Annotated in this window: 58 protein-coding genes (1 of these 58 cut by a window edge); 20 read left to right on the forward strand and 38 right to left on the reverse strand. The window is 64.4% G+C overall.

The window, feature by feature from the left end; translation table 11 throughout:
• Positions 1-133 precede the first annotated feature (133 nt).
• Genes AC5RWO_RS13890 through pdhA form a run of 3 tightly spaced genes read right to left on the reverse strand, consistent with a single transcriptional unit; the run spans position 134 to position 3834 of the window.
• On the reverse strand, positions 134-1690 hold the full coding sequence (locus tag AC5RWO_RS13890) for a dihydrolipoamide acetyltransferase family protein (protein WP_498732010.1): 1557 nt from the start codon (positions 1688-1690) through the stop codon (positions 134-136).
• 2 nt (positions 1691-1692) lie between these two features.
• Positions 1693-2685, reverse strand: coding sequence for an alpha-ketoacid dehydrogenase subunit beta (locus AC5RWO_RS13895; protein WP_498732012.1), 993 nt, complete (start codon positions 2683-2685; stop codon positions 1693-1695).
• 24 nt (positions 2686-2709) lie between these two features.
• Positions 2710-3834 (reverse strand): pyruvate dehydrogenase (acetyl-transferring) E1 component subunit alpha, encoded by a 1125-nt coding sequence (gene pdhA, locus AC5RWO_RS13900; protein WP_498732317.1) that lies wholly within the window; start codon positions 3832-3834, stop codon positions 2710-2712.
• Between the two features lie 254 nt (positions 3835-4088).
• Here pdhA and AC5RWO_RS13905 point away from each other — a divergent pair, with 254 nt between their 5' ends.
• On the forward strand, positions 4089-4541 hold the full coding sequence (locus tag AC5RWO_RS13905) for an Lrp/AsnC family transcriptional regulator (RefSeq protein WP_074701154.1): 453 nt from the start codon (positions 4089-4091) through the stop codon (positions 4539-4541).
• 312 nt (positions 4542-4853) lie between these two features.
• On the opposite strand, the gene AC5RWO_RS13910 is transcribed toward AC5RWO_RS13905, so the two are convergent.
• From AC5RWO_RS13910 to paaA, 6 genes are read right to left on the reverse strand one after another with little or no spacing between them, the layout of a single operon-like run.
• A complete protein-coding gene (locus tag AC5RWO_RS13910) occupies positions 4854-5633 on the reverse strand; it encodes an enoyl-CoA hydratase/isomerase family protein (RefSeq protein ID WP_498732318.1) in 780 nt (259 codons plus the stop codon).
• A 53-nt stretch (positions 5634-5686) separates the two neighbouring features.
• Positions 5687-6877, reverse strand: coding sequence for a 1,2-phenylacetyl-CoA epoxidase subunit PaaE (paaE, locus tag AC5RWO_RS13915; protein WP_498732013.1), 1191 nt, complete (start codon positions 6875-6877; stop codon positions 5687-5689).
• On the reverse strand, positions 6878-7417 hold the full coding sequence (gene paaD / locus AC5RWO_RS13920; RefSeq protein WP_498732014.1) for a 1,2-phenylacetyl-CoA epoxidase subunit PaaD: 540 nt from the start codon (positions 7415-7417) through the stop codon (positions 6878-6880).
• A gap of 46 nt (positions 7418-7463) precedes the next feature.
• On the reverse strand, positions 7464-8291 hold the full coding sequence (paaC, locus tag AC5RWO_RS13925) for a 1,2-phenylacetyl-CoA epoxidase subunit PaaC (protein WP_498732015.1): 828 nt from the start codon (positions 8289-8291) through the stop codon (positions 7464-7466).
• Positions 8288-8620: a 1,2-phenylacetyl-CoA epoxidase subunit PaaB gene (gene paaB / locus AC5RWO_RS13930; RefSeq protein ID WP_498732319.1), complete on the reverse strand. Its 333-nt coding sequence runs from the start codon at positions 8618-8620 to the stop codon at positions 8288-8290. Before paaB ends, paaC begins: the two co-directional genes overlap by 4 nt.
• A gap of 23 nt (positions 8621-8643) precedes the next feature.
• On the reverse strand, positions 8644-9639 hold the full coding sequence (gene paaA / locus AC5RWO_RS13935; RefSeq protein WP_498732016.1) for a 1,2-phenylacetyl-CoA epoxidase subunit PaaA: 996 nt from the start codon (positions 9637-9639) through the stop codon (positions 8644-8646).
• A 168-nt stretch (positions 9640-9807) separates the two neighbouring features.
• Here paaA and AC5RWO_RS13940 point away from each other — a divergent pair, with 168 nt between their 5' ends.
• The 5 genes from AC5RWO_RS13940 to AC5RWO_RS13960 all read left to right on the forward strand — a co-directional run bounded on the left by AC5RWO_RS13940 (position 9808) and on the right by AC5RWO_RS13960 (position 15430).
• The gene (locus AC5RWO_RS13940) at positions 9808-12039 is read left to right on the forward strand and encodes a S9 family peptidase (RefSeq protein WP_498732018.1); all 2232 of its coding nucleotides are present in this window, start codon (positions 9808-9810) and stop codon (positions 12037-12039) included.
• A 165-nt stretch (positions 12040-12204) separates the two neighbouring features.
• The gene (locus AC5RWO_RS13945; RefSeq protein WP_498732019.1) at positions 12205-12696 is read left to right on the forward strand and encodes a hotdog fold thioesterase; all 492 of its coding nucleotides are present in this window, start codon (positions 12205-12207) and stop codon (positions 12694-12696) included.
• Between the two features lie 14 nt (positions 12697-12710).
• Complete coding sequence (paaK, locus tag AC5RWO_RS13950) at positions 12711-14051, forward strand: phenylacetate--CoA ligase PaaK (RefSeq protein WP_498732020.1); 1341 nt, start codon at positions 12711-12713, stop codon at positions 14049-14051.
• 31 nt (positions 14052-14082) lie between these two features.
• Positions 14083-14712 (forward strand): TetR/AcrR family transcriptional regulator, encoded by a 630-nt coding sequence (locus AC5RWO_RS13955; protein ID WP_498732021.1) that lies wholly within the window; start codon positions 14083-14085, stop codon positions 14710-14712.
• 67 nt (positions 14713-14779) lie between these two features.
• Complete coding sequence (locus AC5RWO_RS13960; RefSeq protein ID WP_498732022.1) at positions 14780-15430, forward strand: nicotinamide mononucleotide transporter; 651 nt, start codon at positions 14780-14782, stop codon at positions 15428-15430.
• Positions 15431-15460: 30 nt separating this feature from the next.
• On the opposite strand, the gene paaZ is transcribed toward AC5RWO_RS13960, so the two are convergent.
• Positions 15461-17533 (reverse strand): phenylacetic acid degradation bifunctional protein PaaZ, encoded by a 2073-nt coding sequence (gene paaZ / locus AC5RWO_RS13965; RefSeq protein ID WP_498732023.1) that lies wholly within the window; start codon positions 17531-17533, stop codon positions 15461-15463.
• A 164-nt stretch (positions 17534-17697) separates the two neighbouring features.
• Between paaZ and AC5RWO_RS13970 the strand changes: the two genes are divergently transcribed.
• Positions 17698-18132 (forward strand): PaaI family thioesterase, encoded by a 435-nt coding sequence (locus AC5RWO_RS13970; protein ID WP_498732024.1) that lies wholly within the window; start codon positions 17698-17700, stop codon positions 18130-18132.
• A 103-nt stretch (positions 18133-18235) separates the two neighbouring features.
• Here AC5RWO_RS13970 and AC5RWO_RS13975 read toward each other — a convergent pair whose 3' ends face one another.
• The 3 genes from AC5RWO_RS13975 to AC5RWO_RS13985 form a co-directional block, all read right to left on the reverse strand.
• Positions 18236-18376 carry a hypothetical protein gene (locus AC5RWO_RS13975; protein ID WP_498732025.1) on the reverse strand — a complete coding sequence of 47 codons (141 nt, stop codon included), beginning with the start codon at positions 18374-18376 and terminating at the stop codon, positions 18236-18238.
• A gap of 66 nt (positions 18377-18442) precedes the next feature.
• Positions 18443-19156 (reverse strand): tyrosine-protein phosphatase, encoded by a 714-nt coding sequence (locus AC5RWO_RS13980; RefSeq protein ID WP_498732027.1) that lies wholly within the window; start codon positions 19154-19156, stop codon positions 18443-18445.
• Positions 19157-19160: 4 nt separating this feature from the next.
• Positions 19161-19772: a GNAT family N-acetyltransferase gene (locus AC5RWO_RS13985; RefSeq protein ID WP_498732028.1), complete on the reverse strand. Its 612-nt coding sequence runs from the start codon at positions 19770-19772 to the stop codon at positions 19161-19163.
• A 139-nt stretch (positions 19773-19911) separates the two neighbouring features.
• On the opposite strand from AC5RWO_RS13985, the gene AC5RWO_RS13990 reads away from it, so the two are divergent.
• A complete protein-coding gene (locus AC5RWO_RS13990) occupies positions 19912-20826 on the forward strand; it encodes an SGNH/GDSL hydrolase family protein (protein ID WP_498732029.1) in 915 nt (304 codons plus the stop codon).
• A gap of 96 nt (positions 20827-20922) precedes the next feature.
• Here AC5RWO_RS13990 and AC5RWO_RS13995 read toward each other — a convergent pair whose 3' ends face one another.
• The 5 genes from AC5RWO_RS13995 to AC5RWO_RS14015 form a co-directional block, all read right to left on the reverse strand.
• On the reverse strand, positions 20923-21786 hold the full coding sequence (locus tag AC5RWO_RS13995) for a 3-hydroxyacyl-CoA dehydrogenase family protein (protein ID WP_498732030.1): 864 nt from the start codon (positions 21784-21786) through the stop codon (positions 20923-20925).
• 5 nt (positions 21787-21791) lie between these two features.
• Positions 21792-22595: an enoyl-CoA hydratase/isomerase family protein gene (locus tag AC5RWO_RS14000; protein ID WP_498732031.1), complete on the reverse strand. Its 804-nt coding sequence runs from the start codon at positions 22593-22595 to the stop codon at positions 21792-21794.
• Positions 22595-23806 carry a thiolase family protein gene (locus AC5RWO_RS14005; RefSeq protein ID WP_498732032.1) on the reverse strand — a complete coding sequence of 404 codons (1212 nt, stop codon included), beginning with the start codon at positions 23804-23806 and terminating at the stop codon, positions 22595-22597. Before AC5RWO_RS14005 ends, AC5RWO_RS14000 begins: the two co-directional genes overlap by 1 nt.
• Positions 23807-24002: 196 nt before the next feature.
• Complete coding sequence (locus tag AC5RWO_RS14010) at positions 24003-24488, reverse strand: SRPBCC family protein (protein WP_498732033.1); 486 nt, start codon at positions 24486-24488, stop codon at positions 24003-24005.
• Positions 24489-24497: 9 nt separating this feature from the next.
• Positions 24498-24959, reverse strand: a complete 462-nt coding sequence (locus AC5RWO_RS14015; RefSeq protein ID WP_498732034.1) for an SRPBCC family protein — start codon at positions 24957-24959, stop codon at positions 24498-24500.
• 188 nt (positions 24960-25147) lie between these two features.
• Here AC5RWO_RS14015 and AC5RWO_RS14020 point away from each other — a divergent pair, with 188 nt between their 5' ends.
• From AC5RWO_RS14020 to AC5RWO_RS14035, 4 genes are all read left to right on the forward strand, one after another.
• Positions 25148-25585, forward strand: coding sequence for a VOC family protein (locus AC5RWO_RS14020; protein ID WP_498732035.1), 438 nt, complete (start codon positions 25148-25150; stop codon positions 25583-25585).
• Between the two features lie 110 nt (positions 25586-25695).
• Positions 25696-26634, forward strand: coding sequence for a 1,4-dihydroxy-2-naphthoyl-CoA synthase (locus AC5RWO_RS14025; RefSeq protein ID WP_498732322.1), 939 nt, complete (start codon positions 25696-25698; stop codon positions 26632-26634).
• Positions 26635-26644: 10 nt separating this feature from the next.
• Positions 26645-27760 (forward strand): AMP-binding protein, encoded by a 1116-nt coding sequence (locus AC5RWO_RS14030; protein ID WP_498732036.1) that lies wholly within the window; start codon positions 26645-26647, stop codon positions 27758-27760.
• Positions 27761-27860: 100 nt separating this feature from the next.
• Positions 27861-28742: a 1,4-dihydroxy-2-naphthoate polyprenyltransferase gene (locus AC5RWO_RS14035; RefSeq protein WP_498732037.1), complete on the forward strand. Its 882-nt coding sequence runs from the start codon at positions 27861-27863 to the stop codon at positions 28740-28742.
• Positions 28743-28745: 3 nt separating this feature from the next.
• Here AC5RWO_RS14035 and AC5RWO_RS14040 read toward each other — a convergent pair whose 3' ends face one another.
• Positions 28746-29081, reverse strand: coding sequence for a DUF4229 domain-containing protein (locus tag AC5RWO_RS14040; RefSeq protein ID WP_498732038.1), 336 nt, complete (start codon positions 29079-29081; stop codon positions 28746-28748).
• A 124-nt stretch (positions 29082-29205) separates the two neighbouring features.
• On the opposite strand from AC5RWO_RS14040, the gene AC5RWO_RS14045 reads away from it, so the two are divergent.
• Together AC5RWO_RS14045 and AC5RWO_RS14050 are read left to right on the forward strand one after the other, a co-directional pair.
• Positions 29206-29607: a PLD nuclease N-terminal domain-containing protein gene (locus AC5RWO_RS14045; RefSeq protein ID WP_498732039.1), complete on the forward strand. Its 402-nt coding sequence runs from the start codon at positions 29206-29208 to the stop codon at positions 29605-29607.
• Positions 29608-29677: 70 nt separating this feature from the next.
• Entirely contained in the window at positions 29678-30049 is a 372-nt protein-coding gene (locus tag AC5RWO_RS14050; protein ID WP_498732324.1) for a ribosomal maturation YjgA family protein, read from the forward strand.
• A gap of 155 nt (positions 30050-30204) precedes the next feature.
• Here the strand turns inward: AC5RWO_RS14050 and ccsB are convergent, their stop codons facing one another.
• The 5 genes from ccsB to AC5RWO_RS14075 form a co-directional block, all read right to left on the reverse strand.
• Positions 30205-31239: a c-type cytochrome biogenesis protein CcsB gene (ccsB, locus tag AC5RWO_RS14055; protein WP_498732040.1), complete on the reverse strand. Its 1035-nt coding sequence runs from the start codon at positions 31237-31239 to the stop codon at positions 30205-30207.
• A gap of 12 nt (positions 31240-31251) precedes the next feature.
• Positions 31252-32886, reverse strand: a complete 1635-nt coding sequence (gene resB / locus AC5RWO_RS14060; protein WP_498732325.1) for a cytochrome c biogenesis protein ResB — start codon at positions 32884-32886, stop codon at positions 31252-31254.
• 128 nt (positions 32887-33014) lie between these two features.
• Entirely contained in the window at positions 33015-33770 is a 756-nt protein-coding gene (locus AC5RWO_RS14065) for a cytochrome c biogenesis CcdA family protein (RefSeq protein ID WP_498732327.1), read from the reverse strand.
• 35 nt (positions 33771-33805) lie between these two features.
• Entirely contained in the window at positions 33806-34420 is a 615-nt protein-coding gene (locus AC5RWO_RS14070) for a TlpA family protein disulfide reductase (protein WP_498732041.1), read from the reverse strand.
• A gap of 54 nt (positions 34421-34474) precedes the next feature.
• On the reverse strand, positions 34475-35137 hold the full coding sequence (locus tag AC5RWO_RS14075) for a histidine phosphatase family protein (protein ID WP_498732042.1): 663 nt from the start codon (positions 35135-35137) through the stop codon (positions 34475-34477).
• 124 nt (positions 35138-35261) lie between these two features.
• On the opposite strand from AC5RWO_RS14075, the gene AC5RWO_RS14080 reads away from it, so the two are divergent.
• Positions 35262-35807 carry a YceI family protein gene (locus AC5RWO_RS14080; RefSeq protein WP_498732043.1) on the forward strand — a complete coding sequence of 182 codons (546 nt, stop codon included), beginning with the start codon at positions 35262-35264 and terminating at the stop codon, positions 35805-35807.
• 191 nt (positions 35808-35998) lie between these two features.
• A complete protein-coding gene (locus tag AC5RWO_RS14085) occupies positions 35999-36817 on the forward strand; it encodes a hypothetical protein (RefSeq protein ID WP_498732045.1) in 819 nt (272 codons plus the stop codon).
• A gap of 6 nt (positions 36818-36823) precedes the next feature.
• On the opposite strand, the gene AC5RWO_RS14090 is transcribed toward AC5RWO_RS14085, so the two are convergent.
• A complete protein-coding gene (locus AC5RWO_RS14090; protein ID WP_498732046.1) occupies positions 36824-37537 on the reverse strand; it encodes a redox-sensing transcriptional repressor Rex in 714 nt (237 codons plus the stop codon).
• 75 nt (positions 37538-37612) lie between these two features.
• Positions 37613-37876 (reverse strand): glutaredoxin family protein, encoded by a 264-nt coding sequence (locus AC5RWO_RS14095; RefSeq protein ID WP_074701123.1) that lies wholly within the window; start codon positions 37874-37876, stop codon positions 37613-37615.
• A gap of 108 nt (positions 37877-37984) precedes the next feature.
• Here AC5RWO_RS14095 and AC5RWO_RS14100 point away from each other — a divergent pair, with 108 nt between their 5' ends.
• Positions 37985-38803 (forward strand): HAD family hydrolase, encoded by an 819-nt coding sequence (locus AC5RWO_RS14100; protein WP_498732047.1) that lies wholly within the window; start codon positions 37985-37987, stop codon positions 38801-38803.
• Between the two features lie 114 nt (positions 38804-38917).
• Here the strand turns inward: AC5RWO_RS14100 and AC5RWO_RS14105 are convergent, their stop codons facing one another.
• The 5 genes from AC5RWO_RS14105 to AC5RWO_RS14125 form a co-directional block, all read right to left on the reverse strand.
• Complete coding sequence (locus AC5RWO_RS14105; RefSeq protein WP_003792170.1) at positions 38918-39016, reverse strand: 30S ribosomal protein bS22; 99 nt, start codon at positions 39014-39016, stop codon at positions 38918-38920.
• 177 nt (positions 39017-39193) lie between these two features.
• Complete coding sequence (locus AC5RWO_RS14110; protein ID WP_139004577.1) at positions 39194-39406, reverse strand: helix-turn-helix domain-containing protein; 213 nt, start codon at positions 39404-39406, stop codon at positions 39194-39196.
• A gap of 148 nt (positions 39407-39554) precedes the next feature.
• A complete protein-coding gene (locus AC5RWO_RS14115; RefSeq protein WP_498732048.1) occupies positions 39555-40667 on the reverse strand; it encodes a 3-deoxy-7-phosphoheptulonate synthase in 1113 nt (370 codons plus the stop codon).
• Between the two features lie 222 nt (positions 40668-40889).
• Positions 40890-41816, reverse strand: coding sequence for an N-acetylglucosamine kinase (locus AC5RWO_RS14120; protein ID WP_498732049.1), 927 nt, complete (start codon positions 41814-41816; stop codon positions 40890-40892).
• An 11-nt stretch (positions 41817-41827) separates the two neighbouring features.
• A complete protein-coding gene (locus AC5RWO_RS14125) occupies positions 41828-42532 on the reverse strand; it encodes a FadR/GntR family transcriptional regulator (RefSeq protein WP_498732050.1) in 705 nt (234 codons plus the stop codon).
• A gap of 86 nt (positions 42533-42618) precedes the next feature.
• On the opposite strand from AC5RWO_RS14125, the gene AC5RWO_RS14130 reads away from it, so the two are divergent.
• Positions 42619-43857, forward strand: a complete 1239-nt coding sequence (locus tag AC5RWO_RS14130) for an alpha-hydroxy acid oxidase (protein WP_498732051.1) — start codon at positions 42619-42621, stop codon at positions 43855-43857.
• A 94-nt stretch (positions 43858-43951) separates the two neighbouring features.
• Here AC5RWO_RS14130 and gdhA read toward each other — a convergent pair whose 3' ends face one another.
• The 3 genes from gdhA to AC5RWO_RS14145 all read right to left on the reverse strand — a co-directional run bounded on the left by gdhA (position 43952) and on the right by AC5RWO_RS14145 (position 47160).
• Complete coding sequence (gdhA, locus tag AC5RWO_RS14135; protein ID WP_498732052.1) at positions 43952-45292, reverse strand: NADP-specific glutamate dehydrogenase; 1341 nt, start codon at positions 45290-45292, stop codon at positions 43952-43954.
• Positions 45293-45466: 174 nt separating this feature from the next.
• A complete protein-coding gene (locus AC5RWO_RS14140) occupies positions 45467-45931 on the reverse strand; it encodes an ArsR/SmtB family transcription factor (protein WP_498732053.1) in 465 nt (154 codons plus the stop codon).
• Between the two features lie 80 nt (positions 45932-46011).
• Positions 46012-47160 (reverse strand): acetoin utilization protein AcuC, encoded by a 1149-nt coding sequence (locus AC5RWO_RS14145; RefSeq protein ID WP_498732055.1) that lies wholly within the window; start codon positions 47158-47160, stop codon positions 46012-46014.
• 191 nt (positions 47161-47351) lie between these two features.
• On the opposite strand from AC5RWO_RS14145, the gene AC5RWO_RS14150 reads away from it, so the two are divergent.
• Together AC5RWO_RS14150 and AC5RWO_RS14155 are read left to right on the forward strand one after the other, a co-directional pair.
• Positions 47352-48764, forward strand: a complete 1413-nt coding sequence (locus AC5RWO_RS14150) for a TrkH family potassium uptake protein (RefSeq protein ID WP_498732056.1) — start codon at positions 47352-47354, stop codon at positions 48762-48764.
• Between the two features lie 37 nt (positions 48765-48801).
• Complete coding sequence (locus AC5RWO_RS14155; protein ID WP_413542043.1) at positions 48802-49440, forward strand: potassium channel family protein; 639 nt, start codon at positions 48802-48804, stop codon at positions 49438-49440.
• 3 nt (positions 49441-49443) lie between these two features.
• Here the strand turns inward: AC5RWO_RS14155 and proC are convergent, their stop codons facing one another.
• The 4 genes from proC to AC5RWO_RS14175 form a co-directional block, all read right to left on the reverse strand.
• Positions 49444-50298: a pyrroline-5-carboxylate reductase gene (proC, locus tag AC5RWO_RS14160; RefSeq protein ID WP_498732057.1), complete on the reverse strand. Its 855-nt coding sequence runs from the start codon at positions 50296-50298 to the stop codon at positions 49444-49446.
• Between the two features lie 238 nt (positions 50299-50536).
• Positions 50537-51562, reverse strand: coding sequence for a Ppx/GppA phosphatase family protein (locus tag AC5RWO_RS14165; protein WP_498732058.1), 1026 nt, complete (start codon positions 51560-51562; stop codon positions 50537-50539).
• A 38-nt stretch (positions 51563-51600) separates the two neighbouring features.
• Positions 51601-54327: a type I DNA topoisomerase gene (gene topA, locus AC5RWO_RS14170; RefSeq protein ID WP_498732059.1), complete on the reverse strand. Its 2727-nt coding sequence runs from the start codon at positions 54325-54327 to the stop codon at positions 51601-51603.
• 141 nt (positions 54328-54468) lie between these two features.
• Positions 54469-54835, reverse strand: the 3' portion of a protein-coding gene (locus tag AC5RWO_RS14175; RefSeq protein ID WP_498732061.1) for an ArsR/SmtB family transcription factor. 287 nt of this gene lie beyond the right edge of the window; 367 of the gene's 654 nt are visible here — the last part of the coding sequence; its start codon lies off the right edge, out of view; the stop codon is at positions 54469-54471.

Consider the following 54835-nt stretch of genomic DNA (forward strand, 5'->3'; position numbering starts at 1 on the left):
ACCGGCACTGCCCGGCACACCACCGGCAACAGAACAACCGGACGAGACACGCGAGCCGGTGTCAATCTTCGAACAGGCACTCGGCCGCATCGACTTCATCTACCGCCCCGCCGCCTGACTAGCAACAGCAAAGTTAGAGGTCGGCGAGAACCGATCCCGGGCTTTCAATGGCATCCGCTACGTACCGGAGGAAGCCGCCTGCTGTGCCGCCATCGCAAACACGGTGGTCGAAGGCCAGAGTCAGCTCGGTGACTTTACGCACCGCCAACTGTCCATCAATGACCCACGGCTTATCAATGATCCGGCCAACCCCAAGTATTGCCACTTCTGGGTAATTGATGATGGCCGCGCTGCCGTCCACACCAAAGACCCCGTAGTTGTTCAGCGTAAAGGTTCCGCTGGTCAGTTCTGCCGGAGTGGCTTTGCCGTCGCGGGCGACGGCAGTCAGCCGGCGTATCTCGGCATCGAGTTCGCGGGCGCTGAGCTTATCGGCCCTGCGGATGCTGGGAACCATCAGCCCACGATCCGTTTGTGCTGCAAAGCCGAGGTTCACGCCGTCAAAGCCCACGATCTCATCGTTTTCTACCCGAGTATTGAGTTCAGGGAATTTGGCCAGACCTGCAGTTACGAAACGGGCCATGAAAGCCAGGAGACCTGGCGTATTGTCCGCATCCTGCTTCTTTAGGGCTGCACGCATCTCAAGCAGCGCAGTGGCATCCACATCCACCCATACTGTGGCTTCCGGAATCTCCCGCCGGCTCTGCGACATAGCTGCAGCTACCGTCTTCCGCACACCCTTCATAGGCGTACGGGTAGCGATCCCAAGCCCCGTGCGTGCGTCACCAGCACCGGTGCCGTCGGCCGCAGTGATGGAAGCAGCGTCGGCCGATCCCGCAGGGCTTTCACTCAGGCCCACAAGCGCCTTTTCAACGTCCCGTCGCAGGATCAGCCCACCGGGGCCCGAACCGTGCATCTCGGCAATACGGAGTCCACCGTCCCGGGCCAGTTTGCGCACCAGCGGTGAAATCACTTGCGGAGCCAGGCCAATAGGTGCCGATCCGTTGGACGACCCCGCAACTGCCGGAGCCCCTGGTTCACCGGCTTCGGCAGCTCGCACAGCCTGGGCTACGGCAGCCCGAGGCGCACGATCGGGCGCTGCAGCAACTGCCGGCGCTGCAGCGGGGACTGTACGCGGCTCAGCCACAGGAGCGGCTGTCCCGGCCCACCCACCGGCGTTGCCCTTTGGCCGGCGGGTACGCTTGGCGCCGCCATGGCCACCCGGTGTTCCGTAGCCGATGAGGACATTTCCGGATCCGCTTTCTTCGGCCGGCTCAGCAGACGCAGCGGGGGCTTGGACGCCGGCCCGCTCCTCGTTCCGGTAGGCTTCCGCGTCCGGATGCGCTTCGGCCGTGCGTGCCACGCCGGCAGCTGAAGTGGAAGCCCCGGCTCCTGCGGCATCGACGGAAATCAACGGTTTGCCGACATCAATGGTGTCCCCGGCCGCACCGTGCAGTTCGGCGACGGTGCCGGCGAACGGACTCGGCACTTCCACCATGGACTTGGCGGTTTCGACTTCGGCGATTGGCTGGTCGACCTTGATTTCATCGCCGACATTGACCAGCCAGTTGACCAGCTCGGCATCGGTCAGCCCCTCGCCCAGATCCGGGAGGTTGAATACTTGGCGTGACATGATTATGCGTCCTCCCACTGAAGATCATCCACGGTGTCGAGGATGCGGTCCACGCTGGGCAAGTAGAACTGCTCCAGCTTCGGCGCCGGGTAAGGAATATCAAAGCCGGTAACGCGCAGAACAGGGGCTGCCAGCGAGTGGAAACAGCGTTCCTGCACCCGGGCCACGATTTCCGAGGCTACTGAGGCAAAGCCAGGGGCCTCGGCGATAACGACGGCGCGGCCCGTCTTGCGCACGGACGCCGCCACTGTCTCGTCGTCGAAAGGAACGATGGAACGCACGTCGATGACCTCCAGTGACCGGCCTTCTTCGGCAGCGGCGGCTGCGGCGTTCAACGCGGTGGACACCGAGGGACCGTAGGCAATCAGCGTGGCATCGCTGCCTTCGCGCGCAACGACAGCACGGCCGAATGAACCGACTGATTCGCGCAGGGACTCCAGTTCGAGGTCTTCCTTGGACCAGTACAGCTTCTTTGGCTCCAGGAACACTACCGGGTCCGGGTGGCGGATGGCTTCGCGGAGCATCGTATACGCGTCCTGCACGGTCGCCGGCGCCACCACCGTCAGCCCGGGCGTGTGGGCATAGTAGGACTCGGAGGAGTCACAATGGTGTTCCACTCCGCCGATGCCGCCCGCGTAGGGAATGCGGATAACCATGGGCAGCTTGACCTTGCCTTTGGTCCGGTTCGGCATCTTGGCGACGTGTGAAACTACCTGCTCAAAGGCGGGGTAGGCGAAGGCATCGAACTGCATCTCCACCACCGGACGCAGCCCGTTCATCGCCATGCCGATGGCCATGCCCATAATGCCGGACTCGGCCAGCGGCGTGTCGAAGCAGCGTTCCTCGCCGAAGCGGGCCGTCAGGCCGTCGGTAATCCGGAAAACGCCGCCGAGAGGGCCGACATCTTCACCAAATACGACGACGGTCGAATCCGATTCCATCTCATCGGCCAGTGCCGTGTTCAGCGCCTTGGCAAACGTCAGTGTTGTGCTCATGGTGGGTTCCTCCGGTGGTAGCAGCTAGGCCGATTCGCGTGACAGCTCGTCGCGCAGCTTGGCCGCTTGTTCGCGCAGCTGGCTCGTCTTTTCGGTGAATACGTAGCGGAACAAGTCTTCCGGATCCACCTCGGACTCGGCGTTCAGTCCGTCCCGCATGGCAGCTGCCACCGTCTCAGCCTTCCCGGCAATGTTCTTTTCCACTTCTTCGTCCAGCAGGTTGAGGTCAGTTAGATAAGTGCGCATGCGCTGGATCGGATCCTTCGGCACCCACTGCTGGACCTCGTCGTCTTTGCGGTAGCGGGTGGCATCGTCCGCGTTGGTGTGGGACTGCATGCGGTAGGTGTGCGCTTCAACCAACGCCGGCCCGCCGCCGTCACGCGCCCGCTCGACTGCCTTGCCCAGGACGGACAGCAGTGCTGCGAGGTCATTGCCGTCAACCCGCTCCCCCGGCATGCCGTAGCCAATGGCCTTATGAGCCAACGACGGCGCTACGGTCTGGTGGTGCAACGGCACGGAGATGGCGTACTGGTTGTTCTGAACGAAAAACACCACCGGCACGTGGAAGACGGCTGCGAAGTTCAGTGCCTCGTGGAAGTCGCCTTCGCTGGTTGCGCCGTCGCCGCACATGGCGATTACAACGGTGTTCTCGCCCTTGAGCTTGGCCGCGTGGGCTACCCCGACGGCGTGCAGCAACTGGGTGGCCAGCGGCGTGGCCTGGATGGAAACGTTATGTTCATACGGGTCGTACCCGCTGTGCCAGTCGCCTCGCAGCAAGGTGAGCGCCTGGATGGGATCTACGCCCCGGGCCAGCACTGCGACGGTGTCGCGGTACGTAGGGAAGAGCCAGTCCTGCTTGTCGATGCAGACGGCTGCCGCAACCTGGCAGGCTTCCTGTCCGTGGGAGGACGGGTAGACGGCCATGCGGCCCTGGCGCACCAGCGCATTGGCCTGGTCATTGACACGGCGGCCGACGACGAGCTCGCGGTAGGCAGCCAACAGGGCTTGACCATCGGGCAGAGGGTATTTGTCGTTGTGGACGTGGCGGCCGTCCGGATCCACCAGTTGGACCGGCTGCCCGGACGGCAGCATGTAGGACTCCGCGGTTGCCTGCTGATCCAGGTCCGAACGGCGGGAAGGGTCCTGCATCGATCCCTCGAGCGGGTTTCCGGTTGAGATAGTCATCGTTTGCTCCCTCGAATCCTTCGCATACTGTTGGCCGCCAGGCGGATAATCGTTCACCGCAGCTGTGCCGGAGAGTAGAAACTGTGTTGCTTTAGTATGCGTTCGGATGACTATTCGTATCCACTTCCGTCAAAAATCATGGAATTTTCAACGCAGAGGCCGTATTCTTATAGACGAATTGTAAGTGTGAGCTGCCTAACTAAACGAGGTGTAGACGAATGACAGATGGCGATTCGCCGAAGCTGGACGACATTGACCGGAAGATCCTGTCTGAGCTCACCCGGGACGGCCGGCTGTCGGTAACGTCCGTAGCGGAGAATGTGCATATCTCCCGCGCACACGCGTATTCGCGTATCGCTCGTCTGACCGAAGCCGGAGTCTTGACGAAGTTCACGGCGCTCGTGGATCCGATCAAGGCCGGCTTGAAGTCCTCGGCCTACGTAACGCTGAAATTGCGGCAGCATTCCTGGCGCGAACTGCGGGAAGCGCTGCGAGCCATCCCGGAGGTCCATCACATCGCGCTCGTCGGCGGTAACTTTGACGTGATCCTGCTGGTGCGCGCCATCGATAACGTGGACCTGCGCCGGGTGATTTTTGACCAGATCCAGTCCATGCCCGGGATTCTGGACACGCAGACGTTCCTCGTGTTCGAGGACCTCGACACCCGATAATAGCCGGGGCTTGGCAAGGAGACCTGGCCTATAAGCCGGATGTCTGAAAGCCGACATTAAGAAGCCCGGGTCTTCCCGGCGGCTTCCCGTTAACCATGGTCAGGACTGGTGCGCTCCGACTGCAACAGCCTCGCGTCGCGGAACTGCCCTCCCCCATGTGGCCGCAGAAGCGGACCAGCCCTGCCATGCCTTGTGGCTTTCCCCAGCTCGGATCGTTTCATCGGGTTAGAAAATCGGTTTGATAAATTCTCTGCCCGGACGCATGACATGTCAAGGTATGGAGGGGCCGGCAGTGGATCTGTCAGGAGGCTGCTAGCCCTTGAATACCGGCTTTCGCTTTTCCTGGAACGCTTTGAAACCCTCGGCGTAGTCTTCGCTCTTGCACAGCTCGCCCTGGGCGGTGTTTTCCTCGTCGACGGCGGACCACAGTCCCAGCCGCTGGTCCCGGATGTTGGCCACCAGTTCTTTCGACGCGCGGAAGGCACCCGTTGCACCCTGGGCGACCTTGGCCACCGTGGCCCGGGTGCTGTCCAGCAGTTCGTCCGCCGGCATGGTCCGGCTGAACAGGCCGGCCCGGACAGCTTCTTCGCCGCTCATCAGGTCCGCCGTGTAGATCAGATCCAGTGTGCGGTGGGCGCCGAGCCGCTCGGTGAACAGCCAGTGGCCGCCGGAGTCCAGAGTGGCGCCAAGGTTGGCGAACGGCGAGCCGATTTTCGCGTTGTCGGCAACGTAAACCACGTCGGTGGCGATGAGCAATCCAAGTCCGACGCCGAGACAGGCACCTTGTGCCGCCGCGAACGTGGGTGCCGGGAAGGCAGCCATCTTTTTCAGCAGCGGCGTCACCAAATTGCCGAGGTAGCCGTACGCGTCATCGGTTTCGGGCGCGACGCCGGAGATGTCGCGTCCGGCGCAGAAGCCCCGGCCTTCACCGCGGAGCAGCAACGCGCGGACGGAACCGTCAGCGGCGGCCGCGGCGGCGTCGTCGTACGCCTTTTCCAGCTCAGCCAAAGCGTCTTCGTTGAGCGCGTTCATCTTCTGCGGCGCGTTCAGCACCACTTCGGCGACGTTGTTTTCGATCGACAACTCGATCATGCCCACGGTTTTCTCCTTCGGTGCAGATGCAGTGCAGGTAACTTTAGCGGCGTTTACGCGTCGTAGTTGACGGTGATTTCATCGCCGGTGGGCCGGGTCTGGCAGGTCAGCACGTAGCCGCGCTCGATCTCTTCCGGCTCCAGTGCGTAGTTCTCCTCCATCTCGAAGGTACCGGAGACCACCTTGGCACGGCAGGTGCCGCAGACGCCGCCGGCGCAGGCGAAGGGAACGTCGGGACGGACGCGCAGTGCCGCGTTGAGCACGGTTTCGCGGGCATGCTTGGGGCTGGCCACCTGGGCGGAGAGTCCGTCGAGCTGGAAGTTGATTTCGTAGTTGTCCGCGGTCGGGTCCACCTCGACCGGGCGGCCGATGTTGCCCTGCGGCTTGTTCGGCTCGCCGGTGGTGAAGAGTTCGAATCGGATTTTCTCCGCCGGCACCCCGCGCTCGGCCAAGGTGTCCCGGCAGAGCTGGACCAATTCGAACGGACCGCAGAGGAACCACTCGTCGACGTCGTCAGTGCGCAGCACGTCATCGAAGAGGCTGGTGAGTTTTTCGGCGTCGATCCGGCCCGAGAGCAACGGCGAGATGCGCTGTTCGCGCGACAGCACATGGTGCAGGGCAAAGCGGGCCGGGTACTTGTCTTTCAGGTCCGCCAGCTCCTCCACGAACATGACGTCCATGGCGGCCTTGTTTGCATACACTAGGTCAAAACGGACGTTGTCGTTGGCGGCCAAAACGGTGCGAGCGATGGAGATCACCGGGGTGATACCGGATCCGGCGGCGAATGCCACGAAAACGTCTTCGGCGTCCGTGTCGATGGCCTCCGGGTGGTTGATCTCAGTCATCTGGTGCTTGGAGATGAACGCGCCGGTGGGGCTCATGACGTCCAGGACGTCGCCGGCCTTGAGGTTCTCGTTGGCCCAGTTGGAGAACAGGCCGCCGATGTCGCGCTTGATCGCCACGCGGATCTCGCCCGGGCGGGGCTCGGCGCAGATGGAGTAGCTGCGGCGGACCTCCTGGCCCTCCATCGTGGTGCGGAGCGCGACGTACTGCCCCGGGACATAGTCGTACTGGCCCTGCAGTTCCTCGGGCACGGCGAACGTGACCTCGATAGCCTCGTCGGTGAGGCGGCGGACCTCGGCAACGCTCAGCGGGTGGAAGGACCCCCGCTTCTTGGCCGGCGCATCGGTGGCAGTAGCGCCGGAAGCGTCGGAAGCTGAGGCCGGCGATGTGGAAGTAGTCATTTAGAGCACCTTGAAGTAATCGAAAGGTTCTTTGCACTCATTGCACTGATAGAGCGCCTTGCAGGAGGTGGAGCCAAACCGGGTCAGTTCACGGGTGTTGAGCGAGTTGCACTGCGGGCATTTCACGCTGAGGCCCAGGCTGATCGGACCGGTGCGGAGGGCAGCCATACCGGTGGGCGGCGCGACGCCGTACTCCTCCAGCTTGGCCTTGCCCGAATCCGTCATCCAGTCCGTGGTCCAGGCCGGCGCCAAGACGAGCCTGACTCGCACGTCACCGTAACCTTGTTCGCCAAGGGCGGCAACGACGTCGTCCTTGATGGCGTCCATGGCGGGGCAGCCGGAATAGGTGGGCGTGATGGTCACGTCCACTGCCGGATTGCCGTTGTCGTCGAATTCTTCAGGCACGACGTCGACACTGCGCAGGATTCCCAGCTCGGCGATATTGATGACGGGAATCTCAGGGTCGCAGACCGTCGCCGCGATGTCCCAGGCCCGGGCTGCTTCAGCCTCGGCCGGGCGCACTGCTGTGTTGGTAGACATAACCTGCTCCGTTAACTTTTCTTGACTCGTCTTGGCTGTTGCCGGTTTACCAGCTGGCGCCCGGGTGCTCGCGCGCGATGACCTGCATCTCCGCGAGGATGTAGCCCAAGTGTTCGCTGTGCTTGCCGGCACGGCCACCGGTCATCGCCGGCTGCACGTCGGGAAGCTCCAGCCCTGCTTCGTCCAGCACCTGCGCCACGAGCGCATCGAAGGGTTCACGCATTTCGGACGGACGCGCGGCAACGCCGCCAAGGCGTTCGATGAGTTCGTCATCCTGAAACAGCTCGGCCACGTAGGGCCAGACCGAGTCGAGGCCCGCCTGGATGCGGAGCTTGGACTCCTCCGTGCCGTCGCCGAGACGGATGGTCCACTGGATCGCATGGTCCCGGTGGTAGTCCACTTCCTTGAGTGCCTTGGTCGAGATGGCCGCGATGGTCTCGTCCGCGGAATCGACCAGCCGCGAGTACAGCTCATGCTGGAAGATGGAGAACACCAGCTGGCGGGCGATGGTCTTGCCGAAATCCCCGTTAGGCTGCTCGACCAGGAAGCAAGAGCGGAATTCCGCCTCGCCACGCCAGTAGGCCAGGTCATCCTCGGACTTGCCCCAAGCGGAGCCGGCGTAGGTAAGGAACGAGCGCGCGTGTCCCAGCAGGTCCAGGGCGATGTTACCCAGGGCCACGTCTTCTTCGAGCTCGGGCGCACGGGAAATCCACCAGCCGAGCCGCTGGGCCAAAATCAGCGCGTCATCGCCGAGGCGCAGGGCATATTCGCCGACGTCTTCGCCGACCTTGATACCACCGGCAACCCGCTCGGCCACGTCCTCGGGACGCAGGGCGTTGCCCGGCGTGATGCGTGTTGCGCTTTCGCCGCTCACAGGTGCTTCACCCCTTCGCTCTTCTTGTAATACGTAGCGTGACGGTAGTCCTTGCCCTTGGGCGATTCGAAGAACTCACCCTTGGCATCCGGATCGCTGGCAATGATCGACGACGCCGGCACTACCCACAGCGATACGCCTTCGTTGCGCCGTGTGTACAGATCCCGCGCGTTGCGCACGGCCATCTCGGCGTCCGGTGCGTGCAGCGAACCTGCGTGCACGTGCGAAAGTCCGCGGGATGACCTGACGAAGACCTCCCAGAGCGGCCAGGGTGCCTTTTCCGGCGTGTGGCCGATTTCCGTGGCGGGGGTCTTGTCCGACGTCCCCATTGCGGTCTGGTCTGATGTTGCCATTAGGCTACCTGTGCTTTCTGTGCCTTCTTCGCTGCATAGGCAGCTGCTGCTTCGCGTACCCATGCGCCGTTCTCGTGCGCCTCGCGGCGGCGTTCCATCCGCTGGGCGTTGCAGGGGCCGCGGCCCTTGAGGACCTCGTAGAACTCATTCCAATCGAGCTCGCCGTACTCCCACTTGCCGGTTTCTTCGTTGAAGCGGATCTCGTCATCGGGCAGGGTCAGTCCGAGGACCTTTACCTGTTCCTGGATCATGCCGACAAAGCGCTGGCGCAGCTCGTCATTGGAGAAGCGCTTGATGTTCCAGCGCATGGACTGCTGCGAGTTCGGGGATTCGTCGTCGTTCGGACCGAACATCATCAGCGCCGGAGCGTAGAAACGGTTGACCGCGTCCTGGGCCATCTGCTTCTGCGCGGGCGTGCCGTTGGAGAGCTCGAGCAGGATCTCGAAGCCCTGCCGCTGGTGGAAGGACTCTTCCTTGCAGACCCGCACCATTGCCCGGCCGTAGGGACCGTAGGATGCACGGCACAGCGGCACCTGGTTGACGATGGCGGCACCGTCCACCAGCCAGCCGATGGCGCCCATATCCGCCCAGGTGAGCGCCGGGTAGTTGAAGATGGACGAGTACTTTGCCTTGCCGCTGAGCAGCTGGTCGAAGAGCTCGTCGCGCGGCGTGCCCAGGGTCTCCGCCGCAGAGTACAGGTAGAGGCCGTGCCCGGCTTCGTCCTGCACCTTGGCCATCAGGATGGCCTTGCGCTTCAGCGACGGGGCGCGCGTGATGAAGTTCGCCTCCGGCTGCATCCCGATGATCTCGGAATGGGCGTGCTGGGAAATCTGCCGGGTCAGGGTCTTCCGGTACCCGGCCGGCATCCAGTCCGCCGGCTCGATCCGTGAATCCTCGGCGATGATCTTGTCAAAGTAGGCCTGGCCGGCCTCGTCCTCAGCGGACGGAACAGGCTGCAACTGTGCGTCCCGGGGGGATTGCGTCTGCGTTGCCATGATGGTCACCTCACTATGGGGGAAATTTCCGGCGCGAAATATTTACCGACCGTTCGTTCAGAATATAGTCACGTCGGCGAGACAGTCAAGCGTCGCGCGCCGAACGTTCGGTTCACCTGTGAGCCGAACCTGGCGGCCATACACAGCCCGGTCTATATATTTGGGGGCATGAGCCACTCTCCCGCAGACACCGCAGCAGACTCCCCCACCACCGGCACTGGCAACCCGGCCGGCCAGACCCGGTCTGCAGGACTGCCACAGCCGCCGGTAGCCCGGAAGGAACCGGTGGAGCGCACCCATCACGGCGACACGTTCGTGGACAACTACGAATGGCTCCGCGAGAAGGAGGATCCGGAGGTTGCGGCCCATCTGCAGGCCGAAAACCAGTACACCGATGCCGTCACGGCCGACCAGCAGCCGCTGCGCGAGGCAATCTTCAACGAGATCAAGAACCGAACGCAGGAAACCGACCTTTCCGTCCCGGCGCGCAAGGACGGCTGGTGGTACTACGGACGGATGGAAGAGGGTAAGCAGTACGGTATCCACTGCCGGGTCAAGGCCCAGGACACCGGCGATACGAAGGCAGACTGGACGCCGCCGCAGGTTGAACCCGGCAGCGAAGCGCCGGGCGAGCAGATCCTGCTGGACGGCAACGCCGAGGCCGAGGGGCACCCCTTCTTCTCCCTCGGTGGCGCTGCGGTCACCCGGGACGGCAACCTCTACGCCTACGCCGTGGACAACGCCGGCGACGAGCGGTTCACGCTGCGGATCAAGGACCTGCGGACCGGCGAACTGCTTCCGGATGTCGTGGAGAACGTGTTCTACTCGCTGGCCTTCTCCCCCGACGGCAGCCAGGTCTTCTACACCGTGGTGGACGATTCCTGGCGGCCCTACCAGATCAAATCCCACACGCTCGGCACCGAGGTGAGCGCCGACGTCGTTGTTTATCAGGAAGACGATCCCGCGATGTGGACCGGCTTCGAGCTCTCCGCCGACCGCCGGCATCTGGTCATCGGGATCGGCTGCTCCGAATACAGCGAAACGCGCCTGCTTGATTTCGCGCATCAGGACGCTGGCCTGCGCACCGTCATTTCGCGCGACGAGCGCATCCTCTACGAGGCCGAACCCTTCCTGCTCGACGGGGTGGAGAAGGTCCTGCTCACGCACAACAAGGACGCGGTCAACTCCATGGTTTCCGTGGTGGACGCGGCCGAGTTCGCCAAGCCGCTGGCACAGCAGCGCTGGGATACCGTGACAGCGCACGACGACGGCGTGCGGGTCAACGGCGCAGGGGTCACCGCAACGCACGTGGTGCTGTCCGTACGCAAAGACACGATCGAGCGCGTCCAGGTCATCCCGCTGGCGGGGCTGGGGACGCCCGGGCAGGCACTGCCCGTGGAGCCAGACTTCGACGAGGAGCTCTACACGGCCGGCGTCGGCGGTTCCGACTACGACGCTCCGGTCATCCGGCTCGGCTACAGCTCGTTCCTGACCCCGCCCCGGATCTATGACTACGAGCTGGCTACCGGGGAGCTGTTCCTGCGCAAGGAGACGCCGGTCCTGGGCGGCTACCGGTCCGAAGACTACGTCGCCGAGCGGGCCTGGGCCACTGCGCAGGACGGCACACAGATTCCGCTCTCGGTTGTCCGCAAGGCCACGGTGGAGCGCAATTCCGACAATCCTGCCCTCATCTACGGCTACGGCAGCTACGAGGTCAGCATGGATCCGGGCTTCAACACTGCCCGGCTGTCGCTGCTGGACCGCGGCGTTGTCTTCGTCATTGCCCACGTGCGCGGCGGCGGCGAGGTGGGACGCAAGTGGTACGACGACGGCAAGAAGCTGGCCAAGATGAACACCTTTACCGACTTCATCGACGCCACCGACTGGCTTGCGGCTTCCGGCTGGGCTGATCCCGCGCGAATCGCCGCGATGGGCGGTTCCGCCGGCGGCCTGCTAATGGGTGCCATTGCCAACCTTGCCCCGGAAAAGTACGCGGCCATTGTCGCCCAGGTGCCGTTCGTGGACCCGCTGACGTCGATCCTGGATCCGGACCTCCCGCTGTCCGCCTTGGAGTGGGAAGAATGGGGCAATCCGATCACGGACCCCGAAGTCTATGCCTACATGAAGTCCTACGCGCCGTACGAGAACGTGCACGAAACTGCCTATCCGCGCATCGCGGCGGTGACCAGTTTCCACGACACGCGCGTGCTTTATGTGGAGCCGGCGAAGTGGGTTGCACGGCTGCGCGAAGCCACCACGGGCATGGAGCCGATTGTGCTCAAGACGGAGATGGACGGCGGCCACGGCGGGGCCTCGGGCCGGTACGAAGCCTGGAAGGACCGGGCCTGGGACTACGCCTTCGTCCTTGCGGCGTTGGATGCCCGCGAGCTGATCCAGTAAAAGCTCCCTTTGGGAGAGTACGACGGCGGGCCGCTGCAGTTTTCCGCGGCGGCCCGCTTGCGTCGCTGTGCTGCTGACCACCTTCTGCGGACCCGCATGACTTGACTTGACTCACAATTCAGGATTACCTAATGAACATTCGGTAAAGAACAACGAGGGGTGCACATGACGGAAATCGACGTCGACACCAACCTCGGCGGGCAGCCCGACAGCCCCGCCGCGGAGTCTGCTGCGCCCTTCCACCCTGCCTTCGTCAACGATCAGGCCGCCGCGTGGATGGGCGTGGAACTGGTTCGCGCGGAGTTCGGTGATGTTGTCATCCGGATGCGCTTGCGGGACGAGATGCTCAACGGCTTCGGCATGGCGCAGGGCGGCATGATCTTCGCCTTCGCCGACGTCGCCTTCGCACTGGCCTGCAACGATCCGCACGGTGACGGCAGCACCATTACCGTTGCCTCCGGCGTCGATGTTAATTTCATGAATCCGGGGTTTTCCGGCCGTCAACTGACCGCCACCGCCACCCTCGTCAACCAGACCGGCCGCAGCGGTCTGTACGACATCCGCGTGACCCAGGAGTCCGGAAGCGGCGAGGAAGTCCTCGCCGAGTTCCGCGGCAGATCGCGCACCGTACCCAACCCCGCCGCCCAAAAGCACTAGCAAGGACCTCCTTAATGACCACCACCACCGGAACGAAAGCCCGCAAGTCCACTCCGGCTGAGCCCGAGACCCTCGACCCCGAGGAGCTGATGAGCCGGGACGAACTCGAAGCCCTTCAGCTGACGCGCCTGCAGCACACCGTGGCCTACGCCTACGAACGCGTGCCGATGTACAAGAAGAAGTTCGACGACGCCGGCGTGCATCCGGAGGATCTGAAGGAACTGGCCGATCTGGCGAAGTTCCCGTACACGGACAAGGAAGACCTCCGTCAGTCCTACCCGTTCGGCATGTTCGCTGTTCCGCAGAACGAGGTCGCCCGCATCCACGCCTCGTCCGGCACCACCGGCCGGGCCACGGTGGTCGGCTACACCAAGGGCGACCTTGAACGCTGGGAGACGCTATTTGCCCGGTCGCTGCGCGCCTCCGGCGTCAAGAAGGGCTGGAAGGTCCACAACGCGTACGGTTACGGCCTCTTCACCGGCGGCCTCGGCGCCCACTACGGAGCCGAAAAGCTTGGCTGCACGGTTATCCCGATGTCCGGCGGCCAGACCGAAAAGCAGATCCAGCTGATCCAGGACTTCGAGCCGGACGCCATCCTCTGCACGCCCACCTACCTGCTGACTATCGTGGACGCCATGGAACGCAAGGGCCTGGACCCGCGCAAGACCTCGCTCAAGGTTGCCGTGCTCGGCGCCGAACCGTGGACCGAAGAAATGCGCCACGAGCTCGAAACCAAGCTCGACATCGATGCCTGCGACATCTACGGCCTCTCCGAAGTCATGGGCCCGGGCGTAGCCGGCGAGTGCATCGATTATAAGGACGGCTCCACGATCTGGGAGGACCACTTCCGCCCCGAGATCATCGATCCGACCACGGATGCAGTGCTGGCCGACGGCGAACACGGCGAGCTGGTGTTTACCTCGCTGACCAAGGAGGCCATGCCGGTCATCCGGTACCGCACCCACGACCTGACCCGGCTGCTGCCGGGCACGGGACGGGCGAACATGCGCCGGATCGGCCGGATCACCGGACGCAGCGACGACATGATCATCCTGCGCGGCGTGAACCTGTTCCCCACCCAGATCGAGGAAATCGCCCTGCGGATTCCGGGCCTGAGCCCGCATTTCCAGCTCGAGATCACCCGGCCGGACCGGATGGACGAACTGACCGTGAAGATCGAACGCCGCGATGACTGCACGGCCGAAACCGCCGCCGCGGCGGCCAAGGATCTGCAGAAGCAGATCAAGATCCACGTCGGCTCGAGCTGCCGGATCGACATCGTGGAACCGGGCTCCCTCGAGCGGTCCAACGGCAAGCTCCGCCGGATCTACGACCTGCGCAAGAGCGAAAGCTGACCGACCGAACGTTCATGGAAAGATAGTTGTCATGGTGAAGGCGAAAAATCCGGAAACAGCCCGGCGCGGACGTCCGGGATACGACCAGCAGTCGGTGCTGAGCGTAGCCGTAACCGTCTTCAACAAGCATGGCTACGAGGCGACCTCCATGGGCATCCTGGCGGAAAATCTCGGCATCTCCAAGAGCGCTATCTATCACCATGTTCCGTCGAAGGGCGATCTGCTGCGGCTGGCCTTGGAGGAGGCGCTGGGCTCGCTGGAAGCAATTCTGGAAGAGCCCGGTGCCTCAGCCGGGCGGGCGGATGACCGGCTGGAGTACGTGCTGCGGCGAACCATCGATGTCCTGACGGAGAAACTCCCCTACGTCACCCTGCTGCTGCGGCTGCGCGGGAACACCGAGGTGGAGCGCAACGCGCTGGAACGCCGCCGCGAATTCGACCACAAGGTCGCGGCCCTGATGGACGCGGCCCGCGAAGAGGGCAGCCTGCGCAACGATATCGATCCGCGCACCACCACCCGCCTGCTCTTCGGCACGATCAACTCCATCGTCGAGTGGTACAAGCCCGGTGGAAAGCTGACCTCGCAAAAGCTGGCCGATGACCTGATTTCCATGATGTTCGACGGCCTTCACCTGCCAACGGCTGCCCGCGTTATCGCCTAACCGGTCTCCCGCCCCTGACCCCTGAACTGTTAGGCTGGCAGCAACCAACCGGCGTCAGGGGGACGTTATGGACTGGTTCGCGGATTTTCCAGGGGAAACCGGACCGTATATATGGATATCGCTGGCGAATATGGGTCTCACCATTGCCGGCATTGCACTCTTTGCTTACAGGTTCCGATGGGCATGGCTGTTTCCCGTCGCCACCACTGTGGCTTTTCTTAGTCTCAGCCTCCAGGCCCAAGGCGTCCGGACCAGTTTCGGCCCGGTGCTCACGCTCGCGGTTTGTGTCTACGGCCAATGGCGCTGGCAGCTGTACAAGGACGGGACCACCGCCTCGATCCCGCTGCGGCGTGCCTACCCGGTGGAGTGGGGCATCGCGGCCGGACTGTTGGTCCTCTTCACTCTGATCACAGGTTTTGCCGGCTTCGAACTGCTGTCGTTCGTCGGCCCCGGATACGTCCTGAGCAGCCTGCTGTCGTCCCTGCCACTGGTGATGTACTTAGGGTTCGCGCACGGCATCTTCGAGTCCTGGTATGTCGGTGCCGCTTTCGGGGCCCTGAACCTAACCAGCCTGGCAGTGCTGGTCCCGGCCCCTCCTGCGGCATTCGTCTATACCGCCGTCGTCCTCGGTCTCTACTTGTTCGGACTGCTTAAATGGAAGGCGGCCCTGAATCATCAGGGCCGCCTTGCTCCAGTGGTTCACCCTGCCGGCAGTTGATACCGCCGACAGGAGCAACCGTAACCGCTGCTACTTTTCGACGAGCGTCAGCACGTCGTAGGTGGCAACGATCTCATCGTTCTGGTTGGTCAGGACTGCATCCCAGGCAACCTCGCCGTACTCGTCCGTTTCACGCGGCGTGATCCGCTTCGCGGTCAGCGTCACGCGTATGGAATCCCCCGCTGCGACCGGCGTGATGAAACGCAGGTTCTCCAGACCGTAGTTGGCCAGCACCGGCCCCGGCGCGGGCTCCACGAAGAGGCCGGCGCCCCAGGCCAGCAGCAGGTAGCCATGCGCCACGATGCCCGGGAAGAACGGATTGGCCTCCGCAGCTTCCTGATTGGTGTGCGCGTAGAACGTATCCCCGGTCTCGTTCGCGAAGGCCGTGATGTCCTCCAAGGTGACCTGCCGCAGTTCCGAGCGCAGTGCATCGCCGATCTTGAGTTCGGCGAGGCTCTTCCGGAAGGGGTGCACCTCGTCGAAATTGCGGTCGGCGCCGGTATGCCAGACACCGGTGATCGCCGTGAGCATGTTGGGCGAACCCTGGACCGCGGTGCGCTGCATGTGGTGCAGCACGGAACGGATACCGCCGAGTTCCTCGCCGCCGCCTGCACGTCCCGGGCCGCCGTGGACCAGGTGCGGCACCGGGGAGCCGTGGCCGGTTGAGGTGCGCGCGTCCTCGCGGTTGAGCACCAGCACGCGGCCGTGGTGGGCGGCGATTCCCGTCACCAACTTGCGCGCCGTCTCCGGGTCATTGGTGGCGACGGTGGCGACCAGCGAGCCTGAGCCCATGGCTGCGAGCCGGATGGCGTCATCCAGGTCCTTGTAGCCGATGACGGAGGAAACCGGCCCGAAGGCCTCGCGCGAGTGCACCGCTTCCGCCTCGGCGTCGGCAAATTTCAGCAGCACCGGGGACATAAACGCGCCGTCGTCGACGCCCCCCACGGTTCCGTCCTGGAGGGTGACCTTCGGCGAATCCAGCGTTCCGTACGCCAGTTCGCCGCCGGCGTCGAGCATTTCCTGAACTGCCGCGCGCACATCGGCAAGCTGCTCCAGCGAAGCGAGGGCGCCCATGGTCACGCCTTCGGCCCGTGGATCGCCGACGACAACCCGCTCCTCGATGCGCGCACGCACGGCGTCGATGACGTCCTGCACACGCTCCGTCGGGACGATGGTGCGGCGGATGGAGGTGCACTTCTGGCCGGCCTTGGCCGTCATTTCGGTGACCAGTGACTTGATGAAGGCATCGAACTCAGGGGTGCCCGGCACGGCGTCGGGACCCAGGATCGCGGCGTTCAAGGAGTCAGCTTCGGCCGTGAAGCGGATACCGCCTTGGGCGACATTCGGATGGGACTTCAGCAGGTTGGCCGTGGTTGCCGAACCGGTGAAGGAGACCGCGTCGCGGTAGTCAAGGTGATCCAGCATGTCCCGGGCGGAGCCGGAAATAAGCTGCAGGGAACCGGCCGGCAGAATGTTGGACTCGATGATGAGCTTGACCGCGGCAGCTGTGACGTAACCGGTGGGAGTGGCCGGTTTGACGATGGTGGGAACGCCCGCAATGAACGCCGGCGCGAACTTCTCGAGCATGCCCCAGACGGGAAAGTTGAACGCGTTGATCTGCACGGCCACACCCGGAATGCGGGTGTAGATGTGCTCGCCGATGAAGGAACCATCCTTGGCGAGCACCTCGGCCGGCCCGTCGATGACAACCTGGGAATTGGGCAGTTCACGCCGGCCCTTGGAGCCGAAAGTGAAAAGGACGCCGATGCCGCCGTCGATGTCGATCATGTTGTCGATCTTGGTGGCGCCCGAGCGGTGGGAGAGCTCGTAGAGGGCGTCACGGTGGCTGTTGAGGAACTGTGCCAGTTCCTTGAGTTTCAGCGCACGCTGGTGGAAGGTCAGCTTGCCCAATTCGGTCTGGCCGACGCTGCGGCCGTACCGGACCATTTCTGCCAGGTCCAGCCCGTCCGTACTTACCTGAGCCAGCACATCGCCTGTGCTGGCGTCACGGACCTCGGTGCCGGTTACCCCGGATTCCGGCGTCCACCAGGAGTCCCGGACGAAACTTGGCACAAATTCAACACCAACGGAGGTTGTGGTCATCGTTGACTGCCCTTTCCTTCTCTGGGGACGAATCGCAGTATCGTCCACAGTATCGACAAGCATCTGAACAACGCAGGATAAACAAACTGAACGGTCGTTCGGTAACATGTCTACACTACATGAATGCGTCCTAGGCCGACAGGACGGAAGGGTCAGGATCGACTATGCAGCCGGATATCAAGACAGAAACCGAGCAGGACCAGCCGTGGAAGATTGTCCTCGGTGAATTGGACGAGAAGATGGGCGTAAAGATTCTGGAAGAGTCCGCCCAGCGCGTGGTCGCCAGCATGCCGGTAGAGGGAAACAGACAGTCTTTCGGCCTGCTGCACGGCGGCGCCTCGCTGGCGTTTGGCGAGGCCATCGGGTCCTGGGCGGCCGTGATCCATGCCGGCAAGGGCCGCTCCGCCGTCGGCGTCGACGTCTCGGCCACGCATCACCGTTCAGCGCGCAGCGGTACGATCACTGGCGTGGCCACCGCGATCCATCTGGGCCGCACCACCACCAGCCATGAGGTCGTGATTTACGACGACGAGGAACGCCGGCTCTGCTCCATGCGCATCACCAACCTGATTCTGGACCGCCCCAAGCCCGGCGAATAGCCGCCTGCTACTCAGGAAAGACCAGTAAATAATCGAGTAGTGAAGATCCTCACTTCTCCATGGACTGGCCGGTAGTGTTTCAAGCACGAAGCCCGCACCGGCGTCAGCGGAGGCCCGGCAGACCGCCCAGCAGCAATGCTGACGGTAAAGCAGCCACCATCCGCGGACTCCAGCCCCGCACGTTCACAACGAACATGACGACGGCGGCGGGCGGACCGCCGAGGTGCAGCACCGTGTAACGCATCACTCCCTCGGCGGCGTTGGGGAAGGCCGCGGTGGCAGCTTGGGGAAGCTGCCACCGCCGCCAGAGTCAGTCCAGGTCCAGCCGGTTCCGCAGCTGCCGCAGCTCCGTCTCGCCCAGGCCGTTCCGCAACAGGTACTGCGCGGCGTCGAACCCCTCCGCGGCCGCCTCCACTGCCGCGCGGGTGTCTTCGATCCGCGCGGCCAGCTCCGGCCCGGAAAGGTACCGTTCGGTCGGATGCCGATAGGGACTAATGCGATGCCACTCATTGATGCCGCGCAGACCGAACTCGTAGTGGTCCGCAATAGTGCCCGCATCCGCGCCAAGGAGGTTCAGCAGCAGCATCGCGATGAGTCCGGTGCGGTCGCGTCCGGCCGAGCAATGAATGACGACGGCGCCCTCCGCCGCTGCGAGGGTCCGGGCTATCGCCGTGATCTTGTCCGGAAAGAGCCGGAGGTTGTCAAGGTAGGAACGCGGATGGCTCAGGTAGGGCCCGCTGAGCTCGCGGAACTCCGCGTGGTCGGGTTCTTCTGTCGGGCAGTTGAGCACGGCGAAGGGCGAGCGGACCTCGGCGGCGACCTCGGGATCCGTCTCGCGGCGTGAGCGCTCCCCCACGTTCCGCAAGTCGACCACGGTGCGCACGCCGTCGTCGTACATCTGGCGCCAGCCGGTTTCGGTCAACCATTCAGAACGGCCCATGCCGAAAATGTCGCCGGCGATCCGGCGCGCATTGACCGCGCCGTCCCACTCCATTGGGCGGATCCGCTCCAGCCGTGCCGTCATGCCCTCACCGGTTCCCTGCGTCGGGACGGACCTTGTCCAGCCGTGCCTGGAGCCCGAGCTTGACGATGGGCCACTCGGAATCGAGCACGGAGTAGACAACAGTGTCGCGCACGGTCCCGTCCGGCATTTTCGTGTGGTTGCGGAGCACGCCGTCCTGCTTCGCACCGAGCCGTTCGATGGCTTCGCGGGACTGGCGGTTCATCCAGTGGGTCCGGAACTCCACCGCTCGGCAGCCGAGCTTTTCGAAAGCGTGGGTCATCAGGAGCATCTTGCTGTCAGGGTTCGCTCCGGTCCCCTGCGCGCTGGCCCGCGTCCAGGTGTAGCCGATCTCCACGCGCGGAGTGTCCGTGTCGATGTTGCAGGAAGTGGTCATACCCAGGACGACGCCGTCGGAAAGCCGGCTGACGGTGAACGGCAGCATGGTCCCCTGGTCCTGTTTCTCCATCCGGCGCCGGATCTCCAGTTCCATGGTCTCCGGGGAGGGAATCCGCGTGTACCAGAGGTTCCACAGCTCGCCGTCGCGTACAGCATCCTCCAGTTCAGGCATGTGGCGCCTTCGCAAGGGCTGCAGTCGGACGTACTTGCCAGTCAGGGTCAGCGGCTCGAACAGTGGCATGGACTCATCTTAGGACCTTGGAAAAACCTTAGGATCCTGAACCTGCCGTCGGCCTTCACCGGCGTGTCAAAAAGATTCGCTCGGGCGACACGGAGTGAAACGTGCCACGTCGGCAGCGGCCGAGGGTACTTTGAGACGCATGAATGCTAACTTTCGCGGCCGTACCGGCCTGCCCAAGCGCCTGGGGGCGCTGACAGTTCTGGTTGCCGGTCTTGTAGCCGGGTCTGTCGCTGCACCTGCCTCCGCTCATGAGGATTCCGTTGATCTGGTCGTTCTCGGCGACTCCTACTCCGCCGGCCTCGGCGCCGGCACGCCCGCTCCGAGCACCGTTATCGATGATCCCAGGTGCTTGGTCACTTCCTCCGGATATGCCGACGCGCTTGCCGAGCGGCAGCGCGCTGTTGAACTCACCGCTAACGCCGCGTGCTCAGGTGCATGGGCCGGCAGCGGACCGTCCGAGCCGGTCAACGAGGACGTCCCCGATGTCCCGCAGCAGATTCAGCTCGCAACGAAAGATGGCCTGCTTGGATCCGGAACGGACCTCGTGACCCTGACAGCAGGAGGCAACGACGTCCAGTTCAGCCGCATCATCGGTGCCTGCATGACGCAGGATTTGTCGATCTGCAAGGCAACAGTGAAGCACGCCGAAGACGTAGCCAGGTACCAAGTCGCCACGGCGCTGGAAGACGACTACCAACTCATCAATGACTCAGCATCAAACGCGACCATCGTCGCACTCGGCTATCCGCACTTGTTCTCAACCGAAGGGGCCACGGCCTCGCCCCTGTCTCCCGAAGCCGCGAAAGTATTCAACGACGGCGTAGACGCCCTGAACAACATCATCAAGAGGACGGCCGAAGATTCAGAGGCCAAGGTCGTCTACGTGGATGTCACCAAGCGATTCCGAAATCACGGGATCGGGTCTTCAGAACCGTGGATCAACTTCGATCCCAACAACTTGGGGGACTACAACAACTTCCATCCGAATGAAAAAGGCTATGAGAAGGGCTACGCGAAAGTCCTGAAACCGGTAGTCCGTTCCTTGCGGCACTAGTAGGCCGCCGCAACAAAAGTATAAACAATCGCCCGCCGGAGAAGCTCTCCGGCGGGCGATTGTTTGCCTGCTTAGTTCGTGGCGGTTGGGACGTGCCTAGCTATCCCAGCTGAAGAAACCCTTGCCGCTCTTGCGGCCCAGCTCGCCCTTGGCCACCTTGTCGCGCAGGATCTGCGGCGGCGCAAAGCGCTCCCCCAGGGTGGAGTGCAGGTACTCGGCGATGCCCAGGCGGACGTCCAGGCCCACGATGTCCGTGGTCTTCAGGGGTCCCACGGGGTGCTTGTAGCCGAGCACCATGGCCGCATCGATGTCTTCCGCCGAGGCCACGCCCTCTTCAACCATGCGCATGGCTTCCAGGGCGATGGCCACACCCAGCCGCGAGGAAGCGAAGCCGGGGGCGTCATTGACGACGACGGCGGTCTTGCCCAGCGACTGGACCCATGACCGGGCTGCGGCGCCGAGTTCTTCCGAGGTCCCTTCGGCCAGCACTACCTCGACCAGCAGCGAAGCCGGTACCGGGTTGAAGAAGTGCAGTCCGCAGAAGTTGGCGGGCCGCTCGAGCTGTTCGGCGAGCTTGCCCACCGAGAGCGACGAGGTGTTGGTGGCCAGCCAGGCGTTCGGCGGCAACTGCGCTTCCACGGCTTTGAGCGCCGTCGACTTCAGTTCGAAGTCTTCCGGCACCGCTTCGACTACCAGACCGCAGCTGCGGAAGGAGTTGTAGTTGACCGAAACCGACAGCCGCTGGGTCAGCGCCTCAATGGTCTCGGTGGTGGTGCCCCGCTGCACGCTCTTGAGCAGCGCATCGGTGACCCGGCGGCGCGCGCCTTCGGCGGCGTCGTCGTCTCGTTCGACCACCACTACCTCGGCACCGGCGGTCAGGAAGGCGTGGGCGATGCCCGCACCCATGCGGCCGCCGCCGAGCACGCCTACTTTGCTAGGTACCGTATCTACTGTTTCCATGTGGCTTACTTGCTTTCTGTCTGCTTTTCCTTGGCCGCGCGCTTGGCAGCGCTCTTATCCAAGAACGCCTGCATGCGATCGAATTTGGCTTCGGATTCGAATAGGATTCCCTGCGCGATCGTGTCGATAACGGGATGGACTTCCCGTGGAGTGTGGAACACGCTCTTGGTGATCCGGACGGCCAGCGGGTCCTGGGCCCCGATCCGGTCCGCCAGCGCGTGGGCGGCGTCGATCAGGACGTCGGGCTCGTGGACCTCCGTGACTAGGTGCACCGCGAGGGCTTCCTGCGCACTGAGGATGCGGCCCGCCAGCAGGATTTCCTTGGCCAGCGGTTCGCCGACCAGCTCCTTCAGACGCCAGGTGGCTCCCGCGGCTGCCATGATGCCCAGATTGGTCTCGGGCTGGCCGATCTTCACGCTTGGCGTGGCAAGGCGGAAGTCCGCGGCGTAGGCCAGTTCCGCACCGCCGCCGAGGGCATAGCCGTCAAGGGCGGCGATGACCGGCATGGGCAGCTGGGCGATCCGGTTGAAGATGGTCGAGTTGATCCCGGCCAGGGCGTCCTCACGACGGCGTTCGCGCAGCTGCGCGATATCCGCACCTGAGGCGAAGATCCCCTTGCCGTTGACCTGCGTGCCGGAGAGGATCATGATCCGCGGCTGGCGCTCCAGCACCGCGCAGATGGCGTGCAGTTCATCGACCATGGCCTGGTCGATGGCGTTGCGGACCTCCGGCCGGTTCAGCTGGACATGGATCCGGTCTTCGCGCTCTTCGACCAGCAGGGTGAAGAATTCGTGCGCGTCGAACAGCATCAGACCCGCTCGATGATCATCGACGTGCCCTGGCCCACGCCCACGCACATGGTGGCCAGGCCGCGCTGGGCGTTCTCGCGTTCCATCCGGCCCAGCAGGGTCACCACCAGACGTGAGCCGCTGGAACCGAGCGGATGCCCCAAAGCGATGGCGCCGCCGTCGTTGTTCACGATGCTTTGGTCGATCTTCAGATCGCGCAGTACGGCCAGGGACTGCGTGGCGAATGCCTCGTTGAGTTCGACGGCGCCGAGGTCCTCGACGCTCCAGCCGGCCTTGTCCAGCACCTTGCGGGTGGCCGGAACCGGACCGACGCCCATGACTTCCGGGGCTACACCGGCGGAGGCGCCTTCCACAATGCGGGCACGTGGGGTCAGGCCGAACTTCTTCACGGCCGCCTCGGACGCCACGATGATCGCGGATGAGCCGTCGTTGAGGGAGCTGGAGTTTCCGGCGGTGACGACGCCGCCGGGCTTGATGATGGGCTTCAGGCCGGCGAGGACCTCCAGGCTGGTGCCCGGGCGCGGGCCCTCGTCCGTGTCGACGACGGAGGTGCCCTTGCGGCTCTTGACCGTGACGGGGACGATCTCGTCCTTCAGCCGGCCGCCCTCGATGGCCGCGATGGCCCGCTCGTGCGACTGCACGGCGAAGGCGTCAGCGTCCTCGCGGGAAATGCCGTAGACATCGGCGACCTCTTCCGCCGTCTCCGGCATGGAGTAGGTCATTTTGCCGTCGCGGGACAGGTCGCCCTTGGCGAAGCGCTCGTTGACGAACCGCCAGCCGATGGACGTGTCGAACTGCTCGCCGGGCTTGGCGAAGGCCTTCATCGGCTTCTCCTGCACCCAGGGCGCACGGCTCATCGACTCGACGCCGCCGGCCACGACAATGTCCGCGGCGCCGGCCTTGATCATGTGCGAGGCCATGATGATGGCGCTCAGCCCGGACGCGCAGAGGCGGTTGACGGTAATGCCGGGCACGTGATCCCCGTAGCCGGCCAGCAGCCAGGCCATGCGCGCAACGTTGCGGTTTTCCTCACCGGCACCGTTGGCGTTGCCGAAGATGACCTCGTCCACGGCATCCGGATCAACGCCCGCGCGGTGCACGGCTTCCTTGACCACGAGCGCGGCCAGATCGTCCGGGCGTACCGCGGACAGTGCGCCTCCATAGCGGCCAACCGGGGTACGGGCCCCGCCAATCAGGAATGCCTCAGCCATTGAATTTTCCCTCGCGCTCGAGTGTCTTGGATGACGATGTGCGGACGGTTCCGACGGATTTTGCCCGGCAGAAATTACCGACCGACCGTTCTATAAAGAATCCCACGCGCGCTGGCGAGGGTCAACTGAAGCCGCAGTCCAAGGCGTTACATGACACCGGGTGCTGACAACACAACGACGACGGCGGATGGCGTACTTACTGCCCGAGCGCCTGGCTGTAGTGCCGCACGAGTTCTTCAACGGACTGCCCCGCGTCGCCGGAACCATCGAGAAAAGTCGCCAACTGCTCGAGGCAGCCATGCCAGCCGGCAGCAACGTTGGCAACCATGGCCGGATCCTGAATGGTGTTCGTGAGCATCAGCAGACTGCCGCCGGCATCGGGCTGCAGCCGCCAGCGAAGCACTTCCTGGTCCCAGCTGAAGGCGAGCAGGTGCGGCGGATCCAGCTCCAGGACCTTGCCCTGGTCAGGTTCCTCGTCCGGGAAGCGGAATTCGATGACTCCGCCAACCCGCTGTTCCAACCGGACAGCACAAGGGAACCATGCCGAGAGTTCCGAGTCGTCGCTCAGCGCGCGCCACAGCCGCTCGATGTCCTGGCCGTACCGGCGGCGGAAACGCAACACCGGCCGGCCTTCCACCGTGCTGTCCAGACTGACATCCACCTTGAATTTTCCTGCCGTCATACTTCCTCCTCAGGCGCGGTTTTCGGCCTTGGCCGCGATGTCCTTCAAGTCCTGCGCCATCGCTTTACGCGCGGCGTTCATGCCGATCTTGCCGAACACGGCCATCATCAGCTTGGTCAGCGCGCCCGGGCGGGCTTGCTCGGCGCCGAAGAACATCGTCAGTTCCGTACCGCCCGGCACCGGGCGCAAGGTGAAGCGGGTGGTGTAGTCGGCGCCGCCGGACTGCGCCTTAACCGTGGTGGCATGGGGAGCCTGGGCGTCTGCAACCCACATCTCTTCGGTGGCTTCCTTCCCCATCATCTTCCGGGTTTCCCGCCAACGGAAGCCTTCGGTGTAGGGGCCGGGCGTGAGGACTTCCACCTTGGTCACGCCGGACAGCGTTCCCGCGGCTCCCTCAATATCCGTCAACACCTCCCACACGGCCTCCACCGGTGCGTTCACGTGCTGGGTCAGCTCCAGTTGATGCGCCATTGATTCCTCTGGTTTCTAACAGGTGTATCCGCGTTGGTCTGCCCAACACAGTAGCCCATGGGTCAGACAGGCACTGGGAAGGACGCGACCCGGCCGTCAACCAGCCGCAGTTCCGGTCCAGCCATTCGCGGACACGAACTGTCCTGAAGACTCTGGCGCACGGTTAGCCGGGAGCCTACCGTCGAAGCATGACCTACAACTTGCAGATAGTCGTGGATTGCGCCGATGCCCACACCCAGGCCGACTGGTGGGCCGAAACCTTGGGCTGGACGCTGGAGGAAACGGACCCGGAGTTCATCAAGGAGATGATCGCCCAGGGCCACGCCCGCGAGGAAGACACCGTCACGCATAACGGCAGGCTGGTTTGGCGGGCCGGTGCCGCCATCTCTCCGCCGGAGGAAAAGAACTTGCCCGACCGCCGGCGGATCCTCTTCCAGCCGGTCCCGGAACCGAAGACGGTGAAGAACAGGCTGCACTGGGACGTGCGCCTTGCCGGCGATGACAGGGACGAGGTCCGGGCGCGGCTTGAAGCCCGCGGTGCCAAGTTCCTGTACGACGCCCAGCAGGGACCGTACAGCTGGTACACCATGGCCGATCCGGAAGGCAACGAATTCTGCCTCACGTGACAGGCCGGTTTTGGGCCCAAGGCTAAACTCGCTATGTGAGCTTTGAGAATTCTGCCCCCGCGCCCGCCGCCGCCGCACCGGAAGCCAGCAACCACGCACAGGCCGCCGCCCTGCCCGCAAAGGTTTCGGATGTCTTCGACCCCGCCCACTGGCGCGAAGTATCCGGTTTCGATTTCCAGGACATGACGTACCACCGCCAGGTGGAACGGGACGCGTCCGGCGCCGTGCTGCGCGATCTGCCCACGGTGCGCATCGCCTTCAACCGGCCCGAGGTCCGCAATGCCTTCCGGCCCGGTACGGTGGACGAGCTTTACCGCGCACTGGACCACGCCCGGATGACGCCGGATGTGGCGACCGTCCTGCTGACCGGCAACGGCCCCTCCCCCAGGGACGGCGGGCACTCGTTCTGCTCCGGCGGCGACCAGCGGATCCGCGGCCGCGACGGCTACCGCTATGCCGACGGCGAGACGCAGGAAACCATTGACCCGGCCCGCGCCGGCCGGCTGCACATCCTCGAAGTCCAACGCCTGATGCGCACCATGCCCAAGGTGGTCATCGCCGTCGTTAATGGCTGGGCGGCCGGCGGCGGCCACAGCCTCCACGTGGTAGCGGACTTGACCATCGCCTCCCGTCAGCACGGAAAGTTCAAGCAGACCGATGCCACCGTCGGCAGTTTCGACGCCGGCTACGGCTCGGCGCTGCTGGCCCGCCAAATCGGCCAGAAGGCCGCCCGCGAGATCTTCTTCCTGGCCCGCGAGTATTCCGCCGAAGACATGGTCCGGATGGGTGCTGTGAACGAGGCCGTGGATCATGATCGGCTGGAGGAGACCGCGCTGGAGTACGCCGCGGATATCGCCCGGCAGTCGCCGCAGGCCATCCGCATGCTCAAGTTCGCGTTCAACCTCGCGGACGACGGGCTTGCCGGCCAGCAGGTCTTCGCCGGCGAGGCCACCCGGCTGGCCTACATGACGGATGAGGCAGTGGAGGGCAAGGAAGCCTTCCTGGAAAAGCGGGACCCCGACTGGTCCCGCTTCCCGCACTACTTCTAGGGTTGCCCGGATGAACATCGATCCGGCGCTGAAAGCGCTCTCGGCCGCGCTGGCAGGCGCGGGCCCCGCCGTCGAAATCGCACCCGATGGCACCCCCGAGCCGGTTGCCTCGGCGGGCCTGGCGCCGGAGACCGCAGCGGTAGTGCGGACCTCGGGTTCTACCGGCACGCCGAAGGCCACCATGCTGGGCGTTGATGCGCTGGCCGCGTCCTCGATGGCCACGGCCATGCGGCTGCAGGGCGAGGGCCAGTGGCTGCTGACGTTGAGCCCCAACTATGTGGCCGGCCTGCAGGTGCTCGTGCGTTCGCTCTATGCGGGCACCCGGCCCTGGGTAATGGACCTGTCGGACGGCTTCACCCCGGAGGCGTTCACCACGGCGGCCGGCGAGCTCACGGACAGGTTCCGGCTGGTCTCGCTGGTCCCCACCCAACTGCACAGGCTGCTCACCGACCCGTCCCCGGAGACGGTCCAGGTGCTGCGGCGCTTCGACACCATCCTGCTCGGCGGCGCCCGGATGCCCGACGACCTGCGCGCGGCGGCCCGGAAACATTCACTGCGGATTGTCCGCACCTACGGCATGAGCGAGACCTGCGGCGGCTGTGTTTACGACGGCGTCCCGCTGGACGGCGTGCAACTGCGGCTCGACGAGGGCCGGATCTCCATTGGCGGCGACGTGCTGGCCTCGGGATACCTGGACAATCCCGAGCTGACCGACGAACACTTCAGTACTGTGCCGGACACGGACGGCACCACCGGCCGCTGGTTCCTTACCGAGGACCTGGGTGAAATGCACGACGGCGTGCTGACCGTCAGCGGGCGGGCGGACGATGTGCTTATCACCGGTGGCGTCAAGATCTCCGCTGGCGCCGTCGCCTCGGCCGTCGAGACCGTCCCCGGGGTGGAGGCCGCCCTGGTGGCCGGTGTCGAGGACCCGGAGTGGGGCACCCGGGTGGGTGCCGCCGTCGTCGGTTCGGCCGACGATGAGCTGATCCGCCGGACGGTCCGCGAGGCGCTGGGGGCAGCCGCGGTGCCCCGCATCCTCGTGCGGCTGGACGCCCTGCCTCTGCTGGCCAATGGCAAGCCGGACCGGCTGGCCGTGGCGCGGGCGCTGCGCGAAGCCGGCTGATACGCGCACCCCGCCGGCGATAAGCGAGAATAGTTCACTGCGGCCGGCACCGGATCCGGTCCGCCGCCATCATTACCGTTCACGAAAGCAGGATCTTCACGTGGCTACAGTTGCCCAATGGATTGAAGGCGCACGTCCCCGCACACTGCCGATGGCGGCCGCCCCGGTCATCGTGGGCAGCGCCGCGGCCTTCGACCTCGAAGCCTTCGACCCCACGCGGGCTTTGCTGGCGCTGCTGATCGCCCTGCTGTTCCAGATTGGCGTCAACTATGCAAACGACTATTCGGATGGCATCCGCGGCACCGACGACGTCCGGGTAGGTCCCATCCGCCTGACCGCCTCCGGGGTGGCCTCGCCGAAGTCGGTGAAGTTCGCGGCCTTCGGCTGTTTCGGGCTGGCCTTGCTCGCCGGCCTGGCCCTGATTATTTTGTCCCAGACCTGGCCGCTGCTGCTGGTGGGGGCCGGTTGTGTCATTGCCGCATGGGGCTACACCGGCGGCAGCAACCCCTACGGCTACCGGGGCCTGGGCGAAGTTTTCGTGTTCCTGTTTTTCGGCATCGTGGCAACCATGGGCACCACGTACACCCAGGCCCTGCAGGTCAGCTGGGCTTCCTTCGTGGGCGCGGTGGGCACCGGGCTGATCGCCACGGCGCTGCTGATGGCCAACAACGTGCGGGACATCCCCACGGACCGCGAGGTCGGGAAGATCACGCTGGCCGTCCGGCTGGGCGACGAGGCCGCACGGATCAGCTACGTGATGATGCTGGCCGTTGCCATCCTGCTGCCGCTGGTCCTGGTCAACGAGCATCCGTGGATCCTGCTGGTGCTGCTGCTGGCCCCGGTGTGCCTGATGCCCAGCTGGGTCATGCTCAAGGGCAAGAAGCGCAAGGACCTGATCCCGGTGCTCAAACAGACCGGCATCATCAACCTGTGCTTCGCCGTCGCCTTCTCGCTGGGTCTCGCGCTGACCCGGCTGATGTAGCGGTCAGTCCGCCGTCGGCTTGTCTTCGGGCTTGGTGTCCTTGGGCTTGCGGTCCGCGTCCACCCGGAGCTCGCCGTAGCGGTCCACGGCCTCGTCTTCGGCCATCGCATCCGAGATCTCGGTTGAGGTTCGCAAGGGCTTGGCGTTGCCGGAGAACCGGTGCCGCAGGGACTCCGAGGCGGCGTCGCGCATTTCGCGGAAGAACAGGTACGTGATGCACCATCCGGCCACGGCAGCCACGAGGGCGGAGAAGATCAGGCCTACGCCGAGCCACATGCAGATGACGAAGATAACGGCAACAATACCCAGCCGCAGAGCGGTAAATTTCCAGAAAGCCACCACACAAGTTTACGCTGTCGGCGCCAGCCGGGCCTCCGGTCGCGCTCAGAGCGGAAAGCCTGCTGCACGGGCAGTGGCGACGCCCCGGCTCAACTACACTTAATGCATGGCCCGTGTCTACATAATGCTCGTTGTACTCGCAGTCGCAATCATTGTTTATGCGCTGATCGAGTGCATCCGCTCGCGGCCGCAAGAAGTCCGCAGCATCTCCAAACCGGGCTGGATCCTCACCATTATCCTGGTTCCGCTCATCGGCGCCCTGCTCTGGTTTGCCTTCGGGCGGCCGCGCGCTTCAAAACAGGCGCAGCAGGCCGCGCCGCGCCGGCCCATGGCTCCCGATGAGGACGTCGCGTTCCTGCGCAACCTGGACGTGCAGCGCCGGCAACGCCAGCGCGAGGAAGCGCTGAAAAAGCGCGAAGAGGAACTCAAGAAGCAGGCCAAGGACAAGGGCCGCGGCGGCACCAACCACAGCGGCACGAACCAGGTCAGCGAAGAGGATCCGGAAAATCCGAACACCCCGCGCTGACGGATTACGACGGCGGGCTCTCCTCGCCGGTGCCGCGCTAACCATCGCTGCGGGGCTGCTGGTCCGGTTCATCGGCAGCGGCACCTGGACCAACCACACGGGCGACGCGCTCTACGCGGTGCTGATCTACCTTCTGGCGGCCGTCGTGGTTCCGCGGATTCCGAGCGCGCTCATCGCAGCTGCCGCATTGGCGGTGTGCACCGCCGTCGAACTCCTCCAGCTTTCGCCCCTGCCCGCCGCACTCGGCGAAATCTTCCCGCCGGCGCGCCTGGTTTTCGGCACGACGTTCGGCATGCTGGACCTGGTTTCCTATGGAACAGGTGTGCTCGCAGCGGGTCTGCTGGACGCCGTGCTGCGCCGTCGTCTCGGCGGCCGACGTCCTGGCAGTCGGAGTCACAGCGGCGCAGTCCCCGCGGACGCCTCAGGTCAGAATGTGCCGTAGGTAGCGGTCCGGCGCGTCCAGATAGGTCATGGCCGGCGTCGAGCTGAAGGACAGGAGCGCGCCGCTTCCCGGGCACCCGCCAATTCAAGAAACGGGGCCTGCGCACTGGTTGTCCAGTGCGCAGGCCCCTTCAGATAGCTAGTGTAGCGGTCCGCTTACTGGATTCCGGAGTAGCTGTGCAGCCCGGAGAAGAAGACGTTCACTATGGTGAAGTTGAAGACCACGCAGAGGTAGCCGACGATGGACAGCCAGGCGGCCCGGGTTCCGGTCCAGCCGCGGGTGGCGCGGGCGTGCAGGTAGCCGGCGTAGACCACCCAGATCACGAAGGTCCAGACTTCCTTGGTGTCCCAGCCCCAGTAGCGGCCCCACGCCTTCTCGGCCCAGATCGCGCCCGCCATCAGGGTGAAGGTCCACAGCACGAACGCGATGGCGTTCACCCGGTAGGCAAAATTCTCCAGCGACAGCGCCGACGGCACGAGGCGCAGGAAGCCCATGCGCTCCGACTGCCCGGCACGGGCGCGGGCTTCCCGGTTGGCCTGCAGCAACTGCAGCACGGACATGGCGAAAGTCAGGGTGAACAAAGCGGAGGCGATCACGGCAATCGAGACGTGGATGATCAGCCAGTAACTCTGCAGCGCCGGCACCAGGTGGGCCACCGGCGTCGGGAATCCAATCGCAGCCGCGCACAGCATGATGACAACCAGGCCGATAACAAACGAGCCCAGAAAGCGTACGTCCTTGCGGGTGAGTACCAACAGGAATACGACGGCGACAACCAAGCCGCCGGTGGTGCAGAACTCGTACATGTTGCCCCACGGCACGCGGTGCGCCGCGATCGCCCGTGAGATCACGCCAGCCGCGTGGACCAGGGCAGCCACGATGGTAATGGCGACGCCAATACGAGCGGCAACACGGCGTTCCTTGGTGTAGACCATGGCTTCGTCAGCCGTCTCGACAGACGTGTCGGCTCCGGCATTTCCAGCGGACCCGGCTGCTACCTCACCGGCCGCCCCGGCCAGGACCTTCTGCTCGGACTGTTCGCGGGCCAGGCGGGATTCGACCGACCGGATGGTCTTGCTGGAGGTTGCCAGGTCCCAGCAGAAGGCAATGAACGCCACGGTGTATGCCATGGCAGCCAGCAGGATGAACAGCTCGCTGTACTGGCCGAGCGTCTCGTCAATGGAGGGCATTGGAGGGGATCCTTAGGAGTTCTTTACGCCGACGGCGCTTTTGTTATTGTCTGCCTGCTGGTCCTGGTTGGCCAGCCATTCCTTTTCGAAGAGCTTGCGCAGGGCCGCGGATTCGCCCTCCAGCCTGGGGTCTTCGCCGCGGGCCAGCAGTCCCCACTCAACCATGGTCCGGCCGTCCTCGTGGGTACCGGCACGGACCCAGACGCGGCGGCGGCCGATGAACAGGGAGGCGCTCAGGCCGATGATGGCGAGCGTCGAGAACACCAGCGCGCCGGCCTGGCCCGGGTCGTGGTCGATGTCCAGGGCGACGTAGCGCTTCAGTCCGTCGAAGGTGACGGTGCCCAGCCCGTCCGGCAGCTCGTAGCTTTCGTAAGCACCGAGGGAGAATTCGCCGGCCTCGTCCTCGCCGTCGCTCATCGACGTCAGGGTGGAGGTGTCGAGGACAAAGACGTTCTTCGGGTCGCCCTCGTCCAAGCCGAGGTCGCCGTAGTATCCGTTCAGGTACAGCCGCGGGTTGAACGGATCCGGGTCGCTGCCTACGGCCACGCCGTCGGAACCTTCCACCGCGGTGGGCAGGAAGAAGCCCACAAAGCCCAGCTGTTCCGGCTGGGCGTCCGGAACCTTGATGACCATGGTGGAGGTGTAGGCGCCGTCGTTGGGCACCGACACCACCGGACCCTGCAGCGCGATGTTGCCTTCGCCGTCGCGGATCGTCACGACCGGTGCATAACCGTTGCCGACCAGGTACACGCTCGTCCCGCCGATGGACAGCGGTTCATTGACCTTCAGCGTCTGCTGCTCCGGTTCCGCCTCGGGAGATTCCTTGGTAGTCAGGACGGCGGTGAAGTCCAGGGGCTGGCCGTAATGGGTGTCCGATTCACGGTCGAAGACCACGTCGAAGCTGTCCAGCTGCATCGAATACGGCTCCAGCTGGTCCTCGTGGAAATTGCTGCCTGGGGAGAAGTTGTCGTAGCCCACCAAAGTGTTGACGAAGGACTCGCCCTCGACGATGATCTTCTGCCCGCGGTAGCCGAACAGCCCGCCCACGGCCACGGAGACCAGGACACCGATCAGCGAGACGTGGAAGACCAGGTTGCCGATTTCCTTCAGGAAGCCCCGCTCGGCACCGACTGAAGGCATGGCGCCGTCCTTGCCGCGCACCTCCACCCGGTAACCGCGGCGCTTGAGCAGGCGGGCTGCATCGTCGACGGCGGATTCCCGCGTGACCTCCAGATCGGACGGCAGCGCCATCGAGCCGTATTCCGGCAGCCGGGAGAGCCGGCGCGGGGTCCGCGGCGGCTGGGAACGCATGGCCTTCCAGTGCTGGATGGCGCGCGGGACTACGCAGCCGATCAGGGAGATGAACAGCAGCAGATAGATCGCCGAGAACCAGACCGACGAGTAGACATCGAACAGCTGGAAACGGTCCAGCCAGGGGCCGGTTTCCGGGTTGTCAGTGATGTACTGGGTGACGACGGCGGGATTCGCCGGGCGCTGCGGGAACAGCGAGCCCGGCACCGCGGCGACGGCCAGCAGCAGCAGCAGGAACAGCGCGGTGCGCATGCTCGTCAACTGGGTCCACATCCAGCGCAAGGTGCCGACGAAACCCAAGGCGGGCAGGGCGACGTCGTTCTTCGCCGAAGGCATTTTGTCCTTCTTCGCCGGGCCCCAGCCGCGTGCGGCATCCGCCTTGCCGGCGGGTCCTGCCTGCTCCGTGCCCGGCGTCGGGGATGTCTCGGACGCGGGCTTCTCGGGAGTCTTAGGTGTTTCGCTCATCAGATGGGGAGCCTCACTTCATTTGCGAACCAGTCCTGCAATTGCGTTACCCAGGCTCCCCACATCCCGCTGGCCATCAGCACACCGAGAATCACCAGCAGTGCGCCGCCTGCCCGCTGCAGGAACAGCCGGTGCTTGCGGAAGAATGCCATGGCGCCCATGCCCCGCCGCACGCCGAGCGCGATCAGCAGGAACGGTATGCCGAGCCCCAGGCAGTAGACAAAGGCCAGGAAGGCGCCCTTGGTCGCATCGGCGCCGCCGGAATATGCCAGCGCCTGGACCGCCGAGAATGTAGGGCCGATGCACGGCGCCCAGCCCAGCCCGAAGGTCATCCCGAGGACCGGGGCGCCCCAGAGTCCGGCCGGCGGGCGGGAATGGATCTTGCGGTCGCGCTGGAACCAGGACAGTCCGCCCATGAAGATCACGCCCATCGCAATAACGACGACGCCGAGCGCCTGCGTAACCCACGCGGCTTCGGATCCCTTCAGCCAGGCTCCCAGTTGCCCGAACACCGCCCCGATGGCCACGAAGACAATGGAGAAGCCCAGCACAAACAGGCCGATGCCGGCGAGCATCCGGCCGCGCCGCTGGCGCTCCAGATCCACGCCGGTCAGTCCGGTGACGTAGCCGAGGTAGCCCGGCACCAGGGGCAGGACGCACGGGGACAGGAAAGACACCAGCCCCGCCAGCATCGCCACGGGGATGGCGAGCAGGACGGAGCCGTTCAGGACAGTATCGCCGAAGGCGCTGCCGATGCTCAGGGGGACGTAGGCCGCAGTCAGTTCCACGGTCAGGCGGCCGCTGTGTCTCTGATCAGCGCTTTCAGCGTGCCCTTGTCCGCGACGCCCAGGATGCGGGCAGCTACCCGGCCTTTCTTGTCGAGCACGAGCGTGGTGGGGACGGCCTGCGGCGGGACGTAGTTGGTCATCGCCAGCAGGATGCCGCCGTTTTTGTCATTAAAGCTGGGGTAGGTCACGCCGAAATTGCGCTCAAAGGCTTCGGCCGTTGCCTGTTCGTCGCGGATGTTCACGCCGTAGAACTGCGCCTCGTCGGCGAACTCCTCGCTCAAGGCCTGCAGGTCCGGGGCTTCCAGCCGGCACGGCGCACAGGCGGCGTACCAGAAGTTCAGCACGGTGACCTGGCCGGCAAAATCGGCGGCCTCCACGGTGGTGCCGTCGAAAAGCTTTCCGGACAGCTGGACCGGCTCGCCGCGGGTGGCGGCGTCGTATTCGGTCACCGAGCCGTCCCCGGCGATGTAGTTTTTGTTGTCGCCGGCGTTGGCCTGCTGGGCGAGGGAATCCTCCACGGTGCAGGCGGCCAGGGGCAGGGCAAAGACCAGTCCCGCACTAAGCTTCAGCAAGGAACGACGGTTGAACGGCTGGGGGGTTTGGGCAGTCACAATCACACTTTTCTTCGTGGGCTGGGAAGTATCCCACTTCTACAACGCGTAGTAATTCTATTACGCTCCCGGGATATTCGCCGCACCGGGCAAAAGGTCGGCGCTGGGCTCGCAGTATTCGACCCCGACGAGGCGTTCGCCGTCGAACTTCAGACTGGTTACCGAGGTCAAAGTACATTGCCGACGGCGGGGGTCATGCCACAGCCTGCGGTGTTCGGCTGCCAGCCGTGTCACCCAGATGGGCAGCTGATGGCTCACCAGCACTGCTTCGGCACCCTCTCCGCCGCGTTCGACGGCGGCGTGCCGGGCATCCTGTACCGCTTCCATGACCCGGGCGACCTGCCCGGCGTAGGGCTCGCCCCAGGACGGCAGCATCGGGTTGCGCAAATACCGCCAGTGCCGCGGATCCCGCAGGTGCCGCTTGACGTCCGAGAGTCCCTCGAAACGGTTCTCCGCCTCGATGATCCGCTCATCGGTCACGATTTCGAGCCCCAGCGCGACGGCAGTCGGCTGAGCGGTCTCCTGTGCGCGGGTAAGCGGCGAGGCCACCAGATAGCTGATCTTGGCTCCGTTTTCGGCCCGCTGGGCAAAGTAATCCGCCGCCCGCTGGGCCATCTCATGTCCAAGCTCGGAGAGACGGAAATTAGGCAGCCGGCCATAGAGGACGCGGTCCGGATTATGGACCTCGCCGTGGCGGAGTAAATGCACAGTGGATAGGGGCATGGTCTTAATTCTCTCAAAGTCAAAGGGATTGCCCAAAGCCGGAGGGCATGGCAAGAATGGGCACTGAGTGAAGATCTGCTGCTCAGCCCTGATGGAATCGTTTTTCCCACGTAAGGAGATCGTTATGACATTGCCCCAAGGCCTGGCTCAAGGCGTCTGGACTCTCGACCTGGCGCACAGCGAAATTGGTTTCACCGTCCGCCACGCCGGGATCAGCAAGGTCCGCGGCCGATTCACTGATGCCTCGGCCGAGGCCCGTGTTGGAGAGTCACTCGCCGAGTCCACGTTGCACGCCACGGTTAATACAGCCAGTTTCGAGTCCGGCGACGCCAACCGCGATGCCCATGTCAAGGGCTCTGACTTCTTCGATGTCGAGCAGTTCCCCGAGATGACCTTCGTCGCCACGGGCGTCGAAGGCGACGGCGAGGACTACACCGTTACCGGCGACCTGACGATCCGCGGCGTGACAAAGCCGGTGGAAGTCGAGGTGGAGTTCACGGGCGTGGCTGTCGATCCGTTCGGGGCGACCAGGGCCGGGTTCACCGGTGAAACCGAAATCAGTCGCAAGGAGTTCGGCCTGACCTGGAACGCGGCGCTGGAGGCCGGCGGCGTGTTGGTCAGCGACAAGGTGAAGATCAACCTGGATGCAGCGCTGGTCAAGCAGGCCTGAGCTGCCCGATCCGATGCATGGACTTTGCCCGGCCGGGACAGCTGTTCCGGCCGGGCAAAATCATCCTTCAGAGCTAGTCCCTGCCGGTATGTCTGCGCTGTAGGGTTGCAGTAGGAGCTGTCCTGTCCTGCCTTGTCAAAGCGGTACCGGCGGCTATCTGCAGTGTCGATCGACAGAAGAAGGATGCGACCATGTCCACTCCCGAAAACAATCCAACTCCGTCCGAGAAACCGGACCAGCAACCGGGACAGTCCGGCCAGAACGGCGACGTCGCACCCCGCTACGGACAGAACGCGCCCTACGGCCAGAACACACCGCAGTACGGGCAGAACCCTCCTTATGGCCAGAGCGCCCCCTACGGCCAGCAATCCGGGCAGCCCGGCCAGGCCAGCCCCTACGGACAGAATTCCCCCTATGGCCAGAACCAGCCGTACGGACAACAGCCCTATGGCCAAAGCACCCCGTCGCCATACGGGTACCAAAATGCACAGCCCGGCCAGTACAGCTACCCGAGCAGCCAGCCCCAAGGCGGTACAGGGAAGCCCGAGGCTCCTAAAGAAGTAATGATCGCCTTCTGGCTGATCATCGCGGCAGCCGTGCTTACCGCAATCAACACGATATTGATCCTGACTAATCTCGAATCGGAGTTGGAAGCGGCGTTCCGTGACCCTGCACTGCGGGACATGCTCGCACAGTCCGAGGGCGAAATCAGCCAGCAGGAACTCATGGATATGACAGCCGGATTCGCTGGCATCAGCGTCGTCATCGCTGCACTCATCGGCATTGGCCTTTACCTGATGGTGGCCTTCGGCGTGAAGGCCGGCAAGAACTGGGCCCGGATCACGGGAACTGTCTTCGCCGCGCTATCGCTGTTCTTCCTGATACCGTTCGGGCTTCAAACGCTGGTGGTCTTGCTGGGCATCGCCGCCATCGTGCTGCTGTTCATGCCGAACTCGAACAGCTTCTTCAAGGCAGTGGCCGCACGGAAGTTCGGCATTTACGGCCGCTGACGTTTCCTACTGTGCCTTACGGGCGCGGGTTTCGGAGTCCAACTCCGATTCCTGCGCCCGTTGTGCGTGGTAGGCCAGGATCTGCAGTTCGGTGGCCATGTCGACCTTCCGCACCTGCACATGCGGCGGCACCTGCAGCACAACGGGGGCGAAACTCAGGATGCTGGTGATTCCGGCAGCGACGAGCTTGTCGCAGAGTTCCTGTGCCACACGGCCCGGAACGGCCAGCACCACCATGTTCGCGCCGGTCCGGTGCAGCACGGTTTCCAAATCACCCGTGTTGTGAATTTTCAGACCACCGATCTCGGTTCCGATGATCGACGGGTCAGCATCAAAGATGGCCGCAACTTCGAAACCACGCGTGGTGAAACCCGAATAGCCTGCCAGAGCCCTGCCGAGGTTACCGGCGCCAATGATGGCGACGCGCCATTCCTGGGTCAGCCCCAGTCGGGCGGAAATGGTCCGCGTCAGCAGCTGCACGTCATAGCCGACGCCGCGGGTGCCGTAGGAGCCGAGGTAGGACAGATCTTTGCGGAGCATGGGGGACTTCACCCCGGCGGCTTCGGCGAGTTCCTCCGATGAGGCACGCTCCACCCCCTCGGCAAGCAGGGAGTTCAGGGCGCGCAGGTAGATCGTCAGCCGCGCAACAGACGCCGGCGGAATAGTGCGGCCCGAACTTTCGGGATTCCCAGCGGTACCGGGAAGATCCTGCGTGGTCACGATGTGGCTCTCCATTGCTAGCTGTAGTCCCACTTTAGGCGCTGGGCAAAACGGCAACCAATCGGCTCTGGTGGGTCAGGACGTCAGCAGGCGCCGCAGCCTCTCAGGATCGATGCGCCAGAAATCCCGCTGCACGCCGTCGATCATGACCACCGGAATCTCCTCGGCGAACCGCCGTTCCAGCTCCGGATCCTCCAGAATGGACTTCTCCTGCCATTCCAGCCCTAGGTCATCGGCAACTGCCGACACAGTTTCTCGGGCCGCTTCACAAAGATGGCAGTCCGGCTTGGTGAGCAGCACCAGTTCATGACTAGGGCGGGGAGCAGCTGAATCCGTCATAGCTAACAACGTAGCCCTACCGGGTCAGGAGTCAATAACCGGACGCCGCGCTGCCCTCCACCCACAGGGCGGCTCGGCTCGACGCCTTTGCCTCGTTAGACTCGAGGCATGCCCTTAGCCGCCACAGGTCCTGCCCATCGAAAGCCTGATCCCGCCGGCACAGAAACCGGGGCCGCGTTTTTCGACGTCGACAATACTTTGATGCGCGGGGCAAGCCTGTTCCATGTGGGGCGCAAGATGTACCAACGCGGTGCCTTCCGGATGCGCGACGTCGCCGGGTTCGCCATCAAGCAGGGAAAGTTCCTGTGGCGCGGGGAAAACCTGAAGGACATCCAATCCGTCCGCGATACCGCCATGGCGCTCGGCGCCGGGCTGATGGTGACGGACGTAAAGGCCCTGGGCGAGGAAGTCTATGACGAGATCATCGCCTCTAAGATCTGGCCTGGCACCCGCGCCCTCGCGGATCAGCATCTGCGTGCCGGCCGCAAAGTGTGGCTGGTGACTGCCACTCCCCTGACGGTCGCGGAGGTCATCGCGGACCGACTGGGCCTGGACGGGGCTTTGGGTACCGTGGCGGAAATTTCCGAGGGCGCCTACACAGGGGCGCTGGTCGGTGAAATCCTGCATGGACCGGCCAAGGCCTATGCTGTCGCCGAACTCGCCAAGCTGGAGGGGCTGGAGCTGGAGAACTGCTGGGCCTACAGCGACTCCTACAATGATGTGCCGCTGCTGTCGCTGGTGGGCAATCCGGTGGCTATCAATCCGGACGCGAGGCTGCGCCGCCATGCCCGGGAACGCAACTGGCCGATCTACGACTTTCGCAGCGGCCGCAAGGCTGCAACCCTGGGGCTCAAAGCCGCCACCGGGGCCGGCGCCGTGTACGGGCTCTGGCGCGGGGTGCACAAGTTCCGCGGCCCACGCGGCTAAGCAGGCCCGCTGCGGCGTTCCCGCCACGGCGCAGTTCGGAGTTCCCGCACGGTTTAACGCAAACGGCCCGCCAGTTGCCTGACGGACCGAGAAGCATGCTGTAAAGCGGAAGCTCTACTTCTTATTGCGACGCTGGTGGCGTGTCTTGCGAAGCAGTTTACGGTGCTTCTTCTTGGCCATACGCTTGCGGCGCTTCTTAATAACTGAACCCACGAGTTCCTCACAAATTCACTTCGATTAACATCCGACTGCCACAGCTTGCCCTTGAGAACAGCAGTGGCCGGCGGATTCTTACGATGACGTAAAACGTTCCTTAACAGGGTACCGCCTAAATCAGGCGACAATTTACCGGCCGTTGGCGCCCGGTCCGTTGCCCAGATCCAAAACCGCCTAAGCGGTATCCGACTGGCCCTCCACAACGGCACCGCGAAGATACTGCTCCACGGCCGATTCCGGCACCCGGTAGGAGCGCCCGAAACGGACAGCAGGCATCTCTCCGGAGTGGATCAACCGGTAAACGGTCATCTTGGAAACACGCATCACTTCGGCCACTTCCGACACCGTCAAGAAGCGGACGTTCGAGAAGTTCTTCTCCTCAGCCATTTCCAAAATCCTTTACTCCGGTAGGGCCCAACGGCATGCCGCCTTGCCCTGCGAGTAATTTGCCGTCTAGCTAGACACTCTAGAGGGCCAAGTGACCAAAGTGAAAGTTGGCCTGTTGATTAAGCGTTACATGATTCGCGCGGCTTTTTCAGCGGGACACCCCGGCGCGCTGAACACTGCTCAAGGCCAGCTGGGCGAGGGTGGAAACCGTCATGTCCCAGTCCATGCACGCGTCCGTCACGCTCTGCCCGTAAACCAGTTCGGCGTTGCCTTCGGCCTGGTCAGCGACATCGAGTTTCTGCGCGCCCGCCACCAGGAAGCTTTCCAGCATGATCCCGGCAATGGCGGAGGCGCTGCGGCCTGTCCCCTCCAGTTGGGCCGCGATGTCCAGCGCCACCTCTGCCTGCCGGTGGTGACTCTTGCCGCTGTTGGCGTGGCTGGCGTCAACGATCAGCCGCGGGTTAAGCCCCGCTTCTGCCAGCAGCTCCGAGGCACGGGCAACATTGGCGGCGTCGTAATTTGGTCCGGCATTGCCGCCGCGCAGAATCAGGTGAGTATCGGCGTTCCCCGCGGTCGAAACCATGGCGGCACGGCCGGCTTCGTCGATGCCCAGGAAAGTCTGGGCAGCCGACGCGGCGGTGCACGCATCAAGCGCCACCTGGAGCCCGCCGTCGGTCCCGTTCTTGAAACCGATCGGCATGGACAGTCCCGAGGCGAGCTGGCGGTGGATCTGGCTTTCCGTGGTGCGCGCACCGATCGCCCCCCAGCTGACCAGATCCGCTACGTACTGCGGGCTGATCGGCTCGAGGAACTCGGTGGCAACAGGGAGCCCGAGGTCGGCTACGTCGAGCAGGAACCGGCGGGCTGTCCGCAGCCCGCTGGCAACGTCATGCGAGCCGTCGAGACGCGGGTCGTTGATCAGGCCCTTCCAGCCAACCGTGGTTCGCGGCTTCTCGAAGTACGCACGCATGACGATGAGCAGCTCAGAGCTGCGCTGCTGGGCCACCGCGGCCAGACGCCGGGCGTAGTCGAGCCCGGCTTCCGGATCGTGGATGGAGCATGGGCCGACAATCACCAGCAGCCGGTCATCGACGCCGTCCATGACCGCACGGATCTCGGCGCGGCCGCGTTCGACGACGACGGACTGTTCGGCAGTTGCCGGCAGCTCTTCGACGACCTCCTGCGGCGTCGGCAGCGCACTGAAGGAGGTGACCCGCAGATTGCTGGTCTGGATCTTGTCTGCGTTCAGTACCGGATTCATGGTTTTCCCGTCCTATGGAGGCGGGAACCGAGCAGAACCCGCCGTGGAAATGGCGAAGGGCAGAGAATGATCTCTGCCCTGTTGGCTCTGAAGGTGTCGGTTGCGCACGCCGCTAGGCAGTCACGTTAGGCCCCTCCAGAGCCAACGGAAAATACGCATACCAACGGGTTGTCATGTCCACGAGCATAAGCCACGGTTTCCGCCCTGCGGCAATTGTGACGATTATGACTCCGGGTAATCCGGAGTTGGCGCGTCAGAACCCGCGCGGCTTACGCGTCCGGCCGGCTCATCGAGCAGGTCCACGCCATAGACCGGTTCCCGGTCAAGCTGGCGCACGTCGTCAATGCCGTACGGGGCAAGAGCGGCGGCAATGCCAGCCCCCAATTGCGGCACGTTCGCCCCTAGGCCGCCGCCGAGGATCACGGGCCCGGAGATATCCAGCCGGCCGGCCACCTGCAGGATGAGCCGCCCCAGATCCTTAGCGGCAACAGCCAGCAGTTCCGCCGCCACCGGATCCGAGGCGACAGCCTCGACAACCAACCGCGACCGCTGCGCCCAGTAGCGGCGGCCGGTGGGACCGTGGAAGTGTGCGATCAGCTCCACCGGGTCCGCCAGCGAGCAGTCGGCCAGCAAGGCACGTGTCAGCGCATCGGGCTCCAGGCCTTGGTCGTGGCGGCGCAGTGCGTGCCGGACCAGTTCCCGGCCCAGCCAGTAGCCGCTGCCCTCGTCCCCCAGCAGGTAGCCCCAGCCTCCTGCCCGGGCCTCGCCCCCGGTGCCGTCGGTGCCCCAGACCGCCGATCCAGTTCCGGCGATGACCGCAATGCCGCGGCGGGCCCGTCCGGCGGCGAGCACCAGGCGTGAATCGTGTACGGCGCGGATTTCCGCATGCGGCGCAAAAGGCGAGATGAGCGCGGCCAGGGCGCCGGCGTCTTTCGCTGTATCGATCCCGCCGGCCCCGGCGATCACCCTGTCCGCATCGCTGCCCAGGGCCGAGAAAACTTCGGCCAGCGCGGTGGACGCTGATTCGGGGGAAACGTTCTGCACGTTGGCGCTGCCCGCAATGGCTTCGGCCGTGACGGCGCCGTCCTCCAGACGGATGGCATGCGTCTTGGTGCCGCCGATGTCCAGTCCGATCAGAATGTGCGCCATAGCGTTAGAGCTTACTGCCGCCCGGCAGGCTCGGAGTCCATGCCTGCCTCGGCATAATAGCCTTCGATGTGCCTGCGGATGATCCCGGCGGCTTCCTCTGCGCGGCCATCGCGCACGGCTGCCAGCACTTGGCGGTGTTCCGCCAGCAGCCGGGCCGACGTGGCGGACCAGTCGGGCAGGTTGTCGGTCAGCCGGTTGGCGTAGCGCTCGATGGACTCCCGCAGTGATGACATCATCGCGCCGACCAGGAGGTTACCCGCACTTTCGGCGATGGCGACATGGAACTGCGTATCCAGGCGAAGGAATTCCTCCACGTCAGTCCCGGGCAGCGCCATGGCCTCCACGAGGTCGGCGGCGCGCTCCAGCGCCGGATGAGCCGGGTCCGCATTGGCTGCCGCCCACGTTTCCAGCAGCACCCTGGTCCGGACAATATCCGACACCGGAAGGTTCGCGGCGGCGACGTGCATCCGCAAGGCGGCTCCCATGGCACTGGCCGGGTCGGCCGTGATGAAAGTACCGGCGGCAGGCCCGGAACCGACACCGGAACGCACAATCCCCATTGCTTCAAGTACCCGGATGGCTTCACGGGCCGAGGTCCGCGAAACACCCAGCCGTTCGGCCAGCGCGCGCTCCCCGGGCAGCCGGTCCCCCACCGTCAGCGCGCCGCCGTCCAACTGCGCTTCCATCCAGGCCAGCACCTGTTCGTGGGTTCTCATGCCAACATCATACTTGCCGTGGTCCTACCACATGCATTACGCTGTGGTTGGACCACACAGGTTTCCACCCACGAGGGAGCTAAGCCATGCATGAAGAATTGCCCCCGGCCCTCAAACGCCGGATCCCCAAAGTTGCAGATCTCGCCCCGCTGATGCAGTTCAAGCGGCCTACCTTCGGCACCGCCGCCCGGTTGCAGCGCGCCAACACCATCTGGGAGCTGCGTGCGATGGCCAAGCGGCGCACGCCCACCGCGCCCTTCGACTACACCGACGGGGCCGCAGAAGCCGAGATCACCCTGAACCGGGCGCGGAAGGCCTTCCGGGACCTGGAGTTCCGGCCAGGCATTCTGCGCAACGTCCAGAACGTGGACTTGAGCACCGAGGTGCTGGGCCAGCGGTCGGCGCTACCCGTAGGCATCGCTCCCACCGGTTTTACCCGGATGATGCAGTCCGAGGGCGAGTACGCCGGCTCCCGGGCCGCGGCCGCGGCTGGCATCCCCTACACGCTCTCCACCATGGGCACCGCTTCAATCGAGGATGTCGCCGCTGCCGCACCACACGGCCGCAACTGGTTCCAGCTTTACCTCTGGACAGACCGGGAGAAGTCCCTGGCGCTGATCGACCGTGCAGCCAAGGCGGGCATGGATACGTTGATGGTCACGGTGGACACCCCCGTGGGCGGGGCCCGTCTGCGTGACGTCCGCAATGGCATGACGATCCCGCCGGCGCTGACCGCGAAGACCGTGCTGGACGCTTCCTACCGTCCCGCCTGGTGGTTCAATTTCCTTACGCACGAGCCGCTGTCCTTCGCCTCGCTCTCGCGCTACTCGGGGACCGTCTCCGAACTGATCGACTCCATGTTCGACCCCACCTTGAGCTTCGATGACCTGGCCTGGCTGCGCGACACGTGGAAGGGCAAGCTGGTGGTCAAGGGGCTGCAGACGCTGGAAGATACCAGGAAGGTGGTGGACTACGGCGCGGACGGAATCGTGCTCTCCAACCACGGCGGACGCCAGCTGGACCGCGCGCCCATCCCCCTGCACCTGCTCAGCCAGGTGGCGCGGGAGCTGAAAGGCAAGACGTCCATCATGCTGGACACCGGCATCATGACCGGCGGCGACATCGTGGCAGCGATCGCGCTGGGAGCCGATTTCACCCTCATCGGCCGGGCCTACCTGTACGGGCTGATGGCTGGCGGCCGGATGGGCGTGGACCGTGCCCTGGAGATCCTCTCCGGCGAGATGGCCCGCACCATGCGCCTGCTCGGCGTCAACAAGGTCGAAGACCTGAACCCGGATCATGTGAAACTCCCGGCCGGCCTCTGACCGACCGGCACTCTTCCTGCTTCAAACACTGCTGCGAACAAAACGGCGGGGCTCACCATTTGGTGAGTCCCGCCGTCGTTCGCTGTAAATTCCCTTAGATGACGCCCAGGGCCAGCATGGCGTCCGCAACGCGGCGGAAGCCGCTGATGTTGGCACCGGCAACGTAGTTGCCCGGCATGCCGTATTCGTCGGCCGTCGCGGCACAGCTTTCGTGGATGCCCACCATGATGGCACCGAGACGTTCCTCTGTGTGCTCGAAGCTCCAGGCGTCGCGGCTGGCATTCTGCTGCATCTCGAGGGCAGAGGTTGCCACGCCGCCGGCGTTGGCCGCCTTGCCCGGGCCGAAGAGAATACCGGCTTCCTGGAACAGGGCCGTGGCCTCGGCGGTGCAGGGCATGTTGGCGCCTTCGGCCACCGCCACCAGACCGGAATTGACCAGCTTCGCCGCCGCCTTGTCGTCGAGTTCGTTCTGGGTGGCGCAGGGCAGTGCCACGGAGGCGTCGACATCCCAGACCGAGCCGTCCTCGACGTAGCTGACGGAACCGCCGCGGCGTTCGGCGTACTCGGAGATACGGCCGCGCTCGACTTCCTTGATCTGGCGAAGGAGTTCGACGTCGATGCCGGCCTCGTCCACAATGTAGCCGCCGGAGTCGGAGGCCGTGATGGCGGTTGCGCCCAGTGCCTGTGCCTTCTCGATGGCGTTGATGGCCACATTCCCCGAGCCGGACACGGAAACCCGCTGTCCGTCGAAGGACATGCCCTTGGTCTTGAGCATTTCCTCGGTGAAGAGCACGGCGCCGTAACCGGTGGCTTCAGGCCGGACCAGGGAGCCGCCCCAGCCGATGCCCTTGCCGGTCAGCACGCCCGACTCATAGCGGTTGGTGATCCGCTTGTACTGGCCGAACAGGTAGCCGATTTCACGCCCGCCCACGCCGATATCACCGGCGGGAACGTCGGTGTACTCGCCGATGTGGCGGTACAGCTCGGTCATGAAGGACTGGCAGAAGCGCATGACTTCGCCGTCGGACTTGCCGCGCGGGTCAAAGTCTGCCCCGCCCTTGCCGCCGCCGATCGGCATTCCGGTCAGTGCATTCTTGAAGATCTGTTCGAAACCCAGGAACTTGACGATGCCGAGGTACACCGACGGGTGGAAACGCAGTCCGCCCTTGTACGGGCCGAGCGCGGAGTTGAACTCCACCCGGAAACCGCGGTTGATCTGCACCTGCCCGGAATCGTCAACCCACGGTACGCGGAAAATGATCTGGCGTTCGGGCTCGCAGATGCGCTGAAGTATAGCGGCATCTGCATACTCGGGGTGCTTGTTCGAGAGGGGGACCAGGCTTTCAAAAACCTCGTTGACGGCCTGGTGGAATTCAAGTTCGCCGGGATTGCGGCGAAAGACTTCGTCCCGGATTTCGAGCAGATTCGCATCCATGGGGGTGGGTCCCTTCAATAGCTATCGGAGTGCGGGCAGGTGCATGTACGGAAAAACCTCGTGATTGAAAGACGCAGCTGCGCAACCTTCAAATCGAAACATACCCGGTGGGCAAGATGATAACGGGAACGAAATAACGCCCGTCAGCGGCGTAATGAATCCGGCCCTCCGCCGCTAGCCGCGGCGGCTGCGGCGCAGCTTCGGCAGATGCGCAAAAAGGTCCGCCGCCTGCTTGGCAGCTTGGTTGGCCGCATGGCCCAGGGACCGGCCCAGCTGGGGCGGTATGTGGTTCTCTCCGTCACCGTCCAGCTCCGCGGCGGATGTCGAAACCAGCGACACTGCTGGCGCCAGCGGTTCCTCCACGGGCAGGTTTACCGACACCAGTCCGAACCCGGCAACCCAGTCCGCGATGTCCTGCAGCGGGTCCGTCTGCAGAGCGTAAAAACGCTTCTGTCCCTGGGCCCTCATCGACACCAACCCGGCCTCGCGCAGCACCTTCAGATGTTTTGAGACGGTAGGCTGGCTGACTTCGAGTTCCTCGACGAGTTCGCCCACGGATTTGTCGCCCTCACGCAGGGAGCCGAGTATTTCGCGGCGAGTCGCCTCTGCGATTACGGCGAAAACATCATCGATGACCATTCCATTACCCTAGCCACATATACCCGGTGCGGCATCCCCTGCCGCACCCGTGGCGGGCAACCGCATGGAAATCGTTATGCTCAATCAAACCAGGGGTCCAGCCCGTGATACGGGAACACTTCCTTGCGGGTTGCCATGACCGTGCGGTCAACCGCGTCGTTGGGGTCGTAGCCGACTTCCCAGGAGCGCCACCAGAGTTGGGCGTCGTCGTTCATCAGCAAGGGAGCAGTCTGCCCGTATCGTTCCAGCACGTAGTCCCGCCAGCGTTGCGGTACTTCCGCCCGCAACGGGACAGGCTGGCCGGCGACTATGGCAACCAGATGGCTCCACGAACGCGGCACGACATTAAAAATGTCGTAGCCCCCGCCGCCGGTGGCAATCCAGCGGTCCTCAGTCACCTCGCGTGCCAGCCCCGCAATGTCCAGCATCATCTGGCGTTGGGCATCGACGCTGAGGCGGACGCTGCTGAGGATGTCCCGGGCATGGTTGTCGCAGCCGTGCTGGCTCACGATAACCTCCGGCTTGAAGGCGTGTGCCAGTTGCGGGACCACCGCATGGAAGGCCCGCATCCAGGAAGCGTCCCCCGTGCGCGGAGGGACCGCCACGTTCACGGCGCTGCCCAGAGCGTCAGGACCGCCGATCTCATTGGCAAAGCCCGTACCGGGGAACAGCGACATTCCCGTCTCATGGATGGAGACAGTGAGCACCCGCGGGTCGTTCCAGAAAATATTCTGCGTGCCGTCGCCGTGGTGCGCATCGACGTCGATATACAGGACGCGCTGGACGCCGCCGTCAAGCAGGCGCTGAATGCCCAGTGCGCAATCGTTGTAGATGCAGAAGCCGCTGGCTTTGTCACGCGCGGCATGGTGCATCCCCCCGCCGAAATTGACAGCGTGCACGGCCTTCGAGCTCATCAGGGCTTCCGCCGCCTGCAGTGTTCCGCCGGCCAGCCGGGCACTGGCCTCGTGCATCCCGGCAAAAGCCGGGTCATCCTCGGTGCCCAGCCCCCGGGACTCATCCGGCTCGTCCGGGTTGGCGCTGACGGCATGCACGGCCGCAACATAATCCGCGTCGTGCACGGCCAGCAGTTGATCATCCGTCGCGACCTCGGGGGCGACGACCGAAACGTTGTCCCGGTCGAAGAGGCCGAAGTCTGCCGACAGCCGCGCAGTCAAGTCCAACCGGATCGGCGACATGGGATGTTGCGGCCCAAAATTGTAAGCGAGCATCGACTCATCCCACATGACGTGAGTTGGAACACTGGCCGCTGGGTTCGCTTGCATCAGGGACAGGCTACGCGAAACGGTGGCCGGGGTGCATGATTAGCGTCCCCGATGACGGCGGATAGATGATTTACTACTGCAAGGACCAAGTCCCCAAACCCGCCGAGAAATCCATCAGCCCGTCAGAAGCGAACCGTATGACAATTAACCAGCCGTTCAGTCGGCCGGATCGGAAGCAAGGGAAGCTCTCCTTCCTGCTGAGCATCCGCGATTTTGTCGACAACGTCGCCAACAGTTCCCCGGCGCGGCTGGCCCTTATTGTCTATGCCGGCGTTATCCTGGTCTTCACGGGCCTGTTGTCACTGCCCGGCGCCGCCGCGGACGGAAACATCACGCCGCTGCACGACGCGTTCTTCACCGCCGTTTCGGCCGTGTGCGTGACCGGCCTGACGGTAGTTTCCACGGCCGCGCACTGGACCTTCTTCGGCCAGGCGATCATTCTGCTCGGCATCTTCATCGGCGGGTTGGGCACGCTGACACTGGCGTCCATGCTGGCCCTGATGGTGAGCAAACGGCTGGGCGTCCGGGGCAAGCTGATCGCGCAGCAGGCCATGAATAATGCCGGCCGGCTCGGCGAAGTCGGCACGCTGCTGAAGATCGTCATCACCACCTCGGTGCTCATAGAACTGGCCCTGGCCCTGATGCTCATCCCCCGGTTCATCATTCTGGGCGAATCCTTCGGACAAGCTGTCTGGCATGGCGTTTTCTACTCCATCTCCGCATTCAACAACGCAGGCTTCACCCCGCACTCCGACGGTCTGGTGCCCTATGAAGAAGACCTCTGGATACTCACTCCCCTGATGATCGGGGTATTCCTGGGCAGTTTGGGCTTCCCCGTTGTCATGGTCCTGCTGGAACGCGGCTGGCGGTTCAGCAGATGGAATCTGCACACCAAGCTCACCGTTCAGGTCACGTCCCTCCTGCTGCTCCTCGGGGCCATAGCCTGGGGCTTCATGGAGTGGCAGAACGAGGACACGATCGGCGGCCTCTCCCCAACGGACAAAGGCATCCACGCGGTTTTCGCCTCGGTGATGATGCGCTCCGGCGGCTTCAACCTCGTAGACCAGAACGCCATGGAATCCCCGACCATGCTGCTCACCGATGCCCTCATGTTTGCCGGCGGCGGCTCAGCCTCGACGGCCGGCGGCATCAAGGTGACCACCATCGCCATCGTCTTCCTTGCGATTGCCGCCGAGGCGCGCGGCAACAGAGACGTCAATGCCTATGGCCGTACAATTCCCGAGGGTGCCATGCGCGTGGCGATCTCCGTCATCGTTATGGGGGCAACGTTCGTAGCCGTGGCTTCGGGCATGCTGCTGTCAATGACCGATGAAGATCTGGACCGCATCCTGTTCGAAGTGATTTCGGCTTTCGCGACCTGCGGGTTGAGCACCAATCTCAGCGCCGAGCTTCCACCTGCGGGCAAGTACATCCTCTCGGCCCTGATGTTCGCGGGCCGTGTAGGTACTATCACGCTGGCCTCCGCGCTAGCCTTGCGTGAAAGCCGACAATTGTTCCATTACCCGGAAGAGAGGCCGATCATTGGCTGACAAGTCGAACAGCAACCGCCCGGCGCATAACGCTCCGGTGCTGGTGGTGGGCCTGGGCCGCTTCGGCGCGGCCACGGCCGAGCAGCTGGTGAAGCAGGGCCGGGAAGTCCTGGCCATCGAACGCGACCCTGCCCTGGTCCAGAAATGGTCCGGCCAGCTGACCCACATCGTCGAAGCCGACGCCACTAACATCGACGCGCTGCGCCAGCTCGGCGCCCAGGACTTTACGTCCGCCGTCGTCGGTGTGGGTACCTCGATCGAGTCCTCCGTGCTGATCACGGTCAATCTGGTGGATCTGGGTATCGAACACTTGTGGGTCAAGGCCATTACGGCCTCGCACGGCAAGATCCTCACCCGCATCGGCGCCAACCATGTGATCTACCCGGAGGCCGACGCCGGCCGCCGCGCCGCGCACCTGGTTGGCGGACGGATGCTGGACTTCATCGAGTTCGACGACGGTTTCGCGATCGTGAAGATGTACCCGCCGAAGGAGACCCAGGGGTTCACCCTCGGCGAGTCGGGAGTCCGCTCCAAGTACGGCATCACCGTGGTCGGCGTAAAGTCCCCCGGCGAGGATTTCACCTACGCACGCCCCGAGACCAAGGTGTCCAGCCGCGACATGCTGATCGTGTCAGGCCATGTGGACCTGCTCGAACGGTTCGCTGCGCGGCCGTAGTGCTCAGGCGAGTTCTCGGGAGATCTCCGCGGCACGGTCCGCAGCTGCACGCGCACCGGCGGCAATGATGTCCGGCAGCCCAGCCTCGTCGAAGGCGGCGATAGCGCGCTCGGTGGTGCCATTAGGGCTGGTGACCGCCTTGCGCAGCGCTGCGGGGTCTGCCCCGTCCTGAGCCAGCATGGCACCGGCGCCAGCAACCGTATCGCGGGCCAGCACCATGGCAAGCTCCGGATCAAGGCCGAGCTTTACGCCGGCTTGCGCCATGGCTTCGGCAAGATAGAAGGCATAGGCCGGGCCCGAACCGCTGACGGCGGAGACGGCGTCGAGGTTCTCTTCCGGAACTATGACCGTAGTGCCTGCGCCAGAGAACACTGCGGCTGCCGCCGCCAGCTGATCTTCGGTAACGTTGCTGCCGGCCGAGAGCCCGACGGCGCCCCGGCCCACCTTGAGTGGTGTGTTGGGCATGGTGCGCACGAGCGGCTGGCCCTCGGGCAGCGCAGCCTCCATGGTGGCGATCGTGACCGCGGCAGCAACGCTGAGGACCACGGTTTGCGGCGACAGTGCGGACGCAATGCTGCGGCACAAGTCGACGATGCCGACAGGCTTAACCCCCAGCACCACCAGCGCGGCATCCTCCACCGCTTTGATGTTGGCCTGCGCGTCCTCGTTTTCGGCCAGCACGGTCAAACCCTCGTAGCGGCTGCGCAGTTCTTCCGCCCGCTCGCTCCGGCGGACCGTGGCCGTCACGTTCCCTGCGGCAGTGCCGGCCGACAACAGGCCCGCGAGCACCGCTTCGTTCATGGAACCGCATCCGAGAAAGACGATCCGGCCGGTGGTTTCAGTAGTCTGCGCAGTCATGCTGCCATTGAATCACGCGGCCGCTGGGCCCGGCATGTTCTGTGTCGGGATCGATTCACAGTCTTTTCCCAGCATCCTAAAGGCGATATCCCAACAAGGAAACCTACCGTGATTAGTACCTCATAAAGGTGCGAGTGATTATGGATCGGGTCTCCTGGTCCGGTGCCGGCAAACCCGCGGACGTCTCCCCCAACCGTCCGCAGGTGGTGCCGGCACCTTCTCTTTAACCAGCAGCTGGCTAAGGTATCGCGCTGTCCAGCCTTTCCACCGCCGGAGCAGGCTCCAGTGCCTTCTGTACGAGGGCGGTCCCCACGGGGCGTACCGGTGCATCGCTGTCATACAGCAGATGGTCGAAACGCTTGAGGATGAGCCCTTCGCGCAGGGCCCACGGACAGATCACCATGGAGTTGATGTCGAACATCTCCATCGCCGCCTCCGCAACCAGTGCCCCGGCCAGCAACTGCGGGGCGCGCACAAGCGAAACCCCGGGCAAGTTAGCCCGGTCATTGGCTGGCATTGCCGAAAGCCGCTGGGTCCAGAGGGATAGGTCCTCGCGGCGTAGTTCGCGCCGGATGTAGGGTCCGGCCGCGGACGGAGCCGCTCCCGTAATGCGTGCCAGGGACCTGAACGTTTTGGACGTGCCGGCGACGAGATCAGGGAACCCAGCGCCGTCGAACTCTTTAACCGCCGGAGCAAGGGTTTCCCTGATGTAGTGCCTCAGGTCCTTGACGCTGCCGGCGCTGGGCGGATCTGACGGCAGCCAGTCGCGGGTCAGCCGTCCCGCGCCCAGTGGAACCGATGCTGCCACATCCGGTTGTTCATCATGCCCGATGGCCATTTCGAACGAGCCGCCGCCGATATCCAGGTCCAGAATGGTGCCGGCGCCCCAGCCGTACCAGCGCCTGACCGCTACCAGGGTCATCGCCGCTTCCTGCGGGCCGGTCAGTTCCTGCAGGGCGACGTTGGTTTCAGCCTGCACGCGGGCCAGCACGGCGTCGCCGTTGGCAGCCTCGCGGATGGCGGAAGTGCAGAAAGCCAGCATGTCCTCGGCGCTGTGCTGGCCGGCGAATGCCCACGCTTCCCGGATGAACCCGATCAACTCCTGCTGGCCGGCCTCGTTGATGTTCCCGTCGGCGTCCAGATAGGCCACGAGCGACAGCGGCCGCTTGTGCGAGGCAAACGGAACGGGCCGGGCACCCGGATGGGCGTCGACCAATAACAGGTGGACGGTGTTCGAACCGATATCGAGAACGCCTAGACGCATGCTCTTATTATGTCGGCTGAAGCACGGCTGTTTGTCCCTTACTTCTTGGCTGTGGCCTTGCGCCGGGCGGCTGGCTTTTTGGCCGGACCCTTGGCACGTTTTTCGGCCAGCAGTTCAATGGCCTGTTCGCGGGTCAGCTCCTCGATGCTCATCGAACGGGGCACCGTAATATTGGTCGCGCCGTCGGTAATGTACGGACCGAAACGGCCGTCCTTGACCACGATGTTCTTCTCCGAGACGGGATCCGTGCCGAATTCGGCCAGCGGCGGCGCCGCGGTCCGGCCGCCGCGCTGCTTCGGCTGGGAATAGATCTCCAGCGCCTGCTCCAGCGTGATGGTGAAGATTTCCTCTTCGGAACCGATGGACCGCGAGTCCGTGCCCTTCTTCAGGTACGGGCCGAAACGGCCGTTCTGCACGGTGATCTCGTTGCCTTCGGCATCTGTGCCCAGGACCCTGGGCAGGCTCATCAGCTTCAGGGCGTCTTCCAGCGTCACCGTCTCCACAGTCATGGACTTGAAGAGGGAACCGGTGCGCGGCTTGACCTTGACCGGCTTCTTCGGCGGCTTGGGCTTGCCGTTCTTGTAGTACTCCACGGGCTGGTTCGCCAGATCCTCGGCCGTGAGCTCGGGAATGATCTCGGTGACGTAGGCACCGTAGCGGCCCTCCCTGGCCACAATAGTGCGGCCCGTCTCCGGGTCCTGCCCCAGCTCACGCTCGCCGGGGCCCTGGTTCTCCATCAGTTCCACGGCCTTTTCCGCGGTCAGTTCGTCAGGCGCGAGGTCGTCCGGAACATTCGCGCGCTGCGGGTCGGCCAGTTCGCCGGTTTCCGGATCGAGCACGGCGGCCCGTTCCAGATAGGGGCCGAACTTGCCCACGCGCAGGGTGATGCCCTCGGCGATATCGATCGAGTTGATCTGCCGCGGGTCGATTTCGCCCAGGTCATTGACGATGGTGTTCAGACCCGTTTCCTTGCGGTCCCCGTAGTAGAACCCGTCGAGCCAGTCCACCCGCTTCGCCTCGCCGCGGGCAATGCGGTCCAGGTCCTCTTCGAGCGCGGCCGTGAAGTCATAGTCCACGTAGTCGCGGAAGTGCTCTTCCAGCAGGCGGACCACGGAGAACGCGATCCAGCTGGGCACCAGGGCGGAGCCGCGGGTGCTGACGTAGCCGCGGTCCATGATGGTGGAAATGGTTGCGGCGTAGGTGGACGGCCGGCCGATGCCGCGCTCTTCCAGCGTCTTGATCAGCGAGGCTTCGGTGTAGCGCGGCGGGGCGGAGGTTTCGTGTCCGACGGCGGCAACGTCCTGGGCCTTCAGCGCATCCTTTTCGGCGAGCTGCGGCAGGCGGCCGGTGGCGGCGTCGTCGTCCTCGTCGCGGGCTGCGTCCTTGCCTTCCTCATAGGCGGCCATGAAGCCGGGGAATGTTATGACGGTACCGGATGCGGAGAAGACCGCGTCCCGGCCGTCCGGAGCAACGGCGCCCAGACGAACGGTGGAGGTGGAGCCCTTTGCGTCCGCCATCTGGGAGGCAACGGTGCGCTTCCAGATCAGTTCGTAGAGCTTGTATTCATCGCTGCTGAGCTGGCTGCGGACCTGGCCCGGGGTGCGGAAGGAATCCCCAGCAGGACGGATTGCCTCGTGGGCTTCCTGCGCATTCTTGTCCTTGCCCTTGTAGACGCGGCGGGCATCCGGCACGTACTCCGGGCCGTACAGTTCCGAGGCCTGGCGGCGGGCAGCGTTGACAGCCTGGTCGCTCAGGGCCGGCGAGTCGGTACGCATATAGGTGATGTAGCCGTTTTCGTACAGCCGCTGGGCCACCTGCATGGTGATCCGGGCCGAGAAACGCAGCTTGCGGGCGGATTCCTGCTGCAGCGTCGAGGTGGTGAACGGCGCGGCCGGGCGGCGGGTGTACGGCTTGTTCTCCACCGAACGGACGGCGAACTCCGCGGTGCGCAGGCCGTCGGCGAGAGACGAAGCAGCCGCCTCGTCCAGGTGCACAGCGGACTTGGCGGTCAGCACGCCAGTGTCATTGAAGTCTTTGCCGGTGGCCACGCGGGAGCCGTCAAGCGAAACGAGCTTGGCCTTGAATGCGCCGCCCTTGGCGGTATCCTCGGGCTCGACCGTGGCCAGCAGATCCCAGTAGGAGGCGGAGCGGAAGGCCATGCGCTCGCGTTCGCGCTCGACTACCAGGCGGGTGGCCACGGACTGCACGCGCCCGGCCGAGAGCCCGGCCTTGACCTTGCGCCACAACACCGGGGACAGTTCGTAGCCGAAGAGCCGGTCCACAATGCGGCGCGTTTCCTGCGCGTCCACCAGATCGGTGTCCACATCGCGCATTTCCTGCAGCGCGCGCTGGATGGCTTCGCGGGTAATTTCGGGGAAGGTCAGCCGGTGGACCGGGACCTTGGGCTTTAGCACCTCAAGCAGGTGCCACGCGATGGCCTCGCCCTCGCGGTCACCGTCAGTTGCGAGATAGAGCTCGTCGGCGTCTTTGAGCAGGCTCTTGAGCTCGGCGACTTTCTTCTTCTTGTCCGCAGACACCACGTAGTAGGGCTCGAAGTTCTTCTCAACATCGACGGCGAACTTGCCCACCGAAGTCTTCTTCAGCTCGGCCGGCAGGTCCGACGGCTGCGGCAGGTCCCGGATGTGGCCCATTGAGGCCGTGACCTCAAAACCCTCGCCGAGATACCCGGCAATAGTCTTGCCCTTGGCAGGAGACTCGACAATGACGAGTTTCATACCGGTTTTTTCGCGGGCCTTGGGTGGCACGATTCTCCTACGTCAATTGCTGTGGCGGTGCGGCAGATGCATCCTGTCCCCGAAGTATCCGGGACAGCTGCCAGCTCTAGGTTAGCCCCAAGAATGGCACAACGAAGAAAATCGGTTGCAGGCACGGGGCCAGCGGGCGCTCTACGCGTCGTCGATATCCCCGGGCAGGAACGAGAATACGTAGTACAGCTTTTGGGCGTCTTCGCCCCGGTTTTCGGGATTTGTGGTGGGGCTGAACTCGAGCAGGATCTCGCCGATCCGGCGGCCCAGATCCGCGCGCTGCTCCTCGGTCAGATAAAAACGGCCGGTGCTCAGCGCGGCGAGGTGGCCCTCCTGGCGCCAGGTGTCCGGGTTCGGCGCCTGCTTGTCCCGCTTGACGTACTTGGAGAGGCGCTGGCGCAGGTCATTGAGCTCAACATCGACGACGCCGAGGGTTGCCGCCCGGCTGTCCGCCACCGAGGTGACATCCAATCGTCCCGCGGCTGCCTGCCAGTGCCGCTCGCGGCCG

The organism is Arthrobacter sp. B055-34 (assembly GCF_059090425.1).

Bases quoted from the DNA above. Each gene is read 5' to 3' on its own strand.
- AC5RWO_RS13905 (WP_074701154.1), top strand. From the start codon at position 4,089: ATGACAGATGGCGATTCGCCGAAGCTGGACGACATTGACCGGAAGATC.
- paaD (WP_498732014.1), bottom strand. From the start codon at position 7,417: ATGTCTACCAACACAGCAGTGCGCCCGGCCGAGGCTGAAGCAGCCCGG.
- AC5RWO_RS14015 (WP_498732034.1), bottom strand. From the start codon at position 24,959: ATGGCGCATCAACTGGAGCTGACCCAGCACGTGAACGCACCGGTGGAG.
- AC5RWO_RS14005 (WP_498732032.1), bottom strand. From the start codon at position 23,806: ATGGCTGAGGCATTCCTGATTGGCGGGGCCCGTACCCCGGTTGGCCGC.
- AC5RWO_RS14020 (WP_498732035.1), top strand. From the start codon at position 25,148: ATGACCTACAACTTGCAGATAGTCGTGGATTGCGCCGATGCCCACACC.
- AC5RWO_RS14045 (WP_498732039.1), top strand. From the start codon at position 29,206: ATGCTCGTTGTACTCGCAGTCGCAATCATTGTTTATGCGCTGATCGAG.
- paaE (WP_498732013.1), bottom strand. From the start codon at position 6,877: ATGACTACTTCCACATCGCCGGCCTCAGCTTCCGACGCTTCCGGCGCT.
- AC5RWO_RS13955 (WP_498732021.1), top strand. From the start codon at position 14,083: ATGGTGAAGGCGAAAAATCCGGAAACAGCCCGGCGCGGACGTCCGGGA.
- AC5RWO_RS14095 (WP_074701123.1), bottom strand. From the start codon at position 37,876: ATGACGGATTCAGCTGCTCCCCGCCCTAGTCATGAACTGGTGCTGCTC.
- AC5RWO_RS14085 (WP_498732045.1), top strand. From the start codon at position 35,999: ATGTCCACTCCCGAAAACAATCCAACTCCGTCCGAGAAACCGGACCAG.
- AC5RWO_RS13980 (WP_498732027.1), bottom strand. From the start codon at position 19,156: ATGACGGCACGGCTGGAGCGGATCCGCCCAATGGAGTGGGACGGCGCG.
- ccsB (WP_498732040.1), bottom strand. From the start codon at position 31,239: ATGCCCTCCATTGACGAGACGCTCGGCCAGTACAGCGAGCTGTTCATC.
- AC5RWO_RS14080 (WP_498732043.1), top strand. From the start codon at position 35,262: ATGACATTGCCCCAAGGCCTGGCTCAAGGCGTCTGGACTCTCGACCTG.
- paaB (WP_498732319.1), bottom strand. From the start codon at position 8,620: ATGGGGACGTCGGACAAGACCCCCGCCACGGAAATCGGCCACACGCCG.
- paaZ (WP_498732023.1), bottom strand. From the start codon at position 17,533: ATGACCACAACCTCCGTTGGTGTTGAATTTGTGCCAAGTTTCGTCCGG.
- AC5RWO_RS14145 (WP_498732055.1), bottom strand. From the start codon at position 47,160: ATGCTCGCTTACAATTTTGGGCCGCAACATCCCATGTCGCCGATCCGG.
- AC5RWO_RS14165 (WP_498732058.1), bottom strand. From the start codon at position 51,562: ATGCGTCTAGGCGTTCTCGATATCGGTTCGAACACCGTCCACCTGTTA.
- AC5RWO_RS14140 (WP_498732053.1), bottom strand. From the start codon at position 45,931: ATGGTCATCGATGATGTTTTCGCCGTAATCGCAGAGGCGACTCGCCGC.
- AC5RWO_RS13985 (WP_498732028.1), bottom strand. From the start codon at position 19,772: ATGCCACTGTTCGAGCCGCTGACCCTGACTGGCAAGTACGTCCGACTG.
- AC5RWO_RS13970 (WP_498732024.1), top strand. From the start codon at position 17,698: ATGCAGCCGGATATCAAGACAGAAACCGAGCAGGACCAGCCGTGGAAG.
- AC5RWO_RS13960 (WP_498732022.1), top strand. From the start codon at position 14,780: ATGGACTGGTTCGCGGATTTTCCAGGGGAAACCGGACCGTATATATGG.
- pdhA (WP_498732317.1), bottom strand. From the start codon at position 3,834: ATGCAGGACCCTTCCCGCCGTTCGGACCTGGATCAGCAGGCAACCGCG.
- AC5RWO_RS13945 (WP_498732019.1), top strand. From the start codon at position 12,205: ATGACGGAAATCGACGTCGACACCAACCTCGGCGGGCAGCCCGACAGC.
- AC5RWO_RS14075 (WP_498732042.1), bottom strand. From the start codon at position 35,137: ATGCCCCTATCCACTGTGCATTTACTCCGCCACGGCGAGGTCCATAAT.
- resB (WP_498732325.1), bottom strand. From the start codon at position 32,886: ATGCCTTCGGCGAAGAACGACGTCGCCCTGCCCGCCTTGGGTTTCGTC.
- AC5RWO_RS13990 (WP_498732029.1), top strand. From the start codon at position 19,912: ATGAATGCTAACTTTCGCGGCCGTACCGGCCTGCCCAAGCGCCTGGGG.
- AC5RWO_RS14150 (WP_498732056.1), top strand. From the start codon at position 47,352: ATGACAATTAACCAGCCGTTCAGTCGGCCGGATCGGAAGCAAGGGAAG.
- AC5RWO_RS14130 (WP_498732051.1), top strand. From the start codon at position 42,619: ATGCATGAAGAATTGCCCCCGGCCCTCAAACGCCGGATCCCCAAAGTT.
- AC5RWO_RS13895 (WP_498732012.1), bottom strand. From the start codon at position 2,685: ATGAGCACAACACTGACGTTTGCCAAGGCGCTGAACACGGCACTGGCC.
- gdhA (WP_498732052.1), bottom strand. From the start codon at position 45,292: ATGGATGCGAATCTGCTCGAAATCCGGGACGAAGTCTTTCGCCGCAAT.
- AC5RWO_RS13910 (WP_498732318.1), bottom strand. From the start codon at position 5,633: ATGATCGAGTTGTCGATCGAAAACAACGTCGCCGAAGTGGTGCTGAAC.
- paaA (WP_498732016.1), bottom strand. From the start codon at position 9,639: ATGGCAACGCAGACGCAATCCCCCCGGGACGCACAGTTGCAGCCTGTT.
- AC5RWO_RS14125 (WP_498732050.1), bottom strand. From the start codon at position 42,532: ATGAGAACCCACGAACAGGTGCTGGCCTGGATGGAAGCGCAGTTGGAC.
- proC (WP_498732057.1), bottom strand. From the start codon at position 50,298: ATGACTGCGCAGACTACTGAAACCACCGGCCGGATCGTCTTTCTCGGA.
- AC5RWO_RS13890 (WP_498732010.1), bottom strand. From the start codon at position 1,690: ATGTCACGCCAAGTATTCAACCTCCCGGATCTGGGCGAGGGGCTGACC.
- AC5RWO_RS14110 (WP_139004577.1), bottom strand. From the start codon at position 39,406: ATGGCTGAGGAGAAGAACTTCTCGAACGTCCGCTTCTTGACGGTGTCG.
- AC5RWO_RS14120 (WP_498732049.1), bottom strand. From the start codon at position 41,816: ATGGCGCACATTCTGATCGGACTGGACATCGGCGGCACCAAGACGCAT.
- AC5RWO_RS14010 (WP_498732033.1), bottom strand. From the start codon at position 24,488: ATGACGGCAGGAAAATTCAAGGTGGATGTCAGTCTGGACAGCACGGTG.
- AC5RWO_RS13940 (WP_498732018.1), top strand. From the start codon at position 9,808: ATGAGCCACTCTCCCGCAGACACCGCAGCAGACTCCCCCACCACCGGC.
- AC5RWO_RS14100 (WP_498732047.1), top strand. From the start codon at position 37,985: ATGCCCTTAGCCGCCACAGGTCCTGCCCATCGAAAGCCTGATCCCGCC.
- AC5RWO_RS14030 (WP_498732036.1), top strand. From the start codon at position 26,645: ATGAACATCGATCCGGCGCTGAAAGCGCTCTCGGCCGCGCTGGCAGGC.
- AC5RWO_RS13975 (WP_498732025.1), bottom strand. From the start codon at position 18,376: ATGCGTTACACGGTGCTGCACCTCGGCGGTCCGCCCGCCGCCGTCGTC.
- AC5RWO_RS14115 (WP_498732048.1), bottom strand. From the start codon at position 40,667: ATGAATCCGGTACTGAACGCAGACAAGATCCAGACCAGCAATCTGCGG.
- AC5RWO_RS14000 (WP_498732031.1), bottom strand. From the start codon at position 22,595: ATGCTGTTCGACGCGCACGAATTCTTCACCCTGCTGGTCGAAGAGCGC.
- paaK (WP_498732020.1), top strand. From the start codon at position 12,711: ATGACCACCACCACCGGAACGAAAGCCCGCAAGTCCACTCCGGCTGAG.
- AC5RWO_RS13995 (WP_498732030.1), bottom strand. From the start codon at position 21,786: ATGGAAACAGTAGATACGGTACCTAGCAAAGTAGGCGTGCTCGGCGGC.